Source organism: Pseudomonas ulcerans (assembly GCF_036324125.1).
In the GTDB taxonomy this organism is placed as follows: Bacteria; Pseudomonadota; Gammaproteobacteria; order Pseudomonadales; family Pseudomonadaceae; genus Aquipseudomonas; species Aquipseudomonas ulcerans.
Genome location: NZ_JAZDQN010000040.1, coordinates 1 through 56,715, shown reverse-complemented (window position 1 = coordinate 56,715; position 56,715 = coordinate 1). Strand labels below are relative to the sequence as shown.

Genomic DNA, 56,715 nt, shown 5'->3' with positions numbered 1-56,715 from the left:
GGCGGTGCACAGCAGTGGCGGCAGTTCGATCGCCTGCAACTGCTGGTACAGGGCGCGGTTGCTTCGTGCGCTGGTAAGTAGCTGTTCCGCCAGTGCGAGATCCAAAGAGGCATCGTCGGACAAGGTAAGCAGGGTCTCGATCTCAAGATAGGCCAGTTTCTTGCGTGGAATGCCCAGCGACTCGGACCAGGTGACCAGTTCATCGAGTGCCAGCGACAGGTTGCGGGTAAAGGCGAACTTGGCGTACTCGCGGCCCTCGATGGACTGGCGCAGGAAGCGCTCCAGGCTTTCCGGATCATGCTCCAGGCCCTGTTTGGCAAGCGCGGCGACAAAGCGCGGCCGCGCTGCCTCCCAGAGTTGGCCGGCGTTGTCAGAGGCGCCAACATGCTGGGCGCTGACGCTGTCGACGATTGGCCGGAGATAGCGCTCGGGATCAGCGCGATAGCTCGGTGAATTGATGTCATAGGTGCCGGGACGCAGATGGCCGTACTGCTCGACGAAAGCCTCCCAGCTCAACTCCCCCCGGGCGCAGCGTTCTGCATTGTGGGTCAGCTGATGGCTGACCGTGCGAATGGAACTCAGGAAATCGTCCATTTCCGCCTCACTCAACACCCCGCTGCTGACCGCCGAGCGCAACAGGGTGATGGCGACGAAAGCACTGCGTGCCAGGTGGGCAAATGGCAGGGTGCCATAGGTGCGGCAATCGAACAGCAGTGCGCGGACTTTCTCCAGTGGCGGCATCGGGCGTTGGCGCAGTTGCTCGAAGCGCTTTTCCAGTTTGTCGATCTGCGCCAGGTCGCTGCCGTTGCGGCGTATCGCTTGGGCGCTGATGTCGCGAAGCCCTTGCTGCAACAGGTCGATCTCCGCCGACGAAAAGCCGCCCTGCGTGCCCAGGCGCTGGCGCCAGCGATCGAAGTCGAGCGCGAAACAGGTCGGAACCACATCGAACTCGACCTTGTCGTGCAGATGAGGGTGGCGCTCCAGCCAGTCGAGGTAGAAGTCTGCCAGGCGGCTGGCCAGCGCGTCGTCCAGCGTCGCAGGGATGAACGAATTGAAGCTGGCACGAATGTCGACATAGGGATGGCCGGCGAAGCTGACCAGCAGCGGTGCGGGGCGCACGTCCCGATAGCCGTACTCGGCCCGCTGGATCGCCCAGGTCTCGTCCATGATCAGATGACGGTAGAGGCTGGCGGCAAGGGGGTGCGGTTTGGTGCCGATGATCTCGGCCGGGTTCCAGTCCGGCATGATGCCGAACAGCGCTCGCTTGCCAACCATGAAGGGCGCCGGCGCCTGCAACTGCTCGAACTGTCGGCGAGCCTTGTCCAGGTGGGCATGGATCTGCTCATCGCCACCTTCCCGGTGCGAATGATCCACCGCGATGGGCCGGACCTGAAGGATATGCAGGCCGGCGTCGGCGGTGATGGCGAACTCCACGTCCAGTGAGTCGTAACCCAGCAGCGCTTCGATCTCTCGCAACGCGGGCAGCAAGCTCTTCAGGTTCTGCGGAATGTTGCTGCTGCCCTCGTCGGCACGACGCTGTATCACCAGGGTCTTGTGCTGGTCGCTGGTGCCGCTGGTGATGGATTCGGTACTGCCGCTGATGTCGTCGTAATTGACCAGGTAATAAGGTGCGCCGCTGCTCAGGCTGCGGGTGAAGGCGACGCCGCTGGCCAACACGTTTTCCAGCATCGGCTGCACCAGCACCTGGTTCTGCGGGTTGTTGTCCGGATAGGAGGCGATGACATGCTCGATGGCGTCGCGCAACGCGGCGGGTTCACTGCCATCGATGTCCAGCAGGCTGGCGTAGGCCCCGGCGTTGGAGTGGCCGAAGCCGTCTTCCGACAGGGCGCTGCTGCGGATCACCAGGCGTAGCTGCGGGAAGTGATCCTGGATTCCGCCCAGCACCCGTTGTTCGCTTTCCCGCCATTGCGCCACGGTGAAACTGACCTGGTCCTCGATGCGGCTGCACCTGACCATGCGCCTCAGGCGCCGCAGGGTCTGGGCCTTGGTGCCGAGTACGAAGTGGGCCAGGTCGCGGGGCTCGTTGAGCTCTGCCCAATCACCCTGGACATCGATCGCTTCCACGTTCAGGCCATTGCAACGCAGCATCTCGATCAGGTCGGAAAGGTTGCCCTTGCGGAACTGCCGTTGCAGGGCTGCCTTGTGCTCCACCAGAAAGGCGATGGCATTGGGGCCGAAATGCACGCAGCCGACGAACTCGGCGGAGGCGAGGGCAGGGGATATGTCCGCGCCCAGGCGGGTGATGCTCTGCTTGTGCAGCGATACCTTTTCGCAGCGTTCCAGATCGAAGTCGGTACGGCCCGCGAAACGGGTACGCCAGTGGCTGTCCACCGCGACGCAGACATCGGCCTGGCTGGCGTTCAGCGCGGTGGCCAGGCTGCGGCGGAACAGCACATCGGAATAGGACACCAGGCAGTGATGCTGCTCGCCGAGGTCGACCTGGAGGAACGAGAACGCCGCCTGGGTGGACTGCCATTCGGCGTTTTCCCAGTAGCGCAGTTGTGGATAGCGCTCGCGGATCGATTCGAGCCGGTAGCCACCGACGAAATGCACCGTGGACATGAGCGAGTCCGTGGCCTGGATCTGCCAGTCCATGACCCGGGCATGTCCGGAAGCACTGCGCAGCGCAGAATGTTCATCGCCTTGATAGGGCCGGCCCGCACCCAGGAAAATTACGGATGACTGCATCTTCGAGTGCTCGTTCCTTCGAAAAAAAACCACCTCGCGGTGGTTTCAAGGGTGTCACATCATTCGCCCTGATAAATGCAGCCACTCGTACAGGTCTCGTGGATCCGCACCTTGCTCAATTCCGGCAGCAACGGCTTGACCTGGTCCCAGATCCACTTGGCGATCACTTCGCTGGTCGGATTCTCCAGGCCGGGAATGTCGTTCAGGTAGTTGTGGTCCAGTTGATCGTAGAGCGGCTTGAAGATCGCCTTGATCTCGGAGAAGTCACGAATCCAGCCGGTATGCGGATCCAGCGGGCCGGTCAGGTGCAGGGCGACCTTGAACGAATGGCCGTGCAGGCGACCGCACTTGTGGCCGGCGGGGACGTTCGGCAGGCGATGTGCCGACTCGAAGGTAAATTCCTTGAAGATTTCCACGAATAATCAACTCTGAGAACCAATGCTGGGGCGCAGTTTACCAGCAAGGCCGTTACAAGGCTTGCAGATGGTCGCCCAGCGTGCCGCGTTCGACCATTTCGAGAAAGTCATCGCCCAGTCGCCGGCTCTCGCTCATCGCCGTGTGCCAGTAGCGCTGGCGCGCCGCCGCGTCGCCCATGAAGCGCTTGAAGTCGCTGCGGTCCGGCAGTTTGCCGTAAGGCAGGCGCGCCAGGTACTGCGGGGATGGCGCCAGCAGCAACACATCCCGCAGGCGCCCGGCATCGCCACGGCGCCAGGGCAGGGCCTTGTCGAACCAGCCGGGAATCACCTTGTCGGTGAAGTGCGGGTAGAGCACGACATCCTCGCCGCTGTAGGGCAGGTCCAGGTGATAGTCGAGCAGGCCGCCGTCGCGGTAGGTGCCGGCACCGGCACCGGGGATATCGCGCACGCCTTCCATCACCATGGGAATCGAACCGGAGGCTAGCAGGGCATGGCGCAGGTTCTCGCCGGCCAGCGGCAGGAAGCGCGACGGGAAGTCGGTGAGCGGCTGCAACGGCGGTGCGCTGCGGGCGTCGTGCAGGATGACGCGCTCGAAATGTCGGGCCAGTCGCGGCCGGCCGATCAGGTTGTCGGCGATCACCGACGACAGGCCGATGCCCAGGCGCCCGCGATGATCGTCGGCGAGCAGGCCGTGGCTCTTCACCACGACGATGTTCAGACGATAGTCGGGATTGTCGAGGATCCTCGCATCGCGGCCTTCGAGCAGGTCGTCGAGCATGCGCTGGCAACTCAAGGACACCTCGGCCTGGGTCACGCCCCTGGCGAAGTCCTGCGCGGTGTACAGCTCGCCGAGGCGGCGGATGGCACTGGCCGGATCGGGCAGGCAGGCGCTGGCGAAGCGCCAGGAACCGATGGACGCGCCGATCAAGGCGCGTTCCCGTGGCGCCCCCGGCAGCCATTCACCGAACAGCGCCAGGTCCAGCCCCTGGATGCCCAGGGCCTTCGGTCCGCCCGCCGCTCCTGGCAGCACACCGACATCCGCTGCACTCAGGCCACCCTGGCGAATCCGCGCCAAGGCGCGTTTGCCGGCCTTGAGGGTCAGCGCGGGATATTTGCTGTGGATGGCGGTCATACGGTTCTCACTCGGCTCTGCGCTATCATGGCGCCAGCTGTTTTCAGGTTCAATTAAGTTCGCCTCGGTAGACTTTCCACCGTACCCGATCGATCCCTGTGGAGGAAACCAACATGAAAACTCTGACCGCGCTGTTCGCAACCGCTGCCCTGGCCCTGAGCGCCAACGTCGCCCTGGCCAAGGACGTGCAACCCGATGAAGTGGTGAAGCTGGTGCAGGAAAAGCAGATCCAGTCCCTCGACGAACTCAAGCAGAAAGCCCTGGCCAAGCATCCCGGTGCTACCGTCAAGGACAGTGAGCTGGAAAACGAATACGGCCGCTATATCTACAAGGTCGAATTGCGTGACGCGCAGAACGTCGAGTGGGATGTGGACCTGGACGCCAAGACCGGCGAGATCCTCAAGGATGCCCAGGACCACTGATGCCGCACCTTCTGCAACCGGCCCGCTGGCTAGCCCTCGCGCTGCTGGCGGGCTGCTCGCTGGCCCTGGCCCGCGACCTCGACCAGGATGAGGCCCTGCACCTGCGCCAGGAGGGTGTCATCCTGCCTCTGGAACAGCTGCTGCAGTCTGCCCTGGGCCGTTATCCCGGCGCGCGCCTGCTGGAGGCCGAACTGGAAGAGGACGACGATATCTATGTCTATGAAGTGGAACTGCTGACCCGCGAAGGCGTGGTCCGCGAGATCAAGCTCGATGCCGCCAAGGGCACGCTGCTCAAAGATGAGGAAGATGACTGATGCGCCTGCTGCTGGTCGAGGACAACGTCTCCCTCGCTGACGAACTGACCGCGAGCCTGCAACGCCTGGGCTACGCGGTGGACTGGCTGGCCGACGGTCGCGATGCCGTGTACCAGGGCGCCAGCGAGCCCTATGACCTGATCGTGCTGGACCTCGGCCTGCCCGGCGTGCCCGGCCTGGAAGTGCTGCAACAGTGGCGCGCGGGCGGCCTGGTGACCCCGGTGCTGGTCCTGACCGCGCGCGGTTCCTGGGCTGACCGCATCGAAGGGCTCAAGGCCGGCGCCGACGATTACCTGAGCAAGCCCTTCCATCCCGAAGAGCTGCAACTGCGCATCCAGGCCTTGCTGCGTCGCGCCCGCGGCCTGGCCAACCAGCCGACCCTGGAAGCCGCCGGCCTGCACCTGGACGAAGGCCGCCAGTGCGTCAGCCGCGGCGACGAGGACGTGCAGTTGACCGCCGCGGAATTCCGCCTGCTGCGCTATTTCATGCTGCACCCGCAACAGATCCTCTCCAAGAGCCACCTCGCCGAACACCTCTACAACGGCGAAACCGAGCGCGACTCCAATGTCCTCGAAGTCCACGTCAACCACCTGCGGCGCAAGCTCGGACGCGGCGTGATCGAGACCCATCGCGGCCAGGGCTACCGGTTCGGCGGGGCGGTGGAGTGAGGTCGATCCAGTCGCGTCTCAGCCTGGGCCTGGTGCTCATGCTGGTGGTGGTCGGGCTGAGCCTGGCCCAGGTCAGCCTGTGGCTGTTCGAGGTCGGCCTGCACCGCTACCTGGAAAACGGCCTGCGCAAGGAAAGCGAAAACCTGCTGGTGGCCCTGGTCCAGGGCCAGAACGGGGTCGAGCTGGACCAGCGCCGCATCTCCGCCGCCTACAACCGGCAATTCTCCGGTTACTACTTCCGCATCGACTTCGAGGGCAAGAGCTGGCGCTCCCGTTCACTTTGGGACACCGAGCTGCCACGGCCGCAAGCTGCCGGCCTGCGCGAGGGTCTCGAAGCAGGTCCGGAAGGCCAGCAACTGCTGGTCCTGCGTTCGGACTACCGGCGCCAGGGGCAGTCGATTTCCATCAGCGTCGCCCAGGACTACACGCCTATGCGCGACGGTTTTCGCCGCATGCAGCAGATCGGTCTCGGCCTTGGCTTGCTGGCCTTGGTCATGGTGCTGGTCCTGCAGCGGCTGATCGTCAAGCGCTCGTTGCGCCCGCTGGAGCGCGCCCGGGAACAGATCGCCCAGTTGCAACAGGGCAAGCGCAGTCAGCTGGACAGTGAAGTCCCCACCGAGCTGGAGCCGCTGGTGGCGCAGATCAACCACCTGCTGGCCCATACCGAGGACAGCCTGCGCCGCTCGCGCAATGCCCTCGGCAATCTCGGACATGCCCTGAAGACCCCGCTGGCGGTGCTGCTCAGCCTGGCGTCCAGCGACCGCTTGCGGGAGTCGCCGGAACTGGCCGCGCAGCTGCGTGAGCAACTGGAACAGATCCAGCAGCGTCTCAGCCGCGAACTGAACCGCGCGCGCCTGGCGGGTGACGCCTTACCCGGCGCGCATTTCGATTGCGACGCAGAGTTGCCGGGGCTGCTCGCGACCCTGGGCATGATCCATGGCGATGGCCTGCTGATCCGTCACGATGTCCCCGGCGGGCTGTCGTTGCCCTGGGACCGCGAAGACCTGCTGGAGCTGCTCGGTAACCTGCTGGACAACGCCTGCAAGTGGGCGGACAGCGAGGTGTGCCTGGGCATCCGACAGGCCGCCGACAGCTATCAGCTATGGGTCGACGACGATGGCCCGGGCATTCCGGCAGAGGCCCGCCAGGGCGTGCTGGAGCGCGGGGCGCGGCTGGACGAGCAGGTGGCCGGGCATGGCCTGGGGCTGGGCATCGTGCGGGATATTGTCGAGGCCTGGCATGGCCGGATCGACTTGCGCGAGAGCCCGCAGGGTGGGTTGCGGGTGTACATCGAGTTGCCGCGCAGGGCAGGGCGCTAGGATTCAGCAGGAACGTGTGGGAGCGGGTTTACCCGCGATGACGATAGTGCGTCCACTACTGCAATCGCGGGTGAACCCGCTCCCACAGAGTCCGAGTCGAGCCCGCTATCCAGGCTCTGCACAGACTCCCAGGACCATCAAACCCGGAAATGATCCATCAGGCTCTGCTGCTGGTTCGCCAGGCTGTTCAGCGCTTGGCTGACCCGCGCCGATTCGTCGGCCTGGTGCGACAGCGACTCGGTCACATCACGGATGGTCGCCACGTTGCCGCTGATTTCCTCGGCCACTGCGCTCTGCTCCTCGGCAGCACTGGCGATCTGCAGGTTCATGTCGGTGATCACCGCCACCGCCTCGCCGATCTGGCGCAGTGCGGTCACCGCCTGGCCGACCTGCTCGACGCTGCCCTGGGCCTGGCGATGGCTGCTGTCCATGGCACCCACCACTTCCCGGGTGCCGGCCTGCAGCTGCTCGATCACGTGGCGGGTTTCCTCCACCGACTCCTGGGTGCGCTGGGCCAGGTTGCGTACCTCGTCGGCGACCACCGCGAAGCCACGCCCGGCCTCGCCGGCACGGGCTGCCTCGATGGCCGCGTTGAGTGCCAGCAGGTTTGTCTGCTCTGCGATCGAGCGGATCACCTCCAGCACCGAACCGATCTTCTCGCTGTTCTCGGCCAGGCCCTCGACCTGGCCCATGGCGGTGTTCATGTTGGCTGCCAGCGAGTCGATGCTGTCGGTGGTCTGGTTGATCACCGCCAGCCCCTGGCGGGTCGCCTGATCGACATCGCGGGCCGCCTGGGCGGCCTGGGCCGCGCTGCGGGCGACGTCATGGGCGGTGGCGCTCATCTCGTGGGAGGCGGTGGCCACCTGGTCGACCTGGCGATACTGCTGCTCCATGCCGGCGCTGGTCTGGCTGGCAATGGCCGAGGACTTGTCGGCGGTGTCGCGGGCGGCGTGCACCGAGCTCTTCACCTCGGCGATGGTCGGTTGCAGCTTGTCGAGGAAACGGTTGAACCAGCCGGCCAGTTCGCCCAGCTCATCCTGCTTGTTGTAGGCCAGGCGGCTGGTCAGGTCGCCGTCGCCGCTGGCGATCTCGCGCAGGCGATGGGCGACGTGGAGGATCGGCCGGGTCACGCCACGGGCCAGCAGCCAGATCAGCAGCAGGCCGACCACCGCAGCCAGCAGGCCCAGGCCCAGTTCGATCACGGCACCGCTGGTGTTGCGCTGGTCGAGCTCCTGCTTGAGGGCTTCGGCCGGGCCGATCAGGGCGCTTTCCGGGACGTCCAGCAGCACGCCCCAGGGCTTGGCGCCCGGGGTTGGCGAGAAGGAGGCGAGCACCTTGAGGCGGCCTTCATGCTGGAGGCTGTGCAGCGAGGTGCCGTCGCCGAGCAGGCGCAGCAGTTCCGCGCCGCTGGCCTTGTCGACCTCGATCACGCGCTGCGCCAGCTTGCTCGCATCCGGGCTGTAGCCGGCGAGCAGGCCGGCCGGGCTGATGATGCCGATCTGTGTCTGGCCGCCGTAGAGGTTGGCGCTGGCCTGCTTGCTCATGGCCTGCAGGCTGTTCAGGTTGATGTCGATGGACAGGGTGGCGATCACCTTGTCGTTGACGATCAGCGGGAACACGATGCTGGTCATCAGCACCTGCTGGCCGGCGATCTCATAGAAGTAGGGTTCGGTGATGCAGGTCTTGCGCGTGGTCCGCGGGCACACCGACCAGGTGTTGGCCGGCTCGCCGCTCGGGCCGATGCTGGTGTCGGCCATGTCGCGCTCGGGCAGGGCCATGGAAGTCAGCTGGCCCGGGGTCGGTTGCGACCAGTACAGGGCGAAGCGCCCGGTCTCGTTGCTGCCGATGGCCTCCTGCTGGGCGAAGAGTTCGTCCTTGCCGTCCAGCGCGTTCGGCTCGAACACCAGCGACAGGCCGAGCAGGTCGGGGTTGGCCTGCAACGCCGAACGCACCTGGCGGGTCAGGTCTTCGCGCAGGTCGAAGGCATCGAGGAAGCGCTTTTCCGCCTGTTCGCGAAGGAACAGCACCTGGCGCGAGAACCCCGCACCGTACTGGTAGGCATCCATGAACTGGCGGCGGATGTTCAGCGCCTGGACCTCGCCCTGGGACTCGATGCGGCCCTCGGCCGCTTCGGTGAGCATTTGCATGCTGCTGGCCTTGACCAGCTCCGTCGTGTGCTCCATGCGATACAGCGAAAGACCGACCAGCAGGGTGACGATGCCGGCGAGGCACAGTCCGGCGAGCAGGGTGATCTTCCATTGGATGGAAAGCTGTCTGAGCGACATTTGGCGAAATCCTTTGAACCAGAATAAATAGACACTGCCGACTTTAACGGCCGTTTCGCTTGTTTCTTTATTCAAACAGTCAATTGAATTGCGCCGTTTTCGGTCATTCAGGCGACCCCTGCACCGGTAGGGGGCGTTGCGCTTTGACAACGGGGGAGGGCTGCTTCAGAGTGGGCGCCTTCCAATAAAACATACCGTCATTCGGCCAGTGCCTGAGGGCAAAACTGTCGCCGAGGCTTTTGCTTTTCGTTTGTTTTCAAGGGGTTTTCAAGCAATGAATGCAGTAATTGCCGCGGTCGGCATCATGCTGATATTGAGCCTGTCCCGCGTGCATGTGGTCATCGCCCTGATCATCGGTGCGCTGGTGGGTGGGCTGGTCGGTGGGCTGGGGATCGAAGGCACTCTCAAGGCCTTCAATGGCGGGCTGGGTGGCGGTGCCACCGTGGCCTTGTCCTACGCCTTGCTCGGCGCCTTCGCCGTGGCCATCGCCAAGTCCGGCCTGGCCCATGCCCTGGCCGATCGCGCCCTGGCGATGTTCCATGGCCAGAGCGAGGGCCAGGGCGCACGGGTCAAGTGGCTGCTGGTCGGATTGATGCTGGTGGTGGCGATTTCCTCGCAGAACATCCTGCCGATCCATATCGCCTTCATCCCGCTGCTGGTGCCGCCGCTGCTCTACGTGCTGACCCGCCTGCAGATCGACCGGCGCCTGGTGGCCTGCGTCATCACCTTCGGCCTGATCACCCCGTACATGTTCCTGCCGGTGGGCTTCGGCAACATCTTCCTCAATGAGATCCTGCTGGCCAACGTCGCCCGCAGCGGCGTGGACATCAGCGGCGTCAACGTCACCCACGCCATGGCCATCCCGGCCGCGGGGATGCTCGCCGGCCTTCTGATCGCGGTGTTCTTCAGCTACCGCAAGAAGCGCGTGTATGACCTTGAGAAGATCGAGCAGGTCGAGCAGGTGGCGGTCAGCTACAACCCGCTGACCCTGGTGGTGGCCGGTTGCGCCATCGCGGCGGCGTTCATCGTCCAGCTGTGGCTGGACTCGATGATCATCGGTGCCCTGGTCGGTTTCCTGATCTTCTCGGTGTCCGGCATCGTGCGCTGGAAGGACACCGACGACCTGTTCACCGAAGGCATGAAGATGATGGCGATGATCGGCTTCATCATGATCGCCGCCTCCGGTTTCGCCGAAGTGATGAAGGCCACCGGTGAAGTGAAGACCCTGGTGGAAGCCTCGGCGGTGTGGATCGACCACAGCAAGGGCATCGGCGCGTTGCTGATGTTGCTGGTGGGCCTGCTGGTGACCATGGGCATCGGCTCGTCGTTCTCCACCGTGCCGATCCTCGCGGCGATCTTCGTGCCGCTGTGCGTGCAGCTCGGCTTCGACCCGATCGCCACCGTGTGCATCGTCGGCACGGCGGGGGCGCTGGGGGATGCGGGTTCGCCGGCGTCGGACTCGACCCTCGGCCCGACCTCGGGGCTGAACGTCGATGGCCAGCATCACCATATCTGGGACACGGTGGTGCCGACTTTCATCCACTACAACCTGCCGCTGCTGGCAGCGGGGTGGGTGGCGGCAATGGTGTTGTAAGTCAATCGGGCGGGCAGCGGGGACCTTGTGGGAGCGGGTTCACCCGCGATTGCAGGAGTGAATTCACCGACGCAATCGCGGCGGTCCGGCGTCCCGGTGAACCCGCTCCCACAGGGTCCGCGTTGTTCTTTTGATCTTCAGCCTTTCTTCGGCGGCGGCGAGATCCGGTTCAGCACCGTGTCGCCGTTCTTGTCCTGGGTCAGGTACACCGGCAGCACCTTGGGCAAGGTACGCACCAGGCGCTTGACGTCGCCGGTGTTGTAGATGCCGCTGATGCGCACGCTGCCGGTGCTGGCGTCGGCCAGGCGCAGCGGGCTGTCGAGGTAGCGGTTGATCAACGGCAGGGCCTGGTCGAGGGTGAGGTTGTCGATCACCAGCTTGCCGCTGCGCCAGGCCAGGCTGGAGTCGTTGGCGTAGGTCTGGTTCAGGCGCGGTTCGAGGTCGCCGGCCTGGTAGCTGGCCTGCATGCCCGGACCAAGACGATAGCCACTGCCCAGCTTGAAGCTTTCGCTGCTGACCAGCACCGAGCCTTCCACCAGCGTCACCTTGACCTGGTCGCGGTACTTCCACACGTTGAACTGGGTCCCGGTGACCTGGGTCTGGCCACTGCCGGCACGGACCACGAACGGGTGCTGGACATCATGGTGGACCTTGAAGAACGCCTCGCCCTTGCTCAGGGTGACCCGCCGCTCATCCTTGTAGTGCAGGTAGCGCAGCGAAGTGCCCAGGTTCAGCTCGACCTCGCTGCCGTCGCCGAGGGTGACGGTCATGCGGCTGTCGGTGCTTTCCACGGACTGGTAGTCATTGGGCAGCCAGCCCTGGTCCCAGCCGATCCAGCCCGCCAGGGGCAGGGCCAGCAGGGTGATCACCGCTGCCGAAGCATAATGCCGTGCACGCTGCGGCCGGGGCCGTTGCTTGACCGGCAGATGCAGGACACGTGCAGGGGAAGGGGGGCGCGGCAGGTGGTCGGCGGTCACCCAGATTTCCTGCATCGCCTGGTATTCCTCGCGGTGCAAGGGGCTCGCGGTCAACCATTTCTCGAATTCGGCATGTTCCGCTTCAGTGCAGTCCTCGGCGTGCAAACGCATGCACCAATGCGCGGCGGCATCGGTGATGGCATTCAACTCGGCATCGCTGGGGCTGACCTGATTCATTGAAACTCCCGGTTTCGGCCATTCTACCCTTGCGCGGCAGCGTGCAGGAACCGAGATCATGGCGAATCACTATCAGTTGTGAGATTTATTTGCAGGAAATCCCCTACAAAATCGATTTTTCCCGCACAAACCGACCAATGGTCGTGAAAAACCGGCGAGTCGGTTGCTCGCCGGTCCGTCACAAGGGCTCAGAACTGCTCTGGATCAAGGCTGTACAAGGAGCCGCTGCCGGCCTCGATGCTCGCCTGCAAGGACAACACCCGAGGCAACAGGCGGGCGAAGAAGAACGCCGCCGTCGCCAGCTTGGCGTCGTAGAAGTCCGGCTCGTCGGACTGGTGCGCCCTGGCGGTGGCGGCCATGCGCGACCACATGTAGGCGTAGGCCACATAGCCGAACAGGTGCAGGTATTCCACCGATGCCGCGCCCACCGCGTTGGCATCATCGGCAACCTGGTCGCGCAACCACTGGCTGGTGCTTTCCAGGCGTTGCAGGGCATCCAGCAGGGCTTCGGCGTGAGGCGGCTCGCTTTCGCAGAAGGCGCGGATTTCCGCTGCCAGCAGGGCCAGCGACTGACCACCGTCGGCCACCACCTTGCGGCCCAGCAGGTCCAGTGCCTGGATACCGTTGGTGCCCTCATAGATCTGCGCGATACGCACGTCGCGCACCAGTTGTTCCTGGCCCCACTCGCGGATATAGCCGTGGCCGCCGAACACTTGCTGGCCGAGCACGCAGCTTTCCAGCCCGGTATCGGTGAAGAAGGCCTTGGCCACAGGGGTCAGCAGCGCCACCAGGCGTTGCGCGGCTTCGCGCTCGGCAGCGTCCTCGGCGTACTTGGCGGTATCCAGTTGCAGGCCGACATAGGTGGCGAAGGCCCGGCCACCTTCGTTCAGCGCCTTCATGGTCAGCAGCATGCGCCGCACATCGGCGTGGACGATGATCGGGTCGGCGACCTTGTCCCGCGCCTGCGCGCCGGTGGCCGCGCGGCTTTGCAGGCGGTCGCGGGCATAGGCCACCGCGCTCTGGTAGGACGCTTCGGCGCAACCGATGCCCTGGATGCCGATGGACAGGCGCTCGTAGTTCATCATGGTGAACATCGCCGCCAGGCCGCGGTTCGGCTCGCCGACCAGGTGGCCGACGGCACCGTCGAAGTTCATCACGCAGGTGGCCGAGGCCTTGATGCCCATCTTGTGCTCGACCGAGCCGCAGCTCAGCGCATTGTCGACGCCGAGGCTGCCGTCGTCGTTGACGATGCGCTTGGGTACCAGGAACAGCGAGATGCCCTTGGGCCCGGCCGGGGCATCGGGCAGCTTGGCCAGCACCAGGTGGACGATGTTCTCGGTCAGGTCCTGCTCGCCGCCGGTGATGAAGATCTTGGTTCCGCTGATGGCGTAGCTGCCGTCGATCAGGGGCTCGGCCTTGCTGCGGATGATGCCCAGGTCGGTGCCGGCGTGAGGCTCGGTCAGGCACATGGTCCCGGCCCATTCGCCGCTGTACAGGCGCGGCAGGTAAAGGGCGCGCAGGGCGTCGCTGGCGTGGGCGTCGATGGCCAGGCAGCAACCGGCGCTCAGCGCCGAGTAAAGGCTGAAGCTGCAGTTAGCGGCGTAGAGCATTTCCTCGAACTGCACCGCGAGCATCTTCGGCATGCCCATGCCGCCATGTTCCGGGTTGCCCGCGAGGCCCACCCAGCCACCCTCGCGGTAGGTGCGCCAGGCCTCCTTGAAGCCGTCGGGCGTGGTGACCTTGCCGGCCTCGAAGCCGACGCCCTGCTCGTCACCGCTGCGGTTGAGCGGGGCGATCAGCTGGCCGGTGATCTTCGCCGCCTCTTCGAGGATGGCGTCGGCAGTCTCGCCGTCGACTGCAGCGGCCAGGGCCGGCAGGCGTGCCCAGCGGGCCGGGCCCTGGAACACTTCATGGAGGACGAAGCGCATGTCGCGCAGCGGGGCATTGAATTCAGGCATCGGGGTTCTCGTATAAAGGAAGAGGGATCAGAGCGCCTTGGCCCAGTCGCGCAGCAGGTACTTCTGGATCTTGCCCGTCGAGGTCTTCGGCAGTTCGCGGAAAACCACGGTCTTGGGCAGCTTGAAGCCGGCCAGGTGCTCGCGGCAGAAGGCGATGATCTCGGCCTCGCGGGTGTCCTCGAAACCGGCTTTGAGGGTGATCCAGGCACAGGGCGTCTCGCCCCATTTCTCGTCCGGGCGGGCGACCACCGCGGCTTCCAGTACCGCCGGGTGCCGGTAGAGGGTGTCTTCCACCTCGATGGTGGAGATGTTCTCGCCGCCGGAGATGATGATGTCCTTGAGCCGGTCCTTGATCTCGACGTAGCCGTCGGGGTGCCACACCGCCAGGTCGCCGGTATGGAACCAGCCGCCGCGGAAGGCTTCGGCGGTCGCCTCGGGGTTCTTCAGGTAGCCCTTCATCACCGTGTTGCCGCGCATGAAGATCTCGCCCAGGGTATTACCGTCCCGCGCCACCGGCTCCAGGGTCTGCGGGTCGGCGACCATCAGGCCTTCGAGGGTGGCGTAGCGCACGCCCTGGCGCGACTTGATCCGCGCCCGTTCCTGCAGCGGCTTTTCATCCCACTCGGCATGCCAGGCGCAGACCGTCACCGGTCCGTAGACCTCGGTCAGGCCATAGACGTGGGTGACCTTGATGCCCATCTCCTCGACCGCGCCGATCACCTTGGCCGGTGGCGCGGCGCCAGCGACCATGGCGTTGACCGGGTGATCGATGGCGGCCTTGGCCGAGTCCGGCATGTTGATCAGCGCATTGAGCACGATCGGCGCGCCACACAGGTGGCTGACCTGGTGTTCGCGGATCAGGGTGAGGATCTTCTGCGGATCGACCCGGCGCAGGAACACATGGGTTCCGGCCAGCGCAGTGACGGTCCAGGGGTAGCACCAGCCATTGCAGTGGAACATCGGCAGGGTCCACAGGTACACCGGGTGGTTGCCCATGGCCCAGGTCATCTGGTTGCCCAGGGAATTGAGGTAGGCGCCGCGGTGGTGATAGACCACGCCCTTGGGGTTGCCCGTGGTGCCGGAGGTGTAGTTCAGCGAGATCGCCTGCCACTCGTCCTCGGGCCACTGCCAGGGGAATTCCGGGTCGCCCTCGGCGAGGAAGGCTTCATAGTCCAGTTCGCTGACCGCGCAGCCTTCGCCGTACTCGGGGTCGTCGACATCCACCACCAGCGGCGGATGGGCCATGAGTTTCAGGGCGGCGGCGATCACCTTGTGGAACTCGCGGTCGGTGATCAGCACCTTGGCTTCGCCGTGCTCCAGCATGAAGGCGATGGCTTCGGCGTCGAGGCGCACGTTGAGAGCATTGAGCACGGCGCCGATCATCGGCACGCCGAAATGCGCTTCGAGCATCGCCGGAATGTTCGGCAGCATCACCGCCACCGTGTCGCCCTGGACGATCCCGCGGCCAGCCAGGGCGCTGGCCAGGCGCCGGGAGCGCTGGTAGGTTTCCTGCCAGTTACGGCGGATCGAACCGTGGATCACGGCGGGGTAGTCGCCATAGACGGCGGCGGTGCGTTCGATGAAGCTCAGCGGGGTGAGGGCGACGTGATTGACCGGGGCGGGCTGCAAGCCCTGGGAGAAGATAGACATACAAGCGTGATCCTGTGCAGGAGGCAGCCCACGCCGAAGCGCCTGCTGAAACCTCCGATGGCTGATTGTTAGCTCTGATCAGGTTTCATGGAACGGGCTCACGGTGGTGCCGGTTCCGGTGATGCAATTTTTACGCTGTTCGCCATGTTACCTGGAAGATAGACTATAGCAATATGGTACAAATACTATAAAACGCCGGAGCCATTGCTGTGACCTTGATTCCCTCGGCCTTGCTCGACAAGGACCCGCAACCCTCGCTGCTGCTCGATGCCGGTGCCGTGTTGCGCGCGGCCAATCCGGCCATGCTCGCCGAACTCAACGGCTGGCCGCCGCAAAGCCTGGCGTTGCTGCTGCCGGCCAACCATGCCGCGCTGGTCACGGCGTGCCTCGGCCAGCAGCGGGCGATCAGCGATGTCGAGAGCCAGGCCGGCGAGCGCATTCTTCTCTGGACCTTCATTCCTGCGGGGGCGGACCAGGTCATCGCCCGTTGCCGTGATGCCACCCGCGAGCGTCGCGCCGAACGCGAGGCCGCCCAGGCACGGCGCCTGTACCGGCTGATCACCGAGAACACCACCGACCTGATTTCCCGGCACACCCCGGACGGCTGCTTCCTCGATGCCTCGCCAGCGTCGTACCGCCTGCTCGGCTACTGGCCGGAGGAGCTGCGTGGCGTGGCGGTGCAGTCGCTGCTGCACCCCCACGACTGCCGTCAGTACCTGGCCCAGGCCTCGGCGGCGCTGGAGCGCGACGGCTACCAGACCATGACCTGCCGAGTGCGTCACCGCGATGGTCGCGACCTCTGGTTCGAGATCGCCAGCCGTGCCATCCGCGAGACCTACACCGGGGCGGTGGTGGAGATCGTCAGCGTCTCGCGGGATATCAGCGTGCGTATCGAGGCCCAGGAAAACCGCCGGCGCCTGGCCGAAGTGGTGGAGGCGAATACCGACCTGGTGCTGTTCACCGACCCGGAAGGGCGCCTGACCTACCTCAACCGCTCGGCCCGGCGTGCCTTGGGCCTGACCGATGTCGACGTGGTGCCGCCGTTGCGCGAGCTGCTCGACGGCGAGGCCCAGCAACGCCTCGACGGCGATGGCTGGCTGTGCGCCGAGCGCGACGGCGTCTGGCAGTGCGAGGCGCGCCTGGCGCCGTACGACGGCGGCGCGGCGTTTCCGGTATCGCTGGTGCTGCTGGCGCACCGTGCCGCCGGGGGCGAGCGCTACTACTCGCTGGTGGCCCGCGACATGACCGAGCGCGAACTGCGCGAGACCCAGCAACGCCGGCACCAGGACGAACTGGCCCACACCGCACGCCTGGTGACCCTGGGCGAGCTGGCCTCGGGCATCGCCCACGAGATCAATCAGCCACTGGCCGCGGTGCTCAACTACGCCGCCGCCAGCCAGCGCTACCTGCATGCCCTGGAGCGCGATCCCCAGGCTGCCGGTCGGGTCGCCCAGGGCTTGCAGCGGATCAGCGAACAGGCGACCCACGCCGCCGAGGTGATCAAGCGCCTGCGTGCCTTCCTGCGCAAGGAACCGCGGCGCCTGCAGGCGCTGTCCGTGGCCGTGGTGGCGCGGGAAGCGGTGCGCCTGTGCGCCTGGGAAGCCAACCAGGCGCAGGTGACGATCGAGCAGCGAATGACGGACAATCTGCCGCCGGTCTATGCCGACCGGGTGCTGCTGGAGCAGGTCTTGCTCAACCTGCTGCGCAATGCCATCGACGCCAACCGCGAGCGCCAGCCAGGGCAGCCGTCGCGGGTGTTGCTGTGCGGCGAGCAGGAAGGCGGGCGCCTGCTGGTACGGGTGATCGACCAGGGCCCGGGAGTGGCGCCGGAGCAACTGGACGGCATTTTCACCCCGTTCACCACCAGCAAGCCGGAAGGGCTGGGCCTTGGCCTGAGCATGAGCCGGAGCATCGTCGAAGGTTTCGGCGGCACCCTCACGGCGAGTCCGGGGGAGGGCGGGGGATTGATTCTGAACTGTCGGCTGGCGCCGGCGGCAAGCGTTTGAACCGAGGGATTTTCATGCAGGAACCAAAGGTCTATGTGGTCGACGACGACCAGGGCATGCTCGACTCCACGGTCTGGCTGCTGGAATCGGTGGGCCTGGAGGCATTGCCTTTCACCAGTGGCCAGGCGTTTCTCGACGCCTGCGACGGCGACCTGCCGGCCTGCGTCCTGCTCGATGTACGGATGCCCGGCATGGGCGGCCTGAGCGTGCAGGAAGCGCTGCGGGCGCGGGGTATCGAGCTGCCGGTGATCTTCGTCAGCGGGCACGCCGACGTGCCCATCGTGGTGCGCGCGTTCAAGGCCGGTGCCTGCGATTTCATCGAGAAGCCGTACAACGACCAGATGCTCCTGGACAGTGTGCAGGAAGCCTTGGGTCGCTCGTCGAAGGTCCAGGTCGGCAGCCGCCAGCGCGATGTGGTGCAGGCGCGGATCGACAGCCTCACGCCACGGGAGCGGGATGTGTTCGTGCCGCTGGTCAAGGGCTACACCAACCGGGAAATCGCCGAGCAGCTGGAGGTCAGCGTGAAGACCGTGGACCTGTACCGCTCGCGGGTGATGAAGCGCATGCAGGCAGAACACCTGCCGGAACTGGTGGGGATGGCGATTGCCTGTGGTGTGGTCGAACCTCTGGATCTTCGCTGAATCCCGGGGCCCCATCGCCAGCGATGAGGCCCGAAACAACGGTGAATTGCTGGCTCAGGACCTGCGCCCCAGCAACAAGCCTATCACCAGCCCGAACCCCGCCGAGATCGCCACCGTCTGCCACGGATGCCCGCCGATGTAGCTCTCGGTGGCATCCACCACCGGCCTGGCCTTGTCACGCACGCTGCCCACAGCATGGCTGGCCTGCTTCAGCTTCAGACGCAGTTGCTCGCGCAGGGTCTCGGCGTCTTCGCCGATCAGCGCGGCGCTGTCGTTGAGCAGCTTCTCCGATTCCTCGATCAACGCCTGCAACTCGCTGAACGCCTGGTCCTTGATCTGCTCGCTGTCGCTGTGATTCGTGGTTTTCCTGGCCATCTATGCTTCCTCGGATGAAATGATCGTTCGTCCTGAATGGATGCCCGCCGGTACTGAAAAGTTGCACTGGTTTGCCGGGCATCGGCGGCTACAGTGTAAGATAGCGCCCATTTTCACGTGGCAGGAATTACCCCATGAGTTTCAATCTGGCCAACAAGAGCTTCGCCGAACGGGCCGAGATCGAAGACGAGAAAGCCCGGCTGTTCGAGCTGTGGCAGACCAACCTGGCCAAGGCCAAGGCCGAGGCCGCCCGGTTGATCGGCGAGAAGCCGCGACGCAAGGGCAAGTGGGCGGAATGGGTGCGCGCCGAGCTCGACGGCATGTCGCCGCCGGACTACGTCAACATGGTGCGCGGCGAAGTGAACAAGCTGATGGCCGCTGCCAGCGCCGGCAAGGCCTGACCCTCAGCGCGGCAACTCGAAGGTGCCACGGTCGCGGAAGCGCACGCTGCCGAAGGCACCGCCGGCCAGCTTGCCATAGACCTCGTAGGGCATGCCGTCGAGGCTGTCCATCCGGCTCAGGCCCAGGGCCTGGCGCAACACCGAAAACGCCGTGATGCTCACCGGCACCACCAGCACGTCCTCGCTGAACCGCTCGATACGCCCCTGCTGGTTACTGACGCCGCTCGCCAGCGGCTGGCCGTTCACTTCCAGGTTCAGGGCCAGGCCGTTGTAGTCGATCGGTGTTTCATTGGGATTCTGCACCCGCAGTTTCACCGCCATGCGCACTTCCAGGTCCTGGCCGGGCAGTGGATCGATTCCGATCACGTTGATGGTCACCGGGTCGCGTCCCTGGAACAGCGCGCAGGCCGACAGGGTCAGGACCAGCAGCAGGCCGGTGGCGTTGCGCAACGAGCGGTAGAGGCGGGTGGGCATCGAGGGTTTCTCCGGGAAAGCAGTGCCCTTGAGTGTGGCAAATGCACGGCGGCGTTGAAAGTCGGACATGAATTGAAAGATACTCCTTCTCATTCACGTTATCTTTCACCGGCGATCCCATCCCCCATGCTGACGTCCCCCGTGTCCGGGCTGCTGGCCAGTTTCCAGGAACATTACGATGACCTGCTGCAGTTCCTGACCCGGCGCATGAACGACCGCCAGCGGGCGGCCGATGTCGCCCAGGAAACCTATCTCAAGCTGGTGAAGATCGACGAGCAGGACGTACCGGTGCTGCATGCACGCAGCTTCATCTTCCGTGTCGCCGGCAACCTGGCCATCGATACCCTGCGTCGCGAGCAGCGCCAGGAGAGCACGCTCGGCGACAGCGACGCGGCGGTCCAGGTGGTCTGCCCGGCCCCGGCGCCCGAGGCCGCCCTGCTGGCTCGCGAGCGTCTGGCGATCCTCGACGAAGCCCTCTTGCAACTGTCCGACAATGCCCGCCAGGCCTTGCTCCTCAACCGCGTCGAAGGCTTGACCCAGGCCCAGATCGCACAACGGCTGGGCGTTTCCGAGAGCATGGTGGCAAAATACATCGGCCAGGCCTTGCGCCATTGCCGGGACTGGCTCAAGCACAACCATGATTGAAGCCCGCATGTCCGAACCCTTGCCCTTTACCGATTTGTCCGACGATGCCCTCGACTGGCAGGTCCTGCTGCATTCGGGCAACGCCACCGCCGCCGATCGTGCTCGCTACCAGCGCTGGCGCGGGCTGAGCGCCGAGCACCAGGCCGCCGCCGAGGACGCCGAGGCGCTGTGGGGCGATATCGGCCAGACCGAGGCGGCCGCACAATTGCCGCCGGCGCCAAGGCGGCGTCGCCACTGGAGCTCGGCCATCGCTGCCTCGCTGGTGCTGGCGCTGGTCGGCTATGGCAGCTGGCAGCAGGTCCCGGCGTTCCTCGCCGACTACCACACCAGTACCGGCGAGCGGCGCACCGTCACCCTGGAGGATGGCTCGCGGGTCACCCTCAACAGTGCCAGCGCGTTTTCCGTGGACTACACCGGCGAACGCCGCACGGTGTTCCTGCGTGAAGGTGAAGCCCTGTTCGAGCCGGCGGCGGATCCTCGCCCGTTCGTGGTCGACAGCGCTGGCGAGGTCGTCCAGGGCAGCGCTGCGGTATTCAGCGTGCGCCGCCAGGGCAGCGCCACGGCGGTGGTGGTGACACAGGGCGAAGCACGCATCGGCGAGCGCCTGGTCCAGGCCAGCCCCGACGCCCAGGCGCAGACGGCCTGGCAACGCGGCAAGCTGATCTTCAACGGCCGTCCGCTGCGGGAAGTCATCGCCGAGCTGGAACGCTACCAGCACGGCCGCATCCTGATTTCCGACAGCCAGCTGGGCGCGATGGAAGTCAGCGGCGTGTTCGATCTCAACGATCCCCACGGCCTGCTGCGCACCCTTGAGCAGCGCTATGCGCTGAAGGTCACCTACCTGCCGTGGCTGGCCGTCCTTTACTGATTCCCCCCGACCCGAGCTGAATGCCGGAGCCGACAAGGCACCACAGGGTCCGTGCACAGAAAATAATTTCGCAAGGTCACTGCAAGTTCTTCACCGCCCAATCGTCGTAGTGAGACTGATCAGCAAGCCATTCTCATTTACGTCATTTGTCCTGGAAGAAAACAGTGAAAGGTCCGTCCACGTCCTCAGCACGTTCCACCCGTTCCTTCAAGCACGCGCTACTGGCCTCGTCGGTGGCTGCCAGCCTGCTCGGCGCCGTCGTCGTGCACGCCGCCGATGCCGTCAGCCCTGCGCAGGTCAGCGCCTCCCAGGCCCGCCAGGTCAGCCTCGACCTGCCGCCGCAGAGCCTCGACCAGACCCTCACCCAATTCGCCGACCAGGCCGACCTGCACCTGCTGTTCACCACCCGCGACGTGGCCGGCCTGAGCAGCCCGGGCCTGCGCGGCAGCTACAGCATCGAACAGGCGTTGCAGCAGCTGCTGGCCGGCAGTGGCATGAGCTGGCAGTTCAGCGATGCGCGCACGGTGATCCTGCGCAAGGGCGAGCCCCAGGCCGCCGTTGCCCTCAAGCCCATCGAAGTCAGCGTCGCCTCGCGCACCAGCACCTCGATCAGCGAGATTCCCGGCACCGTCTGGGTAGTCGACCAGGAGCAGTTGAAGGAGCAGATCAGCAGCGGCGTCAGTCTCAAGGAAGCCATCGGCAAGCTGGTCCCGGGCCTCGACCTGGCACCGGAAGGGCGTACCAACTACGGCCAGAACATGCGCGGTCGCAACGTCCTGGTGATGATCGACGGTGTCAGCCAGAACAGCTCCCGTGGCCTGTCGCGGCAGTTCGACAGCATCTCGCCGTTCAACGTGCAGCGCGTCGAAGTGCTCTCCGGAGCCAGCGCCATCTACGGCGGCGGCGCCACCGGCGGCATCATCAATATCGTGACCAGGAAGGGCGAGCCGGGCCCGGCCCGCTTTGAAACCCAGCTCGGCGCCAGCAGCGGCTTCAACAACAGTGATGACCTGTCTACCCGCATCGCCCAGTCGGTCAGTGGCGGCAACGAGCGCATCAACGCCCGCCTGGGCGTTTCCGCCGAACAGAACGAAGCCTTCTACGACGGCGCCGGCGAGCAGATCTTCATCGACAACACGCAGACCGACCTGCAGTACAACCGCACCATCGACGTGATGGGCAGCCTGGGCATGCAATTCAACGACGAGCAGAGCCTCGACGTGCTGGCCCAGTACTACGACTCCGGCAACCACGGCAGCACCGGCATCTACTTTCCGCACCTGAACTACAACGCGCCGTCCGACCTGGAAGACGCCGAGCTGCGCAGCGGCCTGTCCACCGACCTGGAGCCGCGCACCCGACGCCTGCTGCTCAACGCCAACTACCACCACGCCGACGTGCTGGGCCAGGACTTCTACCTGCAGGCCTCGTATCGCAAGGAAGACGACAACTTCTATCCGTTTCCCTACTACAACAGCGGCACGCCACGGGGTTCGCGCGGCGTGTACTTCGCCGCTTCGCAGCAGAATTTCGAGGTCTCCAGCCTCAAGGCGCTGTTCGCCAGGCAATGGGACAGCCTCAAGCTGACCTACGGCGTCGACCTGGACCGCGAGCGCTTCAACGCCGAGCAGACCACCTTCGACGCGCGCACCTCGTCGGGCAGCGGCGGCCTCGACCTGGAGGCCGCGAGCAAGGCACCCCGCTATCCCAGCTACCGCGTCGACGGCCTGTCCGCCTATGCCCAGCTGGACTGGCACCTTACCGACAACCTGACCCTGTCCGGTGGCGCGCGACGCCAGCAGATGGACGTGGATGTCGGCAACTTCAAGGGCATTCCCGGTGGCAACAATGACTACGAGGTCAACCTGTACAACCTCGGCGCCATCTATGACTTCAAGAACGGTCACCAGGTCTGGACCAACTACGGCGAGGGCTTCGACCTGCCGGACCCGGCCAAGTACTACGGCAAGGCCGGCCTGAGCGTCGACGACAACCCGCTGGCCGGGATCAAGAGCCGCCAGGTGGAAATGGGCTGGCGCTACGCCGACCTGGACTGGGACGCGCAGGCAGCGGTGTACTACATCTGGTCGGACAAGGTCATCACCACCGACTCGGCGACCCTGACCATCAACGTCGAAGACAAGAAGAGTCGTGACTTCGGTTTCGAAGGCGCGCTGACCCGGCACTTCGAGAACGGCTGGGAGGCGGGCAGCACCCTGCACCTGGTGCGCTCCGAAGAAGAGGACAGCGACGGCGACTGGATCAAGCGCGATGCCCGCTACGCCTCGCTGTCCAAGTCCACTGCCTTCGTCGGCTGGAAAGGCGACGGCCGCAGCGCGCGGCTGCAGGCCAACCGCGCCTTCACCCTCAAGGACGACGCCGACCACAAGATCTCCGGCTACACCACCTTCGACCTGCTGGGCAGCCAGGAAACCGGCTTCGGCACCTTCAGCGCCGGCATCCAGAACCTGCTGGACAAGCAGTACAGCACCGTCTGGGGCCAGCGCGCGACGCTGTTCTACGCACCGACCTACGGCCCGGCGTACCTGTATGACTACCAGGGCCGCGGACGTACCTACACCCTGACCTGGTCGCTGGCCTACTGACCCGGGCAAACACTTCCCCTGTAACAAAATGAATCACCTGCGTCGTCCCTGACGCTTTCTGCCCGAACCTCTCGCGCCGTAGGCTATCCAACCGTTGGAGATGCCTACGGTGCCGGAGGTGACCATGTCGCAACCCATCCTGCCGATTCTGATCGGCGCCACGCTCGTGCTGCTCGGCGGTTCGGTGCTGGCCGCGGACGAAAACAATCCGCGCAACAGCCCGATCCGCGACATCAACCCCAACAGCCAGCAGGGCACGGTCCCCGATACACCGCCCGTACGCGGTCCTTCCACGCAACCTGTCCAACGTCCGCCGACCCTCGAAAACCGTGGCATCGGCAACGGCGACAACCTGCGCCGCGAACAGCAGACGCCGCGCCTGGAACCCATCCGTCCCCCCCGCGACTCACAGCGCGCGCCGTGATCGCCCCGCAGACAAGGAATCCCGCATGACTTCACGCTCATGGCTGCTTGCCCTCGGTGCCGCCGCACTGCTGCCCCTGATCGCCCAGGCCGCGCCGGAACGGACCTTCCCCAGCGAGGAAGGCACGCTCAAGGTCGCGACGCTCGCCGAAGGCCTGAAACACCCCTGGGCCCTGGCCTTTCTCCCGGACAACCAGGGCATCCTGGTCACCGAGCGCCAGGGCAACCTGCGGGTGATCGGCGCGGAAGGCAAGGTCGGTGCGCCGTTGAGCGGGGTACCGGAGGTCTGGGCCAAGGGGCAGGGCGGCCTGCTCGACGTGGTGCTGTCGCCGACCTTCAACAAGGATCGGCTGGTGTACCTGTCCTTCGCCGAGGGTGGTGGCGAGGGTGACAAGGCCGGTACGGCGGTGGGGCGCGGGCGCCTGTCCAGCGACCTGACCCGCCTGGAGGACTTCAACGTGATCTTCCGCCAGGAGCCCAAGCTGTCCACCGGCAACCACTTCGGCTCGCGGCTGGTGTTCGACCGTGATGGCTACCTGTTCATCGCCCTGGGCGAGAACAACCAGCGTCCCACTTCGCAAGACCTCGACAAGTTGCAGGGCAAGGTGGTGCGCATCCTCCCGGATGGCGAGATTCCCAAGGACAACCCCTTCGTCGGGCAGAAGAACGTGCAGCCTGCGATCTGGTCCTACGGCCACCGCAACCAGCAGGGCGCGGCGCTCAATCCGTGGACCGGGCAACTGTGGACCCACGAGCATGGCCCGCGGGGCGGCGACGAGATCAACATCCCCAAGCCCGGCAAGAACTACGGCTGGCCGCTGGCGACCCATGGCATCAACTATTCGCTGACGCCGATTCCCGAGGCCAAGGGCAAGGAGGTCGAGGGCACCGTGGCGCCGCATCATGTCTGGGAGAAATCGCCAGCCATCAGCGGCATGGCGTTCTATGACGGCGGGCGCTTCAAGCCGTGGGACCACAACCTGTTCATCGGCGCACTGGCGGCGCAGGAAGTGATTCGCCTGGAACTGCAGGGCGACAAGATCGTGCATGAAGAACGCCTGCTGGGGCAGTTGAATGCGCGGGTGCGGGATGTGCGGGTGGGGCCGGATGGCTATCTCTATCTGCTGACCGATGAGGAAGACGGGCAACTGCTCAAGGTCGGTCTGGCGGAGTAGCCCTTTTGTGGGACCGCAAATCCCCACACAATCCAGGCCTATCCTGAGTTACCCTGTGGCCTTTTTCCCACAGGGCCCTCCATGTCCAGCGATACCCCCCTGGCGCTCTACCAGCAGGCCATCCGCGACCAGGGCTTCGTCGCCGATCCTGCCCAGCTCGCCGCTGCCGAGGCCCTGCAAGCCTGTTTCGACGCCGTGCAGCAGGGCCAGCCCGCCCAGGGCGTGTACCTCTGGGGCCCGGTTGGCCGTGGCAAGACCTGGCTCATGGACCAGTTCCACCGCTGCCTGACCATTCCCGCCCGGCGCCAGCACTTCCACCACTTCATGCGCTGGACCCACCAGCGCCTGTTCCAGCTCAACGGCACCGCCGACCCGCTGCAGGCCCTGGCCCGTTCCCTGGCCGAAGAAATCCGCGTGCTGTGTTTCGACGAACTGTTCGTCAACGACATCGGCGACGCGATCATCCTCGGTCGCCTGTTCCAGGTGCTGTTCGAGGCGGGCGTGGTGGTGGTCGCCACCTCCAACCTGCCGCCACGGCAGTTGTACGCCGACGGCTTCAACCGCGAGCGCTTCCTGCCGGCCATCGTCGCCATCGAGGCGCACATGAGGGTGGTGCCGGTCCACGGCGAGCAGGACCACCGCCTGCACCCCGGCGCCGGGCAACAGCGTTACTGGGTCCGCCAGCCCGGCCAGCCCTGTGCCCTGGCCGCGGTGTTCGACGAACTGAGCGGCGACCTGCCCGCGACCGACGCCGACCTCGACGTCGGCTACCGCACCGTGCAGGTGGTGCGGCGCAGTGCAAAGGTGCTCTGGTGCGACTACCCGCACCTGTGCGAGGAACCCCTGGCGGCCATGGAGTTCATGGCCCTGTGCGAGCAGTTCGAGGCGATCCTGCTCAGCGGCGTGCCGGCCCTTGGCGCGCCCCGGCAGGCCGGACGCATCGCTCGCGGCACAGAGGACGGCGCCGAGCGCGTGGTGGCGGGCGACCGCGAGTTGCCGCAACTGTCGCCGAAGGACAACGGCGTACGGCGCTTCATTGCCCTGGTCGACGAATGCTACGACCAGCGCGTGGCCCTCTACCTGGAAGCCGAGGTTGCCCTGGAAGCGCTCTACACTGAAGGCTACCTGGAGTTCCCGTTCCGACGGACACTCAGCCGTCTGCGGGAGATGCAATTGCAACGCTTCCGCTGAGGACGTGCACATGAGCGAGCCACTGTCACACCACCTGCTGACCATGGCCTACAACAACGCCTGGGCCAACCACCGCCTGTACAAGGCCTGCCGGCAACTGAGCCGCGACGAGCTGGTCGCGCCGCGCTGCAGTTTCTTTCCGTCGATCAAGGCTACCCTCAACCACCTGCTCACCGTCGACTGGTTCTACCTCCAGGCCCTGGAGTGCGAACTGCGCGGCGAGCCGCCGGATGCCGAGGCCGGACGCTTCTTCGAACCGGAGGAACCCTTCGCTGATGCCCAGCAACTGCACCGCGAACAGGCCCAGAGCGACCGCCGCCTGATCGCCTACTGCAGCCAGTTGCGCGACGACAGCTTGCAGCGCCATGTGAGCATCGTGCGGCCCGAGCGGGTCCAGCGCGATACCCGCCTGCGTCTGCTGGCGCACCTGTTCGAACACCAGATCCACCATCGCGGACAGGTCCACGCCATGCTCGCGGACACCCGCGTGGCGCCACCGCAACTGGACGAATTCTTCTGCGAGGGAGAAGCCAGCCTGCGGGCGCAGGATTTCGCCGAGCTGGGCTGGAGCGAAGAGATGATCTGGACGATCAGCCGCTGAACCAGCCCAGGGTGATCAGCGCCAGGACCAGGTAGCGCGCGCCCTTGGCCAGGGTGACCAGCAGCACGAAGCGCCAGAATGGCTCGCGCATGATCCCGGCGATCAGGGTCAGCGGATCGCCGATCACCGGCATCCAGCTCAGCAGCAGCGACCACTGGCCGTAACGGCGGTAGCGCTGCTGGGCCTTGTCCAGTTGTGCAGCGGAGAAGGGGAACCAGCGCTTGTCACGCCAGCGCTCGACGGCGCGGCCCAGCAGCCAGTTGACGATCGAACCGAGCACATTGCCCAGGGTCGCCATCAGCAACAGGCTCGCCACCGCCTGCGGCTCGTGCAGCAACAGGCCGACCAGCACCGCCTCGGACTGCAGGGGCAGCAAGGTGGCGGCGCCGAAGGCGGCAAGAAACAGACCCCAGTAGCTCAGCACGGTGTGGGCAGCATCATTTTCTGAAAGGGTCGTAGGATATTTCCCTGCGCCCATGAGGGCCAGTCGGGAAATGTTCGAATGTTTATCGTTCTTTAAGTGGAACGCCAGGGCCGTATCCCGCCCGCCAGCTCAGCGGTGTATCCCCCACCAGCCGATTGAAACTCCGACAGAAATGCGCCTGGTCGCAGAACCCGCACTCCAGGGCAATCTGGCTCAGGCTCAAATCCGACCCGCGCAATAACCGCCGTGCCCGCCAGATGCGCTGACGCAGGATCCACGCCTGCGGCGCCAGGCCGGTGCTGCGCTTGAACGCCCGGGAAAAATGGCTGCGACTCAACGAGCAGGCATCCGCCAGGGCCTGGACCTCGATGCCGCTGGCCAGGCCAGCGAGGATCAGGCGCTTGGCCAGCCGTTCCCGTGGGCGGCTCAGGCGACCCGGTTGCAACAGGTTCATGGCGAAAATCCAGGCAGAAAGCAGCCGCCATTCTTCGCAGCCTGTCGCTGGCGCACGAGTTAATCGTTGTTAATTCGCCTCAGAAGCGCCCACCCAGCGGGTACTCGACGATCAGGTAGAGGCGGTCGATATCGTCGCCGGGCTGGGCCGCATTGCCCCGATGGCTGACATGGGACAGCGACAGCGACAGGTCCTTCGCCGTGCCGCCTTGCACCACGTACTTGATATCGATATCCCGTTCCCAATGCCGCCCACCGTCGCCGTATTGCCCGACATAGGCGCCGCCTGCCGGGGCATGGCGGCCATCGATGCCGCGCCCGCTGACATAACGTCCCATCAGGCTCAGGCCGGGCACGCCCAGCGCACCCAGGTCGAGGTCGTAGCGCAGTTGCCACGAGCGCTCGCCCGGCCCGTTGAAGTCGGCGTACTTGATCGAGTTGGCGAGGTAGATGGAGTCGCCGCCGACAAAGTCGAACGGCGTATCGCCGTGGACCTTCTGGTAGGCGAGGGTCAGCGCCTGGGCGCCGAAACGGTACTTGCCGGCCAGGCTCCAGGCCAGGGTGTCGATGGCGCCGGCACTGGCCTGGGCGGTATCGCGGGTGCGGTAGAGATTGCCATCCAGCGACCAGTCCGCCTGGCGGTAATTCAGGTTGAGATAGACCTGGCGCCAGGTGTCCTGCAACTGCCCGGCGAACAGCGCGGCGCTCAATGGGCCCGCCGGCGTCCAGTGGGCGCCGGCAAGGCTGATGGCATGGCCATGGGTACTGGCGCCGTAGCCGGCGAAATCATCGTGGGTCGAGCTGTTGTCCTGATTGTTGAACGCGGTGAAGCGTCCGGCCTGCAGGCGCCAGTCCGGGAGGCTGGTGTTTTCCAGCAGCCAGCCGCTGGCGTATTCCGGATGCAGGCGCTTGTCGCCGGTGTCGAATACCGGGGTTTCCACCTGCATCTCGCCGTAGCGCAGTTGGGTCTCGCCGAGGCGCAGCTTCAGTGCCGCGCCGGCGCTGGAGTAGTCGGATTCGGAACGGCCGTCGCTATCCCGTGGCAATAGCCCGGTGCCGGCGCGGCCGCGTCCGCCGTCGAGCTTCAGGCCAAGAAAACCGTGGGCATCCAGGCCAACCCCGAGGGTTCCGTCGGTAAAGCCCGAGCGCACCTCACCGATAAAGCCCTGGGCCCATTCCTGGCGATAGTTCTGCCCGCTGCCGGACGGGCTGCGGTAGTCGTTGTGCAGGAAGTAGTTGCGGCTCAGCAGCGACCAGCCGGCCTCGTCGGCCTGGGCGCTGCCGAGGGCGGCACAGGTGGTGAGCAGGGCGAGGCTGCGGGTAGTGTGGCTCATGGCGGGTTCCGGTCCTGGGGGAAGCGGAACTCTGGACCAGTGGCTCGGGACAGGTCTTGTACCGGTGTGCTCCAGGCCCGAACAAAGGTCGACGCAGCTCCTACCTGAATCGCGCGGCATGTGTGGTTTGTATCGGCAGAAAAATATGCACATATCCATGCAGCGATAGACCCGCAGGGTCCGAATGGCACCTACTTAATCGCTAACTGCCGGTTCCTAGGAAAAATCAAGAAAACCAGCCTTGGATTCAAGGTGAAGGTTTCGAAGCTGTCACAGAAAAGAAAGGGCACACTCATCCGCCAACCCAAGCCCGATGGCCATGCCCTTTCCTCATCTCTTACCTTCCTGCTTGCGGACGCGCAGTCTCTTTCCTCAGTGCTTCCGTGAGTGCCTGACAAATCTCCAACGATTGCCACGTAGACCAGGCCTTATCCGCCAGTGGTCGCGAAAGCATGTCGCAAAGTTGCGCATTGGTCTCGAACGCGGAGGTCAAGGCCGCCGAGAGGTGCGCCAAGGCATCTTCGATATCGGCGTCCGGGCAGATGCTGAATAGCGGAGGGTGAGCATCGCTGCACGAGCCGAAGTGGGTCTGGACGGTAACTCGGCGTGGCTGCGGAGAGGGTGGGTCTGGAACGATTTTTTTCATGGTGCAACTCCTTAGGCCTGACGGAGTCGCCACGCAAGGTGACCAAACGATGGGTGGCGACTGTGACACAGGTTGGTCAACCGGGGCCTAAGGATACCGGCGCGCCCGAAGGCGCCCTGCGCACAGCCGCCATGAACGAGATGCCAGCCACGAAAAAGCGCCCGCAAAATCGGAATGGGGCGCTTTGTGCGCCTTAGACCCAGGTGACCAAACCTGGTCGCTGATGTGCAGCGACCGGCGAAGCCTAGGACCCGATTTCCAGGAGCGCAACGGCTGAACAGGCGGAAAAGTATGCTTGGGAAACTGCCTACATAAAAGTCGGATGTCAGTGAAGCGCTGTAGGCCAATACAGCAGCACCCGTACGCCTTTTGCGCCAGACACTCCCGCCAGATCCCTTAATCAGCATCCGCCTCAAACAACCGCTCCAGGTCCAGCCGTGCCTCCTTGGCGGTCTGCATCACCTTGGCCTTGTCGTCCCGCACCCGGCCCTGGGCAGCGAGCACTTCTTCGTCGTGTCGGGTAAAGCGCTGTATCCGGTCCGCCGCCTGCGCCTCGCTCAGGCCCAGGCCGACCAGGGTCAGGCGGCTCATTTCCAGGCTCGAATGGAAGGTTTCGCGAATCGGCTCGGCGCCTACGTCCACCAGTTTGTGCACATGCTGGCGGTTGCGCGCACGGGCCAGGACCTTGAGGTGCGGATACATCTGCTTGACTCGTTCGGCAGTGCGCGTGGTGGCCTCGGGGTCGTCGGTGGTGATGACGAAATACTCGGCCTCGCCGACCTTGGCTGCATGCAGCACTTCCGGGCGCTGCGGGTCACCGTAGAACACCGGGACCTGCTCGAACATGCGGGTCATCTCGATGGCATCCACCGAGGTTTCCAGGGCGATGAACGGCACCTTCTGTGCCCGCAGGATGCGCGCGACGATCTGCCCCATCCGGCCCATGCCGACGATCACCACCCGTGGTGCATCACTGCTGATGTTCTTGTACTGCTCCGGCACTTCCCGCACGGCCTGCGGACGCTTGCCCAGGCGGGCGCAACCGAGCAGCAGCAACGGCGTGACGGCCATGGACAGGGTGATGGTCATCAGCAGTACGTCGAAGGTGCGGGCATCGAACAGGCCCTGGTCGCGGCCCAGCTTGAACACCACGAAGGCGAACTCGCCACCGGCCGCCAGGACTACCCCCAGGCGCAGGGCATTGACGTTGCTCAGGCCACCGGCGAAGCGCGCGACCAGCATCAGCAGTGGCAGCTTCAGCGCCACCAGCAACAAGGTCAGGCCGATCAGCAGCAGGGGCATTTCCAGCAGCAGGCCGAGGTTGGCACCCATTCCCACGCTGATGAAGAACAGCCCCAGCAGCAGCCCCTTGAACGGCTCGATCTGCGATTCCAGCTCATGCCGGTATTCCGAGTCGGCCAACAGCAGGCCGGCGAGGAAGGCGCCGAGGGCCATGGAGATCCCTGCTTCCTCCATCAGCCAGGCCGTACCGATCACCACCAGCAGCGCGGTGGCGGTGGACACTTCCGGCAGCCCGGTGCGGGCCACGGTGCGGAACAGCGGCCGCAGCAGGTAACGCCCGCCGACGATGACGATGGCGATGCTGCCGAACACCCGCAGGCCATGTTCCAGGCTGTCACCGTGGCTGGTATCCGGGCCTGCCGCGGCAAGCAGCGGTACCAGAGCGATCAGCGGGATCGCGGCGATGTCCTGGAACAGCAGGATGGCGAAGGCCAGGCGGCCGTGGGGGGCATTGAGCTGCTTGCTTTCGGCAAGGCTTTGCAGGCCCAGGGCGGTGGACGACAAGGCCAGGCCGAGGCCGAGGACGATGGCTGCGGGGAGCGATTGGGCAAAACCGAAGAGGGCGATGGCGCCGATCACCGCGCCGGTCAGCAGCACCTGCGCCAGGCCGACGCCGAACACCGACTTGCGCATCAGCCATAGCCGACGTGGCGACAGCTCCAGGCCGATGATGAACAGCAGCAGGACCACGCCCAGTTCGGAAATGTGCGCGACGCTCTGGGTGTCGCGGATCAGGCCCAGGGCTTGCGGGCCGATCACCACGCCGGCGAGCAGGTAGCCAAGCACGGCACCCAGTTGCAGGCGCTTGGCCAGGGGAACGGTAATGACGGCGGCGACCAGGAAGATCACGGCAGTTTGTAGCAGGCTGCCTTCGTGTGGCATTGGACGGTCTCCATGAACTGCATGAGGCAGCGTTTGACGTGAAAGTGCCGGCATTGTCTGCCCTGATCCGGCAGCAGACAATCCGTCTTCATGGAGATTGATTGTCTCTTTTCAGGAGACAATCACCGACTCAGTACTCGGCGATCACCTCATCGCTGCCGGCTTTGGTCAGGCCGATGACCTGGTAGGCGTCCTTGTGGTCGCCCATTTCCATGCCCGGTGAACCCATGGGCATGCCCGGCACGGCGATGCCCTTGAGGTCGGGGCGCTTGCCGAGGACGGCGATCTGTTCGGCGGGCACATGGCCTTCGATGAACTGGCCGTTGATCACGCCGGTATGGCAGGAGGCGAGACGCGGGGCCACGCCGAGCTTCTGCTTGACCGCGCTCATGTTCGGTTCGACATGGTCATTGACGGTGAAACCGTTGTCGCGCAGGTGGGTGATCCATTCCTTGCAGCAACCGCAGTTGGGGTCGCGGTACACATCGATGGTCTGCGCGGCCTGGGCCAGGCTGCTCAGGGCCAGCAGGCCGAGGATGGCCAGTTTGTTTTTCAGCATGGTTGTTCTCCTTCGTTGTCTGTAGCAGCGCGGACCTTGTAGGAGCGGGTTTACCCGCGATTACGATAGTGAATTGACCGACGCAATCGCGGGTAAACCCGCTCCTACAAGGTCCGCGTTCAATCGATAAGTGGCGCTAGAACCTCAACCGCACCCCGGCCACCCAGCGGGTCTGGCCAATATCGTCGCCTTCATCCCGCGCCATCCCGGCGGTCTCGCCATAGCTTCGATTGAAGGACACACCCACATAAGGCGCAAACCCGGGGGTGATCTCGTAACGCAAGCGCACACCGGCCTCGCTGTCCGTCAGTCCGTTGCCCTGGCCGCGCCCGGCATCGTTGCGCCCGTAGAAATTGGCTTCCAGGCTCGGCTCCAGGCGCCAGCGCTGGGTCAGCAGGATAGCGTAGGACGCTTCCAGGCGCAGCGCGGTCTGTTGCCGCTCGCCTGCGTACAGCGTGGCTTCCAGCTCCATGCCATACAGCGGCGTGCCCTGCACGCCGAAGGCCGCCCAGGCCTGGCCACTGCCGGGCTTGAAGTCCTGGCGCAGGCCTGCGACCACTTCCCACCAAGAGCTGAAGGCATGGCCCCACAGTGCCTGCAACTCTGCCTTGTGGGTGCGACCCTGTTCCCGCTCGCCCTCGCTGCGCAGCCAGAGCCGATCGATATCGCCGCCGATCCACGCGTTGGCGTTCCAGTTCAGCGCGCTGCTGCTGTCGAAGTTCTGGTACTCCAGTTGCTCGACGGTCACCGCCCAGTTGATCTGCCGGTCATGCACCTGGTGCCCGGGCAGGGGCGGGAAGGCGGCCTGGCGATCGGCGTCGCTGATTGGCTTGAGCGGCGTGCGCGGTTGCTGTGCAGGGCCGTGATTCATGCCTTGATGGTTCATGGCACCGTGGTCCATGCCCGAGTGATTCATCGCCGCTGCGCGCAGTTCTTCGCTGCCGAGCAGCAACAGCACGGCAAGGCCACCCAGCAGCGGCCGGTTGAGTCGTTCATTCATCGACGCGCACCTCGCGGAACATGCCGGTCTCCATGTGGTAGAGCAGGTGGCAGTGGTAGGCCCAGCGGCCCAGGGCATCGGCGCTGACCCGGTAGCTGCGGCGGCTGCCCGGGGGCATGTCGATGGTGTGCTTGCGCACCTGGAAGCGGCCGTGCTCGTCTTCCAGGTCGCTCCACAGCCCGTGCAGGTGAATCGGGTGGGCCATCATGGTGTCGTTGACCAGGGTGATGCGCAGGCGCTCGCCATAGCGCAGGCGCAGCGGCTCGGCGTCGGAGAAGCGGATGCCGTTGAACGACCAGGAGAAGCGCTCCATGTGCCCGGTCAGGTGCAGCTCGATATCCCGTCCAGGTTCGCGGCCGTCGGGATCGACGAAGGTGCTTTTCAGATCGGCGTAGGTCAGTACCCGGCGACCGTTGTCGCGCAGGCCGAGCCCGGGATCGTCCAGCCTGGCCGTGGGCATCATGGTCTGCATGTCCACCAGCGGGTTGTTCGTTTCCGACGCCGGATGCTGCTGCATGCCGGGCATGGCGTGGTTCATCCCGGCCATGCTGCCGTGGTCCATTCCTGCCATGGCCCCATGATCCATGCCCTGCATGTCGCCATGGCCCATGTCGGCCATGCTCAGCCGCGGTCGCGGGTCCAGCGCGGGCACCGCAGCACTCAACCCCGGTGCGCGGGCCAGGGTGCCACGGGCAAAGCCGCTGCGGTCCATGCTCTGGGCGAACAGGGTGTAGGCCGGCTCGTCGCCGACGCTGACCAGCACGTCGTAGGTCTCGGCCACCGCCAGGCGCAGTTCGTCCACCGTCACCGGGTGCACCGGCTGGCCGTCGGCCGCGATCACGGTGAGCTTGAGGCCGGGGATGCGGAAGTCGAAATAGGTCATTGCCGAGCCGTTGATCAGGCGCAGGCGCAGGGTTTCTCCGGGCTGGAACAGGCAGGTGAAATTGCCGTCCGGCGCCAGGCCGTTGAGCAGGTAGGTGTAGGTGGCGGCGCTGATATCGGCGATGTCCGTGGGCGTCATGCGCATGCGTGCCCACTGCGTGCGCTCGTCCAGGGTGGCGCGCCAGCCGTCGCGGGCGACGTCGTCGATGAAGTCGCCCACGGTGCGTTGTTGTCGGTTGAAATAGTCGGCCTGTTTCTTCAGTTGCCCGAGCAGGGCTGCCGGCTTCTCGTCGCTCCAGTCGCTGAGCAGCAGCACGCAGTCGCGCTGGTAGACATGAGGATCCGGTGTCTTCGGCTCGATGACGATGGCGCCATAGACCCCGGCCTGCTCCTGCAGGCCCGAGTGGCTGTGGTACCAGTAGGTACCGTGCTGGTTCAGGGTGAAGCGGTAGAGATAGTCGCCACCAGGCTCGATGCCGGCGAAGCTCAGGCCAGGCACGCCGTCCATGTTGGCCGGGAGGATGATGCCGTGCCAGTGCAGCGAGGTGCTTTCCTCCAGGCGGTTGCGCACCCGCAGGGTCACCGTGTCGCCTTCGCGCCAGCGCAGCACCGGCCCGGGCAGGCTGTTGTTGATGGTCAGGGCGGTGCGCGGGGTGCCGGTGATGTTCACCGCGGTCTGGCCGATATACAGCTCGAAATGCTCGCCATCCAGCTCGGCGAAGTCGTGCGGGCCGCGGGCCCAGGCGGTCGGTCGCCAGAGTCCGAGGCCGCCGAGGGCGCTGGCGGCGGCCAGGCCCTTGACGAAGGTACGGCGTGAGGGAAGGTGGGGCATGGGGGCGTCAGTCCATCAACAGGGATGGGCTGACCATAGTCTGATGGTGCTGACAGAAAACTGAGGTTTGAATTACAGATTTGTCAGCGAGAAAATACGCGACCGCCCGGTCGGCTTCTGCCTGCCGGTCGGGACATGGGGATTGAACGTTCGGGTTGCACCAGGAGTAGCAATGGACAAGGTCATCATCATTACCGGCGCCAGTCGCGGCATCGGCGCAGCCACCGCGCTGCTGGCCGCGCGCGAGGGCTATCGGATCTGCATCAACTACCACGCCGACAATGAAGCGGCGCAGCACGTGCTGGCCCAGGTCCGCGCGCTGGGGGCGAAGGCCATCGCCGTGCGGGCCGACGTCAGCGTCGAGGACGAGGTGATCCACCTGTTCGACCAGGTCGACCGCGAGCTGGGCCGGGTCACGGCGCTGGTCAACAACGCCGGGACCATCGGCCACAAGAGCCGGGTCGAGGAGATGTCCGAGTTCCGCCTGCTCAAGCTGATGAAGACCAATGTGGTCGGGCCGATGCTCTGCGCCAAGCACGCCCTGGCGCGCATGTCGACGCGCCATGGCGGCAGTGGTGGCGGGATCGTCAACGTGTCCTCGGTGGCCGCGCGCCTGGGGTCGCCCAACGAGTACGTGGACTACGCCGCCTCCAAGGGCGCCCTGGATACGTTCACCATCGGCCTGGCCAAGGAAGTGGCGGGCGAGGGCGTGCGGGTCAATGCGGTACGTCCGGGGTATATCTTCACCGGCTTCCATGCCCTGAGCGGCGATGCCGACCGGGTCAGCAAGCTGGAGCCGAGCATCCCCATGGGGCGTGGCGGGCAGGCCGAGGAAGTGGCCGAGGCAATCATCTGGCTGCTGTCGGACAAGGCGTCGTATTCGACCGGGAGCTTCGTCGACCTGGGCGGTGGGCGCTGACGCAGGCGCGACGCTTCAGCCGTGCTCGCCGAGCATCTGCTCCACCCGCAGCAGCAGCGCCTCCAGCCCGAACGGCTTGGTCATCACGCTCATCCCCGGCGCTAGCTGCCCGTCGCTCAGCGCCGCGCTTTCGTCGTAGCCGGTGATGAACAGCACCGGCAGGTACGGATGGATCTGGCGCATCGCCTCCGCCAGCTGTCGGCCGTTCATCCCGCCCGGCAGGCCGATATCGCTGATCAGCAAGCCCGGCGCCGGCCCGTTCTGCAAGGCCGGCAGGGCGGCAACCGCGCTTTCGTGGATCTCGACCCGGTACCCCGACTCTTCCAGCACCTCGCTGATCACCATGCGCAGGGTTTGCTGGTCCTCCACCAGCACGATCCGCACACCCTGGCCATGCAGGGTGGCCGGCAGTTCGCCAGGGCGGGGTTGCTCCGGCTCCTGCACCTGATGGTGCCGTGGCAGGTACAGCTCGATCCGCGTGCCCAGGCCTGGCGTACTGACGATGCGCAATTGCCCGCCGGACTGGCGCACGAAGCCGAAGGCCATCGACAGGCCGAGGCCGGTGCCCTGGCCCAGCGGCTTGGTGGTGAAGAACGGATCGATGGCCCGCGCCGCGACATCGGCGGCCATGCCAAGACCGTTGTCCTCGACGCTCAGGCGCAGATAGTCGCCGGCTGCCAGGTCCAGCGAGCGGCCCTGCTCGTCGTCGAGGACGATGTTCGCGCTGTGGATATCGATCGTTCCGCCCGAGGGCAGCGCGTCCCGGGCATTGATGCACAGGTTGAGCAGGGCGCTTTCCAGTTGCGGCGGGTCGATGAAGGTCGGCCACAGGTCGTTGGCGAAATGGCTGCGCACCTCGATGGCCGGGCCGACGCTGCGGCAGATCAGCTCCTGCATGTCGCGGACCAGGGCGTCGACCTGGGTCGCCTGGGGTTGCAGGGTCTGCTGGCGGGAGAACGCCAGCAACCGGTGTACCAGCGAGGCGGCGCGCTGGGCGGAACTGCTGGCGGCATCCAGCAAGGGGCCGACGTCGTCGTGGCGTTCCTGCTGCAGGCGCTGGCGCATCAGTTCGTGGGCGCCGAGGATGCCTCCGAGCAGGTTGTTGAAGTCGTGGGCGATGCCGCCGGTGAGCTGGCCCACCGCTTCCATCTTCTGCGCCTGGCGCAGGGCTTCCTCGGCCCGCAGCAGGCGCTGCTGTTCCTCGATGCGGGTCTGGATGTCGTAGGCGAACAGGTAGGCGCCGCGCAGCCCGCCGTTGTCGTCGTGCAGGGTGTTGAAGCGCAGCTCGTAATGCCGCCGGCGCTCGCCACTGCCGAACTCGGCGCTCTCGGTAAAGGCCTCGCCGGCCAGGGCGCGTCGCCACAGGGCCAGGCCGCGCGCGCAGTCCGACGGGTTGCTGCGCAAGGCATCGGCAACGCTTTCGCCGATGCGTGGCACATGGTCGTAGAGGTACTGGAAGTCCTTCAGCGACTGCTGGTTGATCGCCTGCCAGCGCAGGTCGTTGTCCACCACCTGCACGCAGGCGACGCTGCTGTCCACCAGCCTGGCGAACAACTGGCGTTCGGCGATCGCGGCGCGAACCCGTTGCTCCAGTTCCTCGTTGAGCTGTTGCAAGGCGTCTTCGGCACGACGGCGCTCGGTGACGTCCTTGAACAGCACGGCCACCTGGCGGCGTTCGGCCGGTTCGATACGGAAGGTGGTGACCGACAGCACTCGACCCGTGGCGACCAGCTCCTGCTCGAAGTGCAGCGGCTGGCCGGTGCGCAGCACCGCGCCGTAGCGGGCCACCCATTCGTCGGCCTCGTCGGGCACCATTTCCCGCAGCTTCTGCCCGACCACGTCGGGAATCCCCGCATGCTGCGCATAGGCGGCGTTGGCCAGCACGTGAATGTAGTCGCTCAACGGGCCGTGGGGGCCATCGAAGAACTCGATGACGCAGAAGCCCTCGTCCATGGTGTCGAAGAGAAAGCGGTAGAAGTCTTCGTCCAGCGTCCGCTGTTGCACCAGTTGCTGTTCGAGGGTGGTATTGCGCCGTTGCAGTTCGTGCAGTTGCTGGCGCAGTGAGTCGAGTTCGCTGGAAGGCATGGAAGGGTCCGGACGCAAGCCAATTTCGCCACTTTAGACTGACGCCCGGCTGGCGGCTAGAACGAGCGCACGATCTTTCCCAGGGTCTCCATGGCTTTTTCCGACTGCTCGCTCCACGGACTGCCGTAGTTCAGGCGCAGGCAGTTACGGAAGCGCCGGGTCGGCGAGAAGATCGGCCCGGGGGCGATGCTGATGCCCTGGGCCAGGGCCATCTGGAACAGCTTCAGCGAATCCATGCCTTCCGGCAGTTCCAGCCACAGGAAGTAGCCGCCGGACGGATGGCTGACCCGTACCGACGCCGGGAAATGCCGACCGATCGCCGCGAGCATGGCGTTCTTCTGTTCTTCCAGGGCGTAGCGCAGGCGGCGCAGGTGGCGATCGTAGCCGCCGTGCTGGAGGTAGTCGGCGATGGCCGCCTGGGCCGGCATCGAGGCGCACAGCGAGGTCATCAGCTTCAGGCGCTCGATCTTCTTCGCAAAGCGTCCGGCGGCGACCCAGCCGATGCGGTAGCCCGGCGCCAGGCTCTTGGCGAACGAGCCGCAATGCATCACCAGTCCCTCGCTGTCGAAGGCCTTGGCCGGCTTCGGCGCCTGCTGGGCGTAGTACAGCTCGGCGTAGACATCGTCCTCGATCAACGGCACCTGGTGCTGGCGCAGCAGCTCCACCAGCGCCTGCTTCTTGTCTTCCGGCATGCTCGCGCCCACCGGGTTCTGGAAGTTGGTCATGCACCACACGGCCTTGACCGGATGCCGTTCCAGGGTCTGCGCCAGGACCCCGAGGTCGATGCCCTCGCGCGGGTGCACGGGGATTTCCACTGCTTTGAGCTTGAGCCGCTCCAGCACCTGCAGGCAGGCGTAGAAGGCCGGCGCCTCGATCGCCACCAGGTCGCCCGGCTCGGTCACCGCCTGCAGGCACAGGTTCAGTGCCTCCAGGGCGCCGTTGGTGATCAGCAGCTCCTCCATCGGCAGCATCAGCCCGCCGACCATGTAGCGCAGGGCGATCTGCCGACGCAGCTGCGGGTTGCCCGGCGACAGGTCGGTGACCACCATGCGCGGGTCCATGTCGCGGGTGGCGCTGGCCAGGGAGCGGGCCAGGCGTTGCAAGGGAAACAGCGTCGGGCTGGGGAAGGCCGAGCCGAAGGGGACGGTGTGCGGGTCCTTGATCGATTCGAGGATGGAGAACACCAGCTCGCTGACGTCCACCTGGGTGGACTCGCCCGCCGGCTCGCTGACCTGGGGCTCGCTGAACGGTCGTGGCGCATGGGCGTTGACGAAGTATCCGGAGCGCGGCCGCGCGCGGATCAGCCCGCGGCGCTCCAGCAGGTAATAGGCCTGGAACACCGTGGACGGGCTGACCCCGTAGGTCTGGCTGGCGTAGCGCACCGACGGTACCCGCTGGCCGGGGCCGAGGACGCCGGTGTAGATCAGCTCGGCAATGTCGTCGGCGAATTTCTCGTAGCGTTTCATCATCATTCTTATGGGTTCGAAGTGCACGCAGTGTAGGGGATCAGCGGTTCAGCGGCGCGACGAATCGGCTGCGGGCGACGCTGCGGATGTCGGGCTGGTCGCTGTCGACCAGTTCGAAGTCCAGCTCCAGGGAACTGCTGGCGGCACGCTCGGCGAGCATCGCCACCGACACCGGCAGCTCGGCCATTTCCCCGGCGGGAATGCTGAAGCGGGTCTTGCCGTGCAGTTCGAAGCCCTCGGCGTTCAGCAGGCGCAACTGGTACTCCTGGGCCTCCTGGGTCTTGTTGATGACCTTGAGGATGTAGATGTTCTCGATCTGGCCCTGGGCGTTCTCGCGGAACAGGCCACGGTCCTTGATCACGTCCATCGACACCATCGGCCGTTCGTGCAGGGCGATCACCAGGGCGCCGATCATCGCCACCAGCACCGTGACGTAGCCGAGCAGGCGCGGGCGCAGCCAGTGGGTCTTGCCGCCCTGCAGGGTGTGCTCGGACTTGTAGCCGATCAGGCCGCGGGGGTAGTTCATCTTGTCCATGATGCTGTCGCAGGCGTCGATGCAGGCGGCGCAGCCGATGCATTCCATCTGCAGGCCGTCGCGGATGTCGATGCCGGTGGGGCAGACCTGCACGCACATGTGGCAGTCGATGCAGTCGCCGAGGCCCTGGGCGCGGTGGTCGGCTTCCTTCTTGCGCGGCCCGCGGGATTCGCCGCGGCGCGGGTCGTAGGCCACGGCCAGGGTGTCCTTGTCGAACATCACGCTCTGGAAGCGCGCATAGGGGCACATGTGCATGCACACCGCCTCGCGCATCCAGCCGGCGTTGATGTAGGTGGCGCCGGTGAAGAACAGGATCCAGAACAGGCTGACGCCGCCGGCCTGCAGGGTGAACAGTTCCTCGGCCAGCGGGCGGATCGGGGTGAAATAGCCGACGAAGGTCAGCCCGGTGAGCACGCTGATGGCCAGCCACAGGCTGTGCTTGAAGGCGCGCCGGGCCAGCTTGTTCGGCCCCCACGGTGCCTTGGCCAGTTTCATGCGCTGGTTGCGGTCGCCCTCGGTGACCTTCTCGCACCACATGAACAGCCAGGTCCAGGTGCTCTGCGGGCAGGTGTAGCCGCACCACACCCGTCCGGCGAAGACGGTGATGGCGAACAGGCCGAAGGCGCAGATGATCAGCAGCGCCGACAGGAGGATGAAATCCTGCGGCCAGAAGGTCGCGCCGAAGATGTGGAACTTGCTTTCCGCCAGGTCCCAGAGCACGGCCTGGCGGCCGTCCCAGTCCAGCCAGGCGGTGGCGAAGAACAGCAGGAAAAGGAAACCTGCGCCACCCAGGCGCAGGTTGCGGTACAGACCGGTGAAGCTGCGGGTGTAGATGTGTCCGTCACTGCTGGCGGCCTTCTTGTTCTGGCCGCTGGTGGTGGCCGTTTTTTTATGGGAAGGCTCGACCACTTCAATGATCTGGACGGGGATGTGTTCGCTCATGGTTCGTCGCTCATCAGGCCTCGATCAGGCCAGAGCACTATGGCGACCCATCTGTTTGCATAACAGGCTCAGGTATTCCGGTAAAAACCGTATCAGATTGTCGGCTGAATCGCTCCAGGCCTCAGATTATCGAGCCTGGCGCGCTGCTCTTGAGATGCCTGCGACCATCCACCGCACCGGCCACGGTGAGCGCATCGGCCTCCGCTTCGGTGATCGGCACGCGCTTGCCGGCAAGCGTGGCCACCGACATGCGCAGGTTTTCGTCGGTGAGCACCTGTACTTCCTCGGCAGCGCCTTCCACATTCAGGTCGTCGCCGATCAGGGTGCAGCGGCGGGTCTGTTCGTTGATCTCGATAGGCATGGCGTGATCCTCGTCATCGGGGGCTTATTGCGTGTGACCGCCGCGCCGCCGGGGTTACCGCCGCCAGCCGATCAGCGGTCGCATCGCACTTTGCCGATCCGCTCGTTGTCCATCCTTTACTTCCCTGACGGACGACAACCATGGACGCCTGGTGGCATGAAGCGTGGGTGACGCTGGTGGCGGAATTCGCCGATATCACCGATGCCAAGCAAGTGACGCAGGTTTCGGTACGCCTGCTGATGGCCGCGCTGCTGGGTGCGGTGCTGGGCTTCGAGCGCGAGATGAAGGGCAAGGCCGCCGGGGTGCGCACCCATATGCTGGTGGCCATCGGCGCGGCGCTGTTCGTCCTCGTGCCACGCATGGCCGGTGCCGATGACGCGGCGTTGAGCCGGGTGGTGCAGGGGATCGTCGCCGGTATCGGCTTCCTCGGCGCGGGGACCATTCTCAAGGGCCGCGACATGGTTGCCAGCCACGTCAAGGGCCTGACCACCGCCGCCGGCCTGTGGATGACCGCCGCCATCGGCGTGGCCGCGGGCATGGGACGCGAGGCGACCGCGCTGTTGAGCACGATCCTGGCACTGCTGGTGTTTGCGGTGATGCCCTGGGTGGTGGACCTGTTCGAGGACAAGGAGCACAAGAAGGGTGCGGGCGGGAAGGTCGAGGAGGATATGGACGAGGATGACAAAGGCGGGAATGCCTAGGGCCGGAATGCACTGAGGGGAGCCGAAGCTCCCCTCAAAGATTGTTGCGTGCTCTATTTTTTGTTATTGGAGGGCGGTCTATTGTTGTTTTTGGCAACCGTTGCCTCTTTGGTGCTTGTGCGATCCCCATCCGGGATCAAGAGCAAACGTATTTTTTTGAGCGCTGATCGACCTTCATCAATCTGATCCAACCTGACGGGCGCTACCTTGGGGTAGTTTTATTGTTCTCTGCCTGGTTGCGGGGCACGCCCCCGAAAAGTCATCCACTTCAAAAAAATCAGTTAGCTTCGTCTCTGCCGTATTGTTCTTGTTATGTCAGATCCGGTACGTCTTGTTTTTATTGGGTTTGCCGCATTTTTTATTCTTGTTGTGCCAGAGATATAGCAGGTGCCGTGCCAACTTTTCAAAACCCAATGAAATCAAGGGTTTGGCGGGATTCGAAAAAATTCTGGCACGGGAAAATCCGCTGATTTGTTTCCGTGTTACCCGGAATTTCCCTGGGAAGTGTGAAGGCGGTAACACTTTGCGGCCGCGCGCGAGGTGTTACCGCCACGTTTCAGCCGCAGGTTCAGCACGCGTTACGGGCGCGCGCCACACGGGAGCCGCTGGCGCGGCCCAGCACCGAACTGATGCGCAGGCCGGCGGCGATCAGCTTGTCGAGGTCGATGCCGGTCTCGATGCCCAGGCCCTGGAGCATGTACAGCACGTCTTCGCTGGCAACGTTGCCGCTGGCGCCCTTGGCATAGGGGCAGCCGCCGAGGCCTGCGACCGAGCTGTCGAACACGTTGATGCCTTCCAGCAGGCTGGCGTAGACGTTCGCCAGGGCCTGGCCGTAGGTGTCGTGGAAATGCCCGGCCAGTTGCGGGCGCGGTACCTGGGCGCCGACCACGTTGAACAGGTGGCGGGTAGCACCGGGCGTGCCGGTGCCGATGGTGTCGCCAAGGGACACTTCGTAGCAGCCCATCTCGTACAGTTCGCGGGCCACTGCGGCGACCTGGGCCGCGTCCACGTTGCCCTCGTAGGGGCAGCCGAGCACGCAGGACACATAGCCACGCACCCGCACGCCGTGCTGGCGCGCCGCCTCCATGATCGGCACGAAGCGTTGCAGGCTCTCGGCGATGGAGCAGTTGATATTGCGCTGGGAGAACGCCTCGGAGGCGGCGGCGAACACCGCGACTTCCTTGACCCCGGCGCCCAGGGCGTCCTCGAAGCCGCGCAGGTTGGGGGCCAGGGCGGCGTAGGTCACTCCGGCCTTCTGCCGGATCGCGGCGAAGACGTCGGCGGAGCCGGCCATCTGCGGCACCCACTTCGGCGATACGAAACTGCCGACCTCGACGTAGGACAGGCCAGCCTCGGTGAGGTCATCGACCAGGCGCACCTTGTCGGCGACGCTGATGGGTTGGGCTTCGTTCTGCAGACCGTCGCGGGGGCCGACTTCGACCAGGCGGACTTTGGCGGGCAATGGCATGGCGTGGGGTTTCCTGGTTGGGCTCAGTGGCCGTTGTTCTTGTTCAGGGTGGCGGTCAGCGCCTGCATGCAGCGCTCTTCGGCGGTGTCCAGTTCCAGCTGCATCTGCTGGATGTCGAGCAGTTGCTGTTCCAGCTGGGCACGGCGCTCGGCGATCTTCGCCAGCATGCTGTTGAGCTGCTTGGTGTTACCGCCAGACGGGTCGTACAGCTCGATCAGCTCGCGGCATTCGGCGAGGGAGAAGCCGATGCGCTTGCCCCGCAGGATCAGCTTCAGGCTGACCTTGTCGCGGGCCGAATAGATGCGTTCCAGACCACGGCGCTCGGGGCTGAGCAGGCCTTGTTCCTCATAGAAGCGGATGGCCCGGGTGGTGATGTCCAACTCGCGGGAGAGGTCGGAGATGCTGTAGGTCTGGGTGCTCATGGAAGGGGCTCGTGGCGTCAATGAGGGCTAACCTAAAGCCAGGTTGACGTTTACGTCAAGGTGATTGATGGGTGAGGCGAAAACTAGCGTCCGCTCATTCGCGCAACCACCTCCCACAGCCGCGGATCATCGAAGTCCGCCACTGCCAGGCGTGCCCCCGCTGCCAACAAGGCCTGTGCCGACTGGCTGGTGGTCAACCCCACGGTAAAGATCCCGGCGCCACTGGCCGCCTTCACTCCCGGCACCGAGTCTTCGAAGGCCAGGGCATTGCCGGCCTGTGCCGCGAGGCGCTGCAAACCGGTCAGGTAGGGCAGCGGATCCGGCTTGGCCTTCTCCAGCTCTTCGGCCACCAGCACATGCTCGAAGCGGCCTCGCAGCCCCAGCGCCGCCAGCATGTGCACGGCATTGGCCCGGGGTGCATTGGTCACCACCGCCATGCCGATGACGTTGGCTTCGGCATGCTCCAGCAGGCGCAGCAGCCCGGGCGTCGGCTGCAAGGTCGGCGACAGTGCGCGGAACCGCGCTTCCTTGCGATCGGCAAAGTCCAGGTGCTCGCTCAGCGGACGGTCCGGGAACAGGTAGCGGCACAGGTCGGCATTGGCCCGGCCGCTGATGTGCGCGTCGAACTCGGCCTCGCTCAGGCTGCGGCCATCCTCGTGCAGCAACTGTTGCATGGCCAGCAGGTGGAGCTTGTCGGTATCGGCGAGGGTGCCGTCGAGGTCGAAGAGCAGGGCGTCGAGCATGGTTGTCTTCCTTGGATCGGTAGCTGGCTATCATACCTGTCGATCAGCGGGACTGGTCAGCGGGATACGAAAAGAGTACAAATGTGCTCCATGACCAGACTCTCTCCCAAACGCAGCGCCATCCTCACCTTCATCCGTGATCGCATCACCGGTGAAGGCCGCCCGCCAAGCCTCGCCGATATCGCCCAGGCCTTCGGCTTCGCCTCGCGCAGTGTGGCGCGCAAGCATATCCAGGCCCTTTGCGAGGCCGGTTTCATCGAGGTCACGCCGAACCAGGCGCGGAGCATCCGCCTGGCCGGGCCGTTGCGCCGGCCCGAGGTGCTGGAGATCCCGGTACTCGGCCAGGTCGCCGCGGGCCGGCCGATCGGTCCGGACGTCGATATCCACGAGCAACTCATGCTCGATGCCCACCTGTTCAGCCGTACCCCCAGCTACCTGCTCAAGGTCCGCGGCGACTCGATGATCGACGACGGCATCCTCGACGGCGACCTGGTCGGCATTCGCCAGCAGGGCGAGGCCCGCGACGGGCAGATCATCGTCGCCCGCCTCGATGGCGAGGTGACCATCAAGCGCTTCGAGCGTGGCGTCGGCCACTACCGCCTGCTGCCCCGCAACCCGGCCTATGCGCCGATCATCGTCGGTCCGGACCGCGACTTCGTCATCGAAGGGGTGTTCTGCGGCCTGGTGAGGCGTGACTGATGGGCGCGGTGGTCAGCCTCGACGGGCTGCTCGACACCCGGCGGGTCTGGAAGGGCCGGCCGCTGGTGGAGAACCATGGCCTGCAACCCACCGGGCATGCCGCGCTGGACGCCGTGTTGCCGGGCGGTGGCTGGCCGCCGGCAGCGCTCAGCGAACTGCTCCTGTCCGGCGAGGGCGGCGGTGAACTGCAATTGCTCTGGCCGAGCCTGGCGCGCTTGAGCAGGGCAGGGCAAAGGGTGGTGCTGGTAGCCCCGCCCTTCATTCCATACCCGCCCGCCTGGCAGGCGGCCGGGGTCGACCTGCGCTGGCTGACGGTGGTCGAGGCCGATGCCGGCCAGAGCCTCTGGGCGGCCGAGCAATGCCTGCGTTCCGGCAGTTGCGCCGCCGTACTGTGCTGGCCGCATCGGGCCGACGATCGCGCGCTGCGCCGCCTGCAGGTGGCTGCGGAAACCGGCCAGGCGCTGGCCTTCGCCTGCCGCGACCAGGCGGCCGCGCTCAATCCGTCGCCGGCCGCCCTGCGCATCGCCATCGACACCCGCCCGGCGCAGTGGCGGGTGCTCAAGTGTCGTGGGGGCCTGGCGCCGAACCGGCCTGTCGCCGTTTCCGGGCTCGCGGGGTGAATTGCCATGCTCTGGGCCTGCATCCTGTTGCCGCAACTGGCGCTCGACAGCGTCCTGCGCGGGCGTGACGACGCCGACCAGCCGCTGGTGCTGCTCAGCGGTCCGGCCAATCGCCGGGTGCTGCAGGCGGTCAACCCGGCGGCACGCGCCCTCGGCCTGCGGGCCGGCCTGAGCCTGACCAGCGCCCAGGCCCTGGCCCAGGGCTTCGCCACGGTCGAGCACGATCCTGCCGCCACCGAGCGTCAGCAGCAATTGCTCGCCGCCTGGGCCTATCGCTTCAGTTCCCAGGTCAGCCTGCATTACCCGCGAGCCCTGTTGCTCGAGGTGGAATCCAGCCTTGGCCTGTTCGGTCCCTGGCCGCGTTTCGAAGCGCTTCTGCGCGAGGAACTGCGTGCCCTGGGTTTCCGCCATCGCATCGTCCTGGCCAGCAACCCGGTGGCGGCGCGGATGCTGGCCAACGCCCATGACGGACTGGCCGCCAGCGATCCCGAAGCGACGCGCCGCGCCCTGGCCGCCATGCCCATCGACCGCCTCGGCCTGCCCGTGGACGCCGCCACGGCCTTCACCCGCATGGGCCTGCGCCAGCTCGACCAGGTGCTTGAACTGCCGCGGCACACCCTGGCCCGGCGTTTCGCCGCCGAGGTGCAGTTGCATCTGGACCGTCTGCTCGGCCTGCGCGCCATGGCCCTGGACTGCTACCTGCCGCCGGACCGCTTCGAGGCGCGACTGGAACTGAACTTCGACGTGGAATCCAGCCAGGCCCTGCTGTTCCCGATGCGGCGGATGATCGAGGACCTGGCGGCCTTTCTTGCCGGGCGCGATGCCGGGGTACAGCGCTTCAGCCTGTTCCTCGAACACGCCGAAGGCGCCGACACCCTGCTGCAGGTGGGCTTGCTGGCGGCCGAACGCGAGGCCGGGCGCCTGCTGGAACTGGCGCGCGGACGCCTCGAACAGCTGACCCTGCGCGCCCCGGTGCGCAACCTGCGGCTGGTCGCCGAGGAACTGCCGGCCTTCGTGCCCCAGGCCGGCGAGCTGTTCTCGGCGCGGGCCCAGCAACAACAGAACTGGGAGCAACTGCGCGAACGCCTGCGCGCGCGCCTCGGCGATGAAGCCGTGCGCGGTGTGGGCGTGGTCGCCGACCACCGTCCCGAATGCGCCTGGCGCGGCAGCGGCCTGCCCGTGGCGGATGCCGGGACCTGCCTGGCGCCGCGCCCCGGCTGGTTGCTGACGGAGCCCCGGGCGCTGCCGTTGACCGGGCTGCGCCTGCTGGCCGGGCCGGAGCGCATCGAGTCCGGCTGGTGGGACGGCGGCGACGTGCGTCGCGACTACTACCTGGTCGAGACCGAGGCCGGCCAGCGCGGCTGGGCCTATCGCCAGCTCGGTGAGCCGCGCGACAGCCCCTTGTGGCTGCAGGGCTGGTTCGCATGAGCGGCTATGCCGAGCTGCATTGCCTGTCCAACTTCAGTTTCCAGCGCGGCGCCTCCAGTGCCCTGGAGCTGTTCGCCCGGGCCAAGGACCAGGGCTACCAGGCCCTGGCGATCACCGACGAGTGCACCCTGGCCGGTATCGTCCGGGCCTGGCAGGCCTCGCTGAAGACCGGAATCCCATTGATCGTCGGCAGCGAAATGCGCGTGGAGCAAGGCCCGAAACTGGTGCTGCTGGTGCAGGACCTCGGCGGCTACCAGCACCTCTGTGCACTGATCACCCGCGCCCGGCGCCGGGCAGAGAAGGGCAGTTACCAGGTGTTGCGCGAGGACTTCGAACAGCCCATGGACGGTCTGCTGGCGCTGTGGGTGCCGGACCGCGCGGACGATCCCGCGCCGGGGCGCTGGCTGCGGGAAATCTTTGGCGAACGCCTGTGGTTGGCGGTGCACCTGCACCACGGCCATGACGACCGCCAGCGCCTGCACGACCTGCTGGCCCTGGCCCGGGGGCTGGACATCGCGCCGGTGGCCTGCGGCGACGTGCATATGCACAGCCGTGGACGGCGTGCCCTGCAGGACTGCATGACTGCCATCCGCCATCACACCACCGTCGCCGAGGCGGGGCATCGCCTGTTCGCCAATGGCGAGCGCCACCTGCGCGTCGTGGCGCAACTGGCGGCGCTGTACCCGCCGGCCTTGCTGGAGGAAAGCACGCGCATCGCCGCGCGTTGCCGCTTCGATCTCAAGCGTGACCTCGAATATCACTATCCCCACGAAGTCGTGCCGCCTGGCCACAGCCCGGCGAGCTGGCTGCGGGAGCTGTGCCAGCGGCGGATTCCCGAGCGCTGGCCCGCCGGCATCAGCGAGGACAACCGCAAGGCCCTGGAGCACGAGTTGGGCCTGATCGCCGAGCTCGGCTACGAATCCTATTTCCTCACCGTCCACGACATCGTCCGCTTCGCCCGCGAGCAGGGCATCCTCTGCCAGGGCCGCGGTTCGGCGGCCAACTCGGTGGTGTGCTTCGTCCTCGGCATCACCGAGCTGGACCCGAGCCACAGCAGCCTGCTGTTCGAGCGCTTCCTGTCCCGCGAGCGCAACGAGCCGCCGGATATCGACGTGGACTTCGAGCACGACCGGCGCGAGGAAGTCCTGCAGTACGTGTTCAATCGCTACGGCCGCCATCGCGCGGCGCTGACCGCCGTGGTCAGCACCTACCATGCCTCCGGCGCGGTGCGGGATATCGGCCGGGTGCTGGGCCTGCCGCCGGACCAGCTGGGTGCCTTGTCCGACTGCTGCGGGCGCTGGAGCGACCGCGTGCCCTCGGCGGAGCGCCTTGTCGAGGCCGGTTTCGACCCGGCCAGCCCGCTGCTGCACCGGGTCCTGACCCTGACCGGCGACCTGATGGGTTTCCCCCGACACCTGTCGCAGCACCCCGGCGGCTTCGTCATAAGCGAACAGCCGCTGGACACCCTGGTGCCGGTGGAAAACGCCGCCATGCAAGACCGCACGGTGATCCAGTGGGACAAGGACGACCTCGATGCCGTCGGCCTGCTCAAGGTGGATGTACTGGCGTTGGGCATGCTCAGTTGCCTGCGCCGCTGTTTCGATCTCTACCAGCTGCATCGCGGGCGGCGCCTGAGCATCGCCGGGATCCCCGCCGATGACCGGCCGACCTACGACATGATCAGCCGTGCCGACACCATCGGCGTGTTCCAGATCGAGTCACGGGCGCAGATGGCGATGTTGCCGCGGCTCCGGCCGCAGAAGTTCTACGACCTGGTGATCCAGGTGGCGATCGTGCGGCCGGGGCCGATTCAAGGGGACATGGTCCATCCGTATCTGCGGCGGCGGAACAAGGAAGAGCCGGAGGTCTATCCCTCGGAGAAGCTGCGTGATGTCTTCGGCCGCACCCTGGGCGTGCCCCTGTTCCAGGAGCAGGTCATGTCCCTGGCCATCGTCGCGGCCGACTTCACCCCCGGGGAAGCCGACGAACTGCGCCGCTCCATGGCCGCCTGGAAGCGCCATGGCGGACTGGACCCTCATCGTGAACGGCTGCTGGAAGGCATGCGCAGGAATGGCTACACCGATGAGTTCGCCAACCGCATCTTCGAACAGATCAAGGGCTTCGGCAGCTACGGCTTCCCCGAATCCCACGCCGCCAGCTTCGCCCTGCTGACCTACGCCAGTTGCTGGCTCAAGTGCCATGAGCCGGCGATCTTCGCCTGTGCCTTGATCAACAGCTGGCCCATGGGCTTCTACAGCCCGGACCAGATCCTCCAGGATGCGCGGCGCCACCGTATCGAGATCCGTCCGGTGGACGTCCATCACAGCCATTGGGACTGCACCCTGGAGCCGGGCGAGGGTGGGGCGCTGGCCTTGCGGATCGGCTTGCGGCAGATTCGCGGCTTCCGTGAGGAGGATGCCGAGCGCCTGGCGCGGGTCCGCGAGCTCAGGGCATTTCGCGATGTCGGCGACCTGTGCCTGCGTGCCGAACTGGACGCCCGCGCCCGCGACCTGCTGGCCGACGCCGGTGCCCTGGCGGCGATGGCCGGGCATCGCTACCAGGCGCGCTGGGAGGTGGCGGCGGTGCAGGCGCAACTGCCGCTGTTCGCGGCCGTCGAACCGAGCCCGGAAGTGCCGGTGCAATTGCCGGCGCCCAGCGTTGGCGAAGACCTGTTCGCCGACTACGACAGCGTCGGCACCACCCTCGGCCCCCATCCGCTGAGCCTGTTGCGTCGGCGTCTCACCGGACTGGGTTGTCGCAGTTCGCGGGCACTGGACGATGTCGAGCACGGTGACAGCATCAGCGTGGCCGGGCTGGTGGTCGGCCGGCAGCGACCGCAAACCGCCAGCGGCGTGACCTTCGTCACCCTGGAGGACGAGTTCGGCATGCTCAACGTGGTGGTCTGGCGCGACTTGGCCGAGCGCCAGCGACGGGTGCTGGTGGGGTCGAAGCTGATGCAGGTGCGGGGCAAGCTGGAATTCGCCGACGGCGTGCGTCACCTGATCGCCCGTCGCCTGGAAGATCTCAGCCCGCTATTGAGCGGGCTGGATGTGCGCAGCCGGGACTTTCATTGAGGATCAGACCATCGCCAGGCGCTGCTTGCGGGTCGGGGCGGGGAAGGCCTGGTCCAGCTCGCGCAGGTCTTCGCCGGTCAGCTTCAGCTGACCCGCTGCAGCATTGAGCTGGACGTGGCGCGGTTCCATCGCCTTGGGAATGGCGATCACCCCGTCTTCGCGGGTGACCCAGGCCAGGCTGACCTGGGCCGGGGTGACGCCGTGGCGCTCGGCGATCCGCGCCAGGACCGGATTGCGCAGCAGGCGCCCGGCCTGGGCCAGCGGGCAGTAGGCCATGACCGGGACACCGTTGTCGCGGCACCAGGGCAGCAGGTCGAACTCGATACCGCGCTGTTCCGGGTTGTACAGCACCTGGTTGCTGGCGCAGGCCGGGTTGTCCAGCTCGCGCATGTCGTCGGTGTCGAAGTTGGACACGCCCCAGCGGCCGATCTTGCCGGCCTCGCGCAGGCGTTCGAAGGCTTCGACGGTTTCTTCCAGCGGGTACTGGCCACGCCAGTGCAGCAGGTACAGGTCGATATGCTCGGTGGCGAGGCGGGCCAGGCTGCGCTCGCAGGCGGCAATGGCGCCTTTGCGGCTGGCGTTGTGCGGGTAGACCTTGCTGACCAGGAACACCTGGTCGCGACGGCCGGCGAGGGCTTCGCCGACCACTTCCTCGGCGCCGCCTTCGGCGTACATTTCCGCGGTGTCGACCAGGGTCAGGCCGAGGTCGATGCCCTGCTGCAGGGCGGCGACCTCGCGGCGGCGCAGGCCCGGGTCCTCGCCCATGTACCAGGTGCCCTGGCCGATGACGGGAACCTGGTGGTTGCCCAGTGTTGTCGTTCTCATCTGTGGAATTCCTCCTGAATTTTCGCCGTACCTGTGGGAGTAACTTCAGCCCAATGCCGGGGCCGTCACTTCTTTCACCAACACATCCAGAACCGCCTGGGCCGCTGCCGACAGCTTGTGATCGGCCAGCATCGTCACGCCGATCCGGCGTTCCACCACCGGCTCCACCAGCGCCACGCACTGCGCCCCCAGTTCGCGCATCTGCCCGATGCACAACGCCGGCACCGCACTCACCCCCAGCCCGTTGGCAACCATCCGGCCAATGGTAGACAACTGATGGCTTTCGAAGGCCACCGCCAGCTTGCCGTGGTCCGCCGCCACGTGCCGCTCCAGCAGCAGGCGCACCGCCGACGGTCGTTGCAGGGCGATGAAGTCCTCGCGCAGCAGGTCCTTCCAGCTGACCTGCGCCTGTCCGGCCAGCGGCGAGTCCTTAGGTACCACGGCGACGAAACGATCCAGGTACAAGGGCTTGAACACCAGCGGGTCGCCGGCCTCCGGCTCGAAACCGATACCCAGCTCGACCCGGCGGTGACGCACCAGTTCCAGCACCTGTTCATTGATCACGTCGTGCACCGTCACGTTCACCCGCGGATAGCGCTGGCGAAACAGCTTGAGCACCGGCGGCAGCAGGTTGCCGGCGAAGGCCGGCATGGCGGCGATGGACACCCGGCCCAGTTGCAGGGTGAAACGCTGGCGCAGCAGTTCCTCGGTGTTTTCCCAGTCCGCCAGCAGTTGCCGGGCCAGGGGCAGCAGCACTTCGCCTTCCGGGGTCAGGCTGACGCTGCGGGTGGTGCGGCTGAGCAGGGCGCCGCCGAGCTGTTCTTCAAGGCTCTTGATGGTCAGGCTCAGCGCCGGCTGCGACAGGTGCAGGTGCTCGCCGGCCTGGGCGAAGCTCTGGTAGGTGGCGACGGCGACGAAGGCCCGCAGTTGCTTGAGGTTCATGTAATTGTTTTGAAATCCAAATCAATCGATGAGAAAAACAAAATTAACAAATCAGTCGGCGCGGGTGAAGATGCGCGTCAGACGCTTCCCGACAGCCTGTCGGGTTCTTACAACGACAACAAGGCGGATCACATGGCCGGACTGGACAAGCGCGTTGCAACCTACGAACAGGCCCTCGAAGGCCTGACCGACAACATGACGGTACTGGCCGGCGGTTTCGGCCTGTGTGGCATCCCCGAGAACCTTATCGCCGAGATCAAGCGCCGCGGCGTCAGCGGCCTGACCGTGGTCTCGAACAACTGCGGTGTCGACGGTTTCGGCCTGGGCGTGCTGCTCGAAGACCGCCAGATCCGCAAGATGGTCGCTTCCTACGTCGGCGAGAATGCCGAGTTCGAACGTCAGTTGCTCAGCGGCGAGCTGGAAGTGGAACTGACCCCGCAAGGTACCCTGGCCGAGAAGATGCGCGCCGGCGGTGCCGGGATCCCGGCCTTCTACACCGCCACCGGCTACGGCACCCCGGTCGCCGAAGGCAAGGAAGTGCGCGAGTTCAATGGCCGCCACTACATTCTCGAAGAAGCCATCACCGGCGACTTCGCCATCGTCAAGGGCTGGAAGGCCGACCACTACGGCAACGTGGTGTACCGCAACACCGCGCAGAACTTCAACCCGCTGGCTGCCACCGCCGGCAAGATCACCGTGGTCGAGGTCGAGGAAATCGTCGAGCCGGGCGTGCTGCTACCGAGCGAGATCCACACCCCGGGCATCTATGTCGACCGGGTCATCGTCGGCACCTTCGAGAAGCGCATCGAAAAGCGCACCGTCAAAGCCTGACCCGTCCCCGCACAAGAACAACGAAGAGATCCTGACCATGGCACTTACCCGCGAACAAATGGCCCAGCGCGTCGCCCGCGAACTCAAGGACGGCTACTACGTCAACCTGGGCATCGGCATCCCGACCCTGGTGGCCAACTACGTCCCGGCGGATATGGACGTGATGCTGCAATCGGAAAACGGCCTGCTCGGCATGGGCGAATTCCCCACCGAAGGCCAGCTCGACGCCGACATGATCAACGCCGGCAAGCAGACCGTGACCGCCCGCCGCGGCGCGTCGATCTTCAACTCCGCCGAATCCTTCGCGATGATCCGCGGCGGCCATGTCGACCTGACCGTGCTCGGTGCGTTCGAAGTGGACGTGGAAGGCAACATCGCCTCGTGGATGATCCCCGGCAAGCTGGTCAAGGGCATGGGCGGGGCGATGGACCTGGTGGCGGGGGCGGAGAACATCATCGTCACCATGACCCATGCCTCCAAGGACGGCGAGTCCAAGCTGCTGCCGCGCTGCAGCCTGCCGCTGACCGGCGCCGGCTGCATCCGCAAGGTGCTGACCGACCTGGCCTACCTGGAAATCGAGAACGGCGCCTTCATCCTCAAGGAGACCGCGCCGGGGGTGAGCGTCGAGGAGATCATCGAGAAGACCGCGGGCAAGTTGATCGTGGCTGATGATGTGAAGGAAATGACCTTCTGATTCTGTGCAGTTCTTGAGGGCCTTATCGCTGCGGTGTGGCGGTCCGACAAGCCAGTCCCCCCAAGGTCTGGAGTCAATCGGTGGGCCCGCTTACTACAACGATCCCTGTGGGAGCCGGCTTGTCGGATCGCCGCACCGCAGCGATAGGGCCCTCAAGAACACCCCGAGCAACAAGCCGGTCCGGGGCAGGGAACCACGCACTCCCTGCCGCAGACCGGCTCCCGCCTACTGCTTCGCCTCCCGCTCGTCCTGAGCCACCACTGTCTGGCACAACTCGATGATCTGCTCGCGCATCCAGCGGTTGGCCGGGTCCTGGTCGGTGCTTTCGTGCCAGTACAGGTGGGTTTCCAGCGGCGGCACGTCGTTCACCGGCAGGCTCGCGTAGTTGAGCTGGTGCCGACGGGCGAAGCGCTCCGGCACGGTCATCACCATGTCGGTCTGCTGCAGCACCTGCGAGGCCATCAGGTAATGCTGCGAGCGCAGGGCGATACGCCGCTGCAGGCCCATCTTGCCCAGTGCCAGGTCGACATAGCCCAGGCCGTTGCGGCGGCTGGAGATATGGATATGGGTCAGGCTCATGTACTCGTCGAGGCTGATCCTGTCCTTGGCCATCGGGTGGCCCTGGCGCATGGCGCAGACGTACTGGTCCTGCATCAGCTTGACGTGGCGCACCTGCGGGTCGGTGTTGAGCGGCGCATCGACGGCGAAGTCCAGGCGCCCGGCGGCCAGTTCCTTGGTGGTCTCGCGGCGCTTGCACAGGAAGCTCTCGATCACCACCGCCGGCGCCAGGCGGCGCAGGCGCTGGAACAGCGGCGGCAAAACCACCGCCTCGGTGAGGTCGGTCATGCTGATGCGGAAGGTCTTGTTGGCCTGCAAGGGGTTGAAGATGCGGCTTTCCTGCACCGACACCCGCAGCAGCGACAGCGCGTTGCGCACCGGGCCGATGATGTTCTGCGCCATGGGCGTCGGCACCATGCCCTGGGCGGTGCGCACGAACAGCGGGTCGTTGAAGGTCTCGCGCAACCGTGCCAGCGCGTTGGACACCGCCGGCTGGGTAATGCCGACGATCTGCCCGGCGCGGGTCAGGTTGGCTTCGGTGTAGATCGCGTCGAAGACGATGAACAGATTCAGGTCGACCTTGTTCAGGTTCATGGGCACCGCTCTTGTTGGTGTTATCGGCCGATCATATATCGGTTATGAATGTTTATACACGCCGAAAATAGACTAGGTGGATTTTGATCGGTGATCTAGCATCCATGCCAGATCCCTTTCACGAAGAAGGTACTGCTCATGGATTTCGCCTACTCACCCAAGGTCCAGGCCCTGCGCGAACGTGTCACCGCGTTCATGGACGCCTATGTCTATCCCGCCGAGCCGGTGTTCGAGCAACAGGTTGCCGAGGGCGATCGCTGGCAGCCAACGGCGATCATGGAAGAACTGAAGAACAAGGCCAAGGCCGAGGGCCTGTGGAACCTGTTCCTGCCCGAGTCGGAGCTGGGCGCCGGCCTGACCAACCTGGAATACGCGCCGCTGGCGGAAATCATGGGCCGCTCGCTGCTGGGCCCCGAGCCGTTCAACTGCTCGGCGCCGGACACCGGCAACATGGAAGTGCTGGTGCGCTACGGCAGCGAGGAGCAGAAGCGCCAGTGGCTGGAGCCGCTGCTGCGCGGCGATATCCGTTCAGCCTTCGCCATGACCGAGCCGGACGTGGCTTCGTCGGATGCCACCAACATGGCCGCCCGTGCCGTGCGCGACGGTGACGAATGGGTGATCAACGGCCGCAAGTGGTGGACCTCCGGCGCCTGCGACCCGCGCTGCAAGGTGATGATCTTCATGGGCCTGAGCAACCCGGACAACCCGCGCCACCAGCAGCACTCGATGATCCTCGTGCCCACCGATGCGCCGGGGGTGAAGATCGTCCGGCCGCTGCCGGTGTTCGGTTATGACGACGCGCCTCATGGTCACGCCGAGGTGCTGTTCGAGAACGTGCGGGTGCCCTACGAGAACGTGCTGCTGGGCGAAGGGCGCGGCTTCGAGATCGCCCAGGGGCGTCTTGGCCCGGGCCGCATCCATCACTGCATGCGCTCCATCGGCATGGCCGAGCGGGCCCTGGAACTGATGTGCAAGCGCTCGGTGGAACGCACCGCCTTCGGCCGTCCGCTGGCGCGGCTGGGGGGCAACGTCGACAAGATCGCCGACTCGCGGATGGAGATCGACATGGCCCGCCTGCTGACCCTGAAGGCGGCGTACATGATGGACACCGTGGGCAACAAGGTGGCCCGCAGCGAGATCGCGCAGATCAAGGTGGTGGCGCCGAACGTGGCGCTGAAGGTGATCGACCGGGCCATCCAGATCCACGGTGGTGCCGGGGTGTCCGGCGACTTCCCGCTGGCCTACATGTACGCGATGCAGCGCACCCTGCGCCTGGCGGACGGCCCGGACGAAGTGCACCGGGCGGCGATCGGCAAGTACGAGATCGGCAAGTACGTGCCGAAGGAGATGCTGCGCAGCAGCCACTGACTCACAGGCTTGCGATGAGCCCTGTGGGAGCGGGTTCACCCGCGCTTGGAGGTTGGTATTAACCCCATCAATCGCGGGGGGAACCCCCCCCACACTAGG

Annotated in this window: 49 protein-coding genes and 2 pseudogenes (1 of these 51 only partly in view); 24 read left to right on the top strand and 27 right to left on the bottom strand. The window is 65.7% G+C overall.

Annotation, left to right across the window (positions count from 1 at the left end):
- The 3 genes in view from V0R59_RS25735 to V0R59_RS25725 are tightly spaced (at most 59 nt apart) and all read right to left on the bottom strand, a layout consistent with a single transcriptional unit that may run on beyond the window.
- Positions 1–2,709, bottom strand: the 5' portion of a protein-coding gene (locus V0R59_RS25735) for a PEP/pyruvate-binding domain-containing protein (RefSeq protein ID WP_330077474.1). 348 nt of this gene lie to the left of the window's left edge; only the first 2,709 of its 3,057 coding nucleotides appear in the window; it begins with the start codon at positions 2,707–2,709; the stop codon falls past the left edge of the window.
- Positions 2,710–2,768: 59 nt separating this feature from the next.
- The gene (gene queD, locus V0R59_RS25730; RefSeq protein ID WP_330077475.1) at positions 2,769–3,125 is read right to left on the bottom strand and encodes a 6-carboxytetrahydropterin synthase QueD; all 357 of its coding nucleotides are present in this window, start codon (positions 3,123–3,125) and stop codon (positions 2,769–2,771) included.
- A 52-nt stretch (positions 3,126–3,177) separates the two neighbouring features.
- Positions 3,178–4,257, bottom strand: a complete 1,080-nt coding sequence (locus tag V0R59_RS25725; RefSeq protein WP_330077476.1) for a patatin-like phospholipase family protein — start codon at positions 4,255–4,257, stop codon at positions 3,178–3,180.
- A 113-nt stretch (positions 4,258–4,370) separates the two neighbouring features.
- On the opposite strand from V0R59_RS25725, the gene V0R59_RS25720 reads away from it, so the two are divergent.
- Genes V0R59_RS25720 through V0R59_RS25705 form a run of 4 tightly spaced genes read left to right on the top strand, consistent with a single transcriptional unit; the run spans position 4,371 to position 6,980 of the window.
- Complete coding sequence (locus tag V0R59_RS25720; protein ID WP_330077477.1) at positions 4,371–4,679, top strand: PepSY domain-containing protein; 309 nt, start codon at positions 4,371–4,373, stop codon at positions 4,677–4,679.
- Positions 4,679–4,993 (top strand): PepSY domain-containing protein, encoded by a 315-nt coding sequence (locus V0R59_RS25715; protein ID WP_330077478.1) that lies wholly within the window; start codon positions 4,679–4,681, stop codon positions 4,991–4,993. The genes V0R59_RS25720 and V0R59_RS25715 overlap by 1 nt, the downstream gene beginning before the upstream one ends.
- Positions 4,993–5,661 carry a response regulator transcription factor gene (locus V0R59_RS25710; RefSeq protein ID WP_330077479.1) on the top strand — a complete coding sequence of 223 codons (669 nt, stop codon included), beginning with the start codon at positions 4,993–4,995 and terminating at the stop codon, positions 5,659–5,661. Before V0R59_RS25715 ends, V0R59_RS25710 begins: the two co-directional genes overlap by 1 nt.
- Positions 5,658–6,980: an ATP-binding protein gene (locus V0R59_RS25705; RefSeq protein WP_330077480.1), complete on the top strand. Its 1,323-nt coding sequence runs from the start codon at positions 5,658–5,660 to the stop codon at positions 6,978–6,980. The genes V0R59_RS25710 and V0R59_RS25705 overlap by 4 nt, the downstream gene beginning before the upstream one ends.
- 137 nt (positions 6,981–7,117) lie before the next feature.
- Here V0R59_RS25705 and V0R59_RS32080 read toward each other — a convergent pair whose 3' ends face one another.
- Both V0R59_RS32080 and V0R59_RS32075 read right to left on the bottom strand, forming a co-directional pair.
- Entirely contained in the window at positions 7,118–7,873 is a 756-nt protein-coding gene (locus V0R59_RS32080) for a methyl-accepting chemotaxis protein (protein ID WP_375547413.1), read from the bottom strand.
- Positions 7,874–7,975: 102 nt separating this feature from the next.
- Positions 7,976–9,046, bottom strand: a pseudogene (locus V0R59_RS32075) (HAMP domain-containing protein); the annotation flags it as partial.
- A 493-nt stretch (positions 9,047–9,539) separates the two neighbouring features.
- On the opposite strand from V0R59_RS32075, the gene V0R59_RS25695 reads away from it, so the two are divergent.
- The gene (locus V0R59_RS25695; RefSeq protein WP_330077482.1) at positions 9,540–10,859 is read left to right on the top strand and encodes a Na+/H+ antiporter family protein; all 1,320 of its coding nucleotides are present in this window, start codon (positions 9,540–9,542) and stop codon (positions 10,857–10,859) included.
- Between the two features lie 137 nt (positions 10,860–10,996).
- Here the strand turns inward: V0R59_RS25695 and V0R59_RS25690 are convergent, their stop codons facing one another.
- The 3 genes from V0R59_RS25690 to V0R59_RS25680 form a co-directional block, all read right to left on the bottom strand.
- Complete coding sequence (locus V0R59_RS25690) at positions 10,997–12,013, bottom strand: FecR family protein (RefSeq protein WP_330077483.1); 1,017 nt, start codon at positions 12,011–12,013, stop codon at positions 10,997–10,999.
- A 188-nt stretch (positions 12,014–12,201) separates the two neighbouring features.
- Entirely contained in the window at positions 12,202–13,971 is a 1,770-nt protein-coding gene (locus V0R59_RS25685) for an acyl-CoA dehydrogenase C-terminal domain-containing protein (RefSeq protein WP_330077484.1), read from the bottom strand.
- Positions 13,972–13,998: 27 nt separating this feature from the next.
- Positions 13,999–15,621, bottom strand: coding sequence for an acyl-CoA synthetase (locus V0R59_RS25680; RefSeq protein WP_330077485.1), 1,623 nt, complete (start codon positions 15,619–15,621; stop codon positions 13,999–14,001).
- Positions 15,622–15,830: 209 nt separating this feature from the next.
- On the opposite strand from V0R59_RS25680, the gene V0R59_RS25675 reads away from it, so the two are divergent.
- Both V0R59_RS25675 and V0R59_RS25670 read left to right on the top strand, forming a co-directional pair.
- Positions 15,831–17,627: a PAS domain-containing sensor histidine kinase gene (locus V0R59_RS25675; protein ID WP_330077486.1), complete on the top strand. Its 1,797-nt coding sequence runs from the start codon at positions 15,831–15,833 to the stop codon at positions 17,625–17,627.
- 14 nt (positions 17,628–17,641) lie between these two features.
- The gene (locus V0R59_RS25670; protein WP_330077487.1) at positions 17,642–18,268 is read left to right on the top strand and encodes a response regulator transcription factor; all 627 of its coding nucleotides are present in this window, start codon (positions 17,642–17,644) and stop codon (positions 18,266–18,268) included.
- A 54-nt stretch (positions 18,269–18,322) separates the two neighbouring features.
- Here V0R59_RS25670 and V0R59_RS25665 read toward each other — a convergent pair whose 3' ends face one another.
- The gene (locus V0R59_RS25665; RefSeq protein ID WP_330077488.1) at positions 18,323–18,643 is read right to left on the bottom strand and encodes a DUF883 family protein; all 321 of its coding nucleotides are present in this window, start codon (positions 18,641–18,643) and stop codon (positions 18,323–18,325) included.
- A 134-nt stretch (positions 18,644–18,777) separates the two neighbouring features.
- On the opposite strand from V0R59_RS25665, the gene V0R59_RS25660 reads away from it, so the two are divergent.
- Positions 18,778–19,044: a hypothetical protein gene (locus V0R59_RS25660; protein ID WP_330077489.1), complete on the top strand. Its 267-nt coding sequence runs from the start codon at positions 18,778–18,780 to the stop codon at positions 19,042–19,044.
- A gap of 3 nt (positions 19,045–19,047) precedes the next feature.
- Here the strand turns inward: V0R59_RS25660 and V0R59_RS25655 are convergent, their stop codons facing one another.
- Positions 19,048–19,518: an LEA type 2 family protein gene (locus tag V0R59_RS25655; RefSeq protein ID WP_330077521.1), complete on the bottom strand. Its 471-nt coding sequence runs from the start codon at positions 19,516–19,518 to the stop codon at positions 19,048–19,050.
- 126 nt (positions 19,519–19,644) lie between these two features.
- Between V0R59_RS25655 and V0R59_RS25650 the strand changes: the two are divergent.
- The 7 genes and pseudogenes from V0R59_RS25650 to V0R59_RS25620 all read left to right on the top strand — a co-directional run.
- A pseudogene (locus V0R59_RS25650) lies at positions 19,645–20,148 on the top strand (RNA polymerase sigma factor); the annotation flags it as partial.
- Between the two features lie 7 nt (positions 20,149–20,155).
- A complete protein-coding gene (locus tag V0R59_RS25645) occupies positions 20,156–21,031 on the top strand; it encodes a FecR family protein (RefSeq protein WP_330077490.1) in 876 nt (291 codons plus the stop codon).
- A gap of 164 nt (positions 21,032–21,195) precedes the next feature.
- Positions 21,196–23,637, top strand: a complete 2,442-nt coding sequence (locus tag V0R59_RS25640) for a TonB-dependent receptor (protein WP_330077491.1) — start codon at positions 21,196–21,198, stop codon at positions 23,635–23,637.
- Positions 23,638–23,761: 124 nt separating this feature from the next.
- Positions 23,762–24,061 (top strand): hypothetical protein, encoded by a 300-nt coding sequence (locus tag V0R59_RS25635; RefSeq protein ID WP_330077492.1) that lies wholly within the window; start codon positions 23,762–23,764, stop codon positions 24,059–24,061.
- Between the two features lie 25 nt (positions 24,062–24,086).
- A complete protein-coding gene (locus tag V0R59_RS25630) occupies positions 24,087–25,235 on the top strand; it encodes a PQQ-dependent sugar dehydrogenase (RefSeq protein ID WP_330077493.1) in 1,149 nt (382 codons plus the stop codon).
- Positions 25,236–25,316: 81 nt separating this feature from the next.
- A complete protein-coding gene (zapE, locus tag V0R59_RS25625; RefSeq protein WP_330077494.1) occupies positions 25,317–26,426 on the top strand; it encodes a cell division protein ZapE in 1,110 nt (369 codons plus the stop codon).
- 10 nt (positions 26,427–26,436) lie between these two features.
- Positions 26,437–27,027 (top strand): DinB family protein, encoded by a 591-nt coding sequence (locus V0R59_RS25620; RefSeq protein ID WP_330077495.1) that lies wholly within the window; start codon positions 26,437–26,439, stop codon positions 27,025–27,027.
- Here the strand turns inward: V0R59_RS25620 and V0R59_RS25615 are convergent.
- From V0R59_RS25615 to V0R59_RS25585, 7 genes are all read right to left on the bottom strand, one after another.
- Positions 27,017–27,451, bottom strand: coding sequence for a YqaA family protein (locus tag V0R59_RS25615; RefSeq protein WP_330077496.1), 435 nt, complete (start codon positions 27,449–27,451; stop codon positions 27,017–27,019). The two genes, V0R59_RS25620 and V0R59_RS25615, sit on opposite strands and share 11 nt — an antisense overlap.
- A gap of 82 nt (positions 27,452–27,533) precedes the next feature.
- Positions 27,534–27,905, bottom strand: coding sequence for an AraC family transcriptional regulator (locus V0R59_RS25610; protein ID WP_330077497.1), 372 nt, complete (start codon positions 27,903–27,905; stop codon positions 27,534–27,536).
- 79 nt (positions 27,906–27,984) lie between these two features.
- Positions 27,985–29,238, bottom strand: a complete 1,254-nt coding sequence (locus tag V0R59_RS25605; RefSeq protein WP_330077498.1) for an OprD family porin — start codon at positions 29,236–29,238, stop codon at positions 27,985–27,987.
- Between the two features lie 1,042 nt (positions 29,239–30,280).
- Positions 30,281–32,068: a monovalent cation:proton antiporter-2 (CPA2) family protein gene (locus V0R59_RS25600; RefSeq protein ID WP_330077499.1), complete on the bottom strand. Its 1,788-nt coding sequence runs from the start codon at positions 32,066–32,068 to the stop codon at positions 30,281–30,283.
- Positions 32,069–32,198: 130 nt separating this feature from the next.
- Entirely contained in the window at positions 32,199–32,627 is a 429-nt protein-coding gene (locus V0R59_RS25595; protein ID WP_330077500.1) for a DUF411 domain-containing protein, read from the bottom strand.
- 136 nt (positions 32,628–32,763) lie between these two features.
- Positions 32,764–33,627 (bottom strand): copper resistance protein B, encoded by an 864-nt coding sequence (locus V0R59_RS25590; protein ID WP_330077501.1) that lies wholly within the window; start codon positions 33,625–33,627, stop codon positions 32,764–32,766.
- Positions 33,620–35,341 carry a copper resistance system multicopper oxidase gene (locus V0R59_RS25585; protein WP_330077502.1) on the bottom strand — a complete coding sequence of 574 codons (1,722 nt, stop codon included), beginning with the start codon at positions 35,339–35,341 and terminating at the stop codon, positions 33,620–33,622. The genes V0R59_RS25590 and V0R59_RS25585 overlap by 8 nt, the downstream gene beginning before the upstream one ends.
- Positions 35,342–35,513: 172 nt before the next feature.
- Here V0R59_RS25585 and V0R59_RS25580 point away from each other — a divergent pair, with 172 nt between their 5' ends.
- Positions 35,514–36,260 (top strand): SDR family oxidoreductase, encoded by a 747-nt coding sequence (locus V0R59_RS25580; protein ID WP_330077503.1) that lies wholly within the window; start codon positions 35,514–35,516, stop codon positions 36,258–36,260.
- Positions 36,261–36,275: 15 nt separating this feature from the next.
- On the opposite strand, the gene V0R59_RS25575 is transcribed toward V0R59_RS25580, so the two are convergent.
- The 4 genes from V0R59_RS25575 to V0R59_RS25560 all read right to left on the bottom strand — a co-directional run bounded on the left by V0R59_RS25575 (position 36,276) and on the right by V0R59_RS25560 (position 41,649).
- A complete protein-coding gene (locus V0R59_RS25575; protein ID WP_330077504.1) occupies positions 36,276–38,345 on the bottom strand; it encodes a hybrid sensor histidine kinase/response regulator in 2,070 nt (689 codons plus the stop codon).
- A 56-nt stretch (positions 38,346–38,401) separates the two neighbouring features.
- Entirely contained in the window at positions 38,402–39,811 is a 1,410-nt protein-coding gene (gene mapR, locus V0R59_RS25570; protein ID WP_330077505.1) for a GntR family transcriptional regulator MpaR, read from the bottom strand.
- Positions 39,812–39,851: 40 nt separating this feature from the next.
- Positions 39,852–41,288, bottom strand: coding sequence for a cytochrome c oxidase accessory protein CcoG (ccoG, locus tag V0R59_RS25565; RefSeq protein ID WP_330077506.1), 1,437 nt, complete (start codon positions 41,286–41,288; stop codon positions 39,852–39,854).
- Between the two features lie 121 nt (positions 41,289–41,409).
- Entirely contained in the window at positions 41,410–41,649 is a 240-nt protein-coding gene (locus tag V0R59_RS25560; protein ID WP_330077507.1) for a DUF3203 family protein, read from the bottom strand.
- A 140-nt stretch (positions 41,650–41,789) separates the two neighbouring features.
- On the opposite strand from V0R59_RS25560, the gene V0R59_RS25555 reads away from it, so the two are divergent.
- Positions 41,790–42,350 carry an MgtC/SapB family protein gene (locus V0R59_RS25555; protein WP_330077508.1) on the top strand — a complete coding sequence of 187 codons (561 nt, stop codon included), beginning with the start codon at positions 41,790–41,792 and terminating at the stop codon, positions 42,348–42,350.
- 568 nt (positions 42,351–42,918) lie between these two features.
- Here V0R59_RS25555 and V0R59_RS25550 read toward each other — a convergent pair.
- From V0R59_RS25550 to V0R59_RS25540, 3 genes are all read right to left on the bottom strand, one after another.
- Positions 42,919–43,818, bottom strand: coding sequence for a hydroxymethylglutaryl-CoA lyase (locus tag V0R59_RS25550; RefSeq protein ID WP_330077509.1), 900 nt, complete (start codon positions 43,816–43,818; stop codon positions 42,919–42,921).
- Positions 43,819–43,841: 23 nt separating this feature from the next.
- The gene (locus V0R59_RS25545) at positions 43,842–44,240 is read right to left on the bottom strand and encodes a MerR family transcriptional regulator (RefSeq protein WP_330077510.1); all 399 of its coding nucleotides are present in this window, start codon (positions 44,238–44,240) and stop codon (positions 43,842–43,844) included.
- 83 nt (positions 44,241–44,323) lie between these two features.
- A complete protein-coding gene (locus tag V0R59_RS25540) occupies positions 44,324–44,983 on the bottom strand; it encodes an HAD family hydrolase (protein ID WP_330077511.1) in 660 nt (219 codons plus the stop codon).
- An 81-nt stretch (positions 44,984–45,064) separates the two neighbouring features.
- On the opposite strand from V0R59_RS25540, the gene lexA reads away from it, so the two are divergent.
- Genes lexA through V0R59_RS25520 form a run of 4 tightly spaced genes read left to right on the top strand, consistent with a single transcriptional unit; the run spans position 45,065 to position 50,804 of the window.
- Entirely contained in the window at positions 45,065–45,682 is a 618-nt protein-coding gene (lexA, locus tag V0R59_RS25535; RefSeq protein WP_330077512.1) for a transcriptional repressor LexA, read from the top strand.
- Positions 45,682–46,302: a translesion DNA synthesis-associated protein ImuA gene (gene imuA / locus V0R59_RS25530; protein WP_330077513.1), complete on the top strand. Its 621-nt coding sequence runs from the start codon at positions 45,682–45,684 to the stop codon at positions 46,300–46,302. Before lexA ends, imuA begins: the two co-directional genes overlap by 1 nt.
- Positions 46,303–46,308: 6 nt before the next feature.
- On the top strand, positions 46,309–47,730 hold the full coding sequence (locus tag V0R59_RS25525; RefSeq protein ID WP_330077514.1) for a Y-family DNA polymerase: 1,422 nt from the start codon (positions 46,309–46,311) through the stop codon (positions 47,728–47,730).
- Positions 47,706–50,804 (top strand): error-prone DNA polymerase, encoded by a 3,099-nt coding sequence (locus V0R59_RS25520; protein WP_330077515.1) that lies wholly within the window; start codon positions 47,706–47,708, stop codon positions 50,802–50,804. Before V0R59_RS25525 ends, V0R59_RS25520 begins: the two co-directional genes overlap by 25 nt.
- Before the next feature lie 3 nt (positions 50,805–50,807).
- Here V0R59_RS25520 and V0R59_RS25515 read toward each other — a convergent pair whose 3' ends face one another.
- Positions 50,808–51,629 carry an aldo/keto reductase gene (locus V0R59_RS25515; protein ID WP_330077516.1) on the bottom strand — a complete coding sequence of 274 codons (822 nt, stop codon included), beginning with the start codon at positions 51,627–51,629 and terminating at the stop codon, positions 50,808–50,810.
- 45 nt (positions 51,630–51,674) lie between these two features.
- On the bottom strand, positions 51,675–52,571 hold the full coding sequence (locus V0R59_RS25510; protein WP_330077517.1) for a LysR family transcriptional regulator: 897 nt from the start codon (positions 52,569–52,571) through the stop codon (positions 51,675–51,677).
- Positions 52,572–52,703: 132 nt separating this feature from the next.
- Here V0R59_RS25510 and V0R59_RS25505 point away from each other — a divergent pair, with 132 nt between their 5' ends.
- Together V0R59_RS25505 and V0R59_RS25500 are read left to right on the top strand one after the other, a co-directional pair.
- The gene (locus V0R59_RS25505; RefSeq protein ID WP_316921618.1) at positions 52,704–53,402 is read left to right on the top strand and encodes a CoA transferase subunit A; all 699 of its coding nucleotides are present in this window, start codon (positions 52,704–52,706) and stop codon (positions 53,400–53,402) included.
- 37 nt (positions 53,403–53,439) lie between these two features.
- A complete protein-coding gene (locus V0R59_RS25500; protein WP_330077518.1) occupies positions 53,440–54,096 on the top strand; it encodes a CoA transferase subunit B in 657 nt (218 codons plus the stop codon).
- A 225-nt stretch (positions 54,097–54,321) separates the two neighbouring features.
- On the opposite strand, the gene V0R59_RS25495 is transcribed toward V0R59_RS25500, so the two are convergent.
- Complete coding sequence (locus V0R59_RS25495; protein WP_330077519.1) at positions 54,322–55,248, bottom strand: LysR family transcriptional regulator; 927 nt, start codon at positions 55,246–55,248, stop codon at positions 54,322–54,324.
- Positions 55,249–55,386: 138 nt separating this feature from the next.
- Between V0R59_RS25495 and V0R59_RS25490 the strand changes: the two genes are divergently transcribed.
- A complete protein-coding gene (locus tag V0R59_RS25490; protein ID WP_330077520.1) occupies positions 55,387–56,616 on the top strand; it encodes an acyl-CoA dehydrogenase in 1,230 nt (409 codons plus the stop codon).
- The last annotated feature ends 99 nt before the right edge of the window (positions 56,617–56,715 follow it).

Coding starts and splice junctions, on each gene's coding strand:
- V0R59_RS25590 (WP_330077501.1), bottom strand. CDS start 33,627: ATGAATGAACGACTCAACCGGCCGCTGCTGGGTGGCCTTGCCGTGCTG.
- V0R59_RS25600 (WP_330077499.1), bottom strand. CDS start 32,068: ATGCCACACGAAGGCAGCCTGCTACAAACTGCCGTGATCTTCCTGGTC.
- V0R59_RS25690 (WP_330077483.1), bottom strand. CDS start 12,013: ATGAATCAGGTCAGCCCCAGCGATGCCGAGTTGAATGCCATCACCGAT.
- V0R59_RS25505 (WP_316921618.1), top strand. CDS start 52,704: ATGGCCGGACTGGACAAGCGCGTTGCAACCTACGAACAGGCCCTCGAA.
- V0R59_RS25495 (WP_330077519.1), bottom strand. CDS start 55,248: ATGAACCTGAACAAGGTCGACCTGAATCTGTTCATCGTCTTCGACGCG.
- V0R59_RS25575 (WP_330077504.1), bottom strand. CDS start 38,345: ATGCCTTCCAGCGAACTCGACTCACTGCGCCAGCAACTGCACGAACTG.
- V0R59_RS25555 (WP_330077508.1), top strand. CDS start 41,790: ATGGACGCCTGGTGGCATGAAGCGTGGGTGACGCTGGTGGCGGAATTC.
- V0R59_RS25630 (WP_330077493.1), top strand. CDS start 24,087: ATGACTTCACGCTCATGGCTGCTTGCCCTCGGTGCCGCCGCACTGCTG.
- V0R59_RS25545 (WP_330077510.1), bottom strand. CDS start 44,240: ATGAGCACCCAGACCTACAGCATCTCCGACCTCTCCCGCGAGTTGGAC.
- ccoG (WP_330077506.1), bottom strand. CDS start 41,288: ATGAGCGAACACATCCCCGTCCAGATCATTGAAGTGGTCGAGCCTTCC.
- V0R59_RS25665 (WP_330077488.1), bottom strand. CDS start 18,643: ATGGCCAGGAAAACCACGAATCACAGCGACAGCGAGCAGATCAAGGAC.
- V0R59_RS25620 (WP_330077495.1), top strand. CDS start 26,437: ATGAGCGAGCCACTGTCACACCACCTGCTGACCATGGCCTACAACAAC.
- V0R59_RS32080 (WP_375547413.1), bottom strand. CDS start 7,873: ATGGAGCAGCAGTATCGCCAGGTCGACCAGGTGGCCACCGCCTCCCAC.
- V0R59_RS25525 (WP_330077514.1), top strand. CDS start 46,309: ATGCTCTGGGCCTGCATCCTGTTGCCGCAACTGGCGCTCGACAGCGTC.
- V0R59_RS25595 (WP_330077500.1), bottom strand. CDS start 32,627: ATGCTGAAAAACAAACTGGCCATCCTCGGCCTGCTGGCCCTGAGCAGC.
- V0R59_RS25510 (WP_330077517.1), bottom strand. CDS start 52,571: ATGAACCTCAAGCAACTGCGGGCCTTCGTCGCCGTCGCCACCTACCAG.
- V0R59_RS25710 (WP_330077479.1), top strand. CDS start 4,993: ATGCGCCTGCTGCTGGTCGAGGACAACGTCTCCCTCGCTGACGAACTG.
- zapE (WP_330077494.1), top strand. CDS start 25,317: ATGTCCAGCGATACCCCCCTGGCGCTCTACCAGCAGGCCATCCGCGAC.
- V0R59_RS25725 (WP_330077476.1), bottom strand. CDS start 4,257: ATGACCGCCATCCACAGCAAATATCCCGCGCTGACCCTCAAGGCCGGC.
- V0R59_RS25550 (WP_330077509.1), bottom strand. CDS start 43,818: ATGCCATTGCCCGCCAAAGTCCGCCTGGTCGAAGTCGGCCCCCGCGAC.
- V0R59_RS25685 (WP_330077484.1), bottom strand. CDS start 13,971: ATGCCTGAATTCAATGCCCCGCTGCGCGACATGCGCTTCGTCCTCCAT.
- V0R59_RS25635 (WP_330077492.1), top strand. CDS start 23,762: ATGTCGCAACCCATCCTGCCGATTCTGATCGGCGCCACGCTCGTGCTG.
- V0R59_RS25610 (WP_330077497.1), bottom strand. CDS start 27,905: ATGAACCTGTTGCAACCGGGTCGCCTGAGCCGCCCACGGGAACGGCTG.
- V0R59_RS25540 (WP_330077511.1), bottom strand. CDS start 44,983: ATGCTCGACGCCCTGCTCTTCGACCTCGACGGCACCCTCGCCGATACC.
- V0R59_RS25560 (WP_330077507.1), bottom strand. CDS start 41,649: ATGCCTATCGAGATCAACGAACAGACCCGCCGCTGCACCCTGATCGGC.
- V0R59_RS25680 (WP_330077485.1), bottom strand. CDS start 15,621: ATGTCTATCTTCTCCCAGGGCTTGCAGCCCGCCCCGGTCAATCACGTC.
- V0R59_RS25580 (WP_330077503.1), top strand. CDS start 35,514: ATGGACAAGGTCATCATCATTACCGGCGCCAGTCGCGGCATCGGCGCA.
- V0R59_RS25655 (WP_330077521.1), bottom strand. CDS start 19,518: ATGCCCACCCGCCTCTACCGCTCGTTGCGCAACGCCACCGGCCTGCTG.
- V0R59_RS25670 (WP_330077487.1), top strand. CDS start 17,642: ATGCAGGAACCAAAGGTCTATGTGGTCGACGACGACCAGGGCATGCTC.
- V0R59_RS25720 (WP_330077477.1), top strand. CDS start 4,371: ATGAAAACTCTGACCGCGCTGTTCGCAACCGCTGCCCTGGCCCTGAGC.
- V0R59_RS25490 (WP_330077520.1), top strand. CDS start 55,387: ATGGATTTCGCCTACTCACCCAAGGTCCAGGCCCTGCGCGAACGTGTC.
- V0R59_RS25715 (WP_330077478.1), top strand. CDS start 4,679: ATGCCGCACCTTCTGCAACCGGCCCGCTGGCTAGCCCTCGCGCTGCTG.
- mapR (WP_330077505.1), bottom strand. CDS start 39,811: ATGAAACGCTACGAGAAATTCGCCGACGACATTGCCGAGCTGATCTAC.
- V0R59_RS25585 (WP_330077502.1), bottom strand. CDS start 35,341: ATGCCCCACCTTCCCTCACGCCGTACCTTCGTCAAGGGCCTGGCCGCC.
- imuA (WP_330077513.1), top strand. CDS start 45,682: ATGGGCGCGGTGGTCAGCCTCGACGGGCTGCTCGACACCCGGCGGGTC.
- V0R59_RS25695 (WP_330077482.1), top strand. CDS start 9,540: ATGAATGCAGTAATTGCCGCGGTCGGCATCATGCTGATATTGAGCCTG.
- V0R59_RS25515 (WP_330077516.1), bottom strand. CDS start 51,629: ATGAGAACGACAACACTGGGCAACCACCAGGTTCCCGTCATCGGCCAG.
- V0R59_RS25605 (WP_330077498.1), bottom strand. CDS start 29,238: ATGAGCCACACTACCCGCAGCCTCGCCCTGCTCACCACCTGTGCCGCC.
- V0R59_RS25500 (WP_330077518.1), top strand. CDS start 53,440: ATGGCACTTACCCGCGAACAAATGGCCCAGCGCGTCGCCCGCGAACTC.
- lexA (WP_330077512.1), top strand. CDS start 45,065: ATGTGCTCCATGACCAGACTCTCTCCCAAACGCAGCGCCATCCTCACC.
- V0R59_RS25660 (WP_330077489.1), top strand. CDS start 18,778: ATGAGTTTCAATCTGGCCAACAAGAGCTTCGCCGAACGGGCCGAGATC.
- V0R59_RS25645 (WP_330077490.1), top strand. CDS start 20,156: ATGATTGAAGCCCGCATGTCCGAACCCTTGCCCTTTACCGATTTGTCC.